This is a genomic window from Streptomyces polyasparticus, assembly GCF_014493765.1.
Lineage (GTDB): Bacteria > Actinomycetota > Actinomycetes > Streptomycetales > Streptomycetaceae > Streptomyces > Streptomyces polyasparticus.
Map to the genome: position 1 here is coordinate 220773 of NZ_JACTVJ010000007.1, position 57671 is coordinate 278443.

50 protein-coding genes and 2 tRNA genes (1 of these 52 only partly in view) are annotated in these 57671 nt (G+C 68.4%); 26 read left to right on the plus strand and 26 right to left on the minus strand.

Annotated features, from left to right (window positions below; genetic code table 11):
• Window positions 1-23 precede the first annotated feature (23 nt).
• The 4 genes from H9Y04_RS16695 (at window position 24) to H9Y04_RS16710 (ending at window position 3794) form a co-directional block, all read left to right on the plus strand.
• Window positions 24-701 carry a PadR family transcriptional regulator gene (locus H9Y04_RS16695; protein ID WP_187814673.1) on the plus strand — a complete coding sequence of 226 codons (678 nt, stop codon included), beginning with the start codon at window positions 24-26 and terminating at the stop codon, window positions 699-701.
• A 45-nt stretch (window positions 702-746) separates the two neighbouring features.
• Window positions 747-1829, plus strand: coding sequence for an inositol-3-phosphate synthase (locus H9Y04_RS16700; RefSeq protein ID WP_187814674.1), 1083 nt, complete (start codon window positions 747-749; stop codon window positions 1827-1829).
• A 130-nt stretch (window positions 1830-1959) separates the two neighbouring features.
• Window positions 1960-3222: an MFS transporter gene (locus H9Y04_RS16705; protein WP_187814675.1), complete on the plus strand. Its 1263-nt coding sequence runs from the start codon at window positions 1960-1962 to the stop codon at window positions 3220-3222.
• 113 nt (window positions 3223-3335) lie between these two features.
• A complete protein-coding gene (locus H9Y04_RS16710) occupies window positions 3336-3794 on the plus strand; it encodes an LppU/SCO3897 family protein (RefSeq protein WP_187814676.1) in 459 nt (152 codons plus the stop codon).
• Window positions 3795-3910: 116 nt separating this feature from the next.
• On the opposite strand, the gene H9Y04_RS16715 is transcribed toward H9Y04_RS16710, so the two are convergent.
• Entirely contained in the window at window positions 3911-5377 is a 1467-nt protein-coding gene (locus H9Y04_RS16715; protein WP_187814677.1) for a CCA tRNA nucleotidyltransferase, read from the minus strand.
• Between the two features lie 222 nt (window positions 5378-5599).
• On the opposite strand from H9Y04_RS16715, the gene H9Y04_RS16720 reads away from it, so the two are divergent.
• From H9Y04_RS16720 to trxA, 7 genes are all read left to right on the plus strand, one after another.
• A complete protein-coding gene (locus H9Y04_RS16720) occupies window positions 5600-7978 on the plus strand; it encodes a DUF6049 family protein (RefSeq protein WP_438818114.1) in 2379 nt (792 codons plus the stop codon).
• A gap of 47 nt (window positions 7979-8025) precedes the next feature.
• Window positions 8026-10350 (plus strand): murein biosynthesis integral membrane protein MurJ, encoded by a 2325-nt coding sequence (gene murJ, locus H9Y04_RS16725; protein ID WP_187814679.1) that lies wholly within the window; start codon window positions 8026-8028, stop codon window positions 10348-10350.
• A 130-nt stretch (window positions 10351-10480) separates the two neighbouring features.
• On the plus strand, window positions 10481-12181 hold the full coding sequence (locus tag H9Y04_RS16730; RefSeq protein WP_187814680.1) for a protein kinase family protein: 1701 nt from the start codon (window positions 10481-10483) through the stop codon (window positions 12179-12181).
• 51 nt (window positions 12182-12232) lie between these two features.
• Window positions 12233-12955 carry an RNA polymerase sigma factor SigM gene (gene sigM / locus H9Y04_RS16735; RefSeq protein WP_187815082.1) on the plus strand — a complete coding sequence of 241 codons (723 nt, stop codon included), beginning with the start codon at window positions 12233-12235 and terminating at the stop codon, window positions 12953-12955.
• Between the two features lie 404 nt (window positions 12956-13359).
• Window positions 13360-13824 (plus strand): RsmA family anti-sigma factor, encoded by a 465-nt coding sequence (locus H9Y04_RS46150; RefSeq protein ID WP_214661294.1) that lies wholly within the window; start codon window positions 13360-13362, stop codon window positions 13822-13824.
• A 184-nt stretch (window positions 13825-14008) separates the two neighbouring features.
• Window positions 14009-14968, plus strand: a complete 960-nt coding sequence (gene trxB / locus H9Y04_RS16745) for a thioredoxin-disulfide reductase (protein WP_187814682.1) — start codon at window positions 14009-14011, stop codon at window positions 14966-14968.
• Window positions 14969-15012: 44 nt separating this feature from the next.
• Entirely contained in the window at window positions 15013-15345 is a 333-nt protein-coding gene (gene trxA / locus H9Y04_RS16750; protein ID WP_187814683.1) for a thioredoxin, read from the plus strand.
• A gap of 82 nt (window positions 15346-15427) precedes the next feature.
• On the opposite strand, the gene H9Y04_RS16755 is transcribed toward trxA, so the two are convergent.
• The 9 genes from H9Y04_RS16755 to rpmH all read right to left on the minus strand — a co-directional run bounded on the left by H9Y04_RS16755 (window position 15428) and on the right by rpmH (window position 22384).
• Window positions 15428-16045, minus strand: coding sequence for a GNAT family N-acetyltransferase (locus H9Y04_RS16755; RefSeq protein WP_187814684.1), 618 nt, complete (start codon window positions 16043-16045; stop codon window positions 15428-15430).
• A gap of 305 nt (window positions 16046-16350) precedes the next feature.
• Window positions 16351-17442: a ParB/RepB/Spo0J family partition protein gene (locus tag H9Y04_RS16760; RefSeq protein WP_187814685.1), complete on the minus strand. Its 1092-nt coding sequence runs from the start codon at window positions 17440-17442 to the stop codon at window positions 16351-16353.
• Entirely contained in the window at window positions 17439-18515 is a 1077-nt protein-coding gene (locus H9Y04_RS16765) for a ParA family protein (protein WP_187815083.1), read from the minus strand. The genes H9Y04_RS16760 and H9Y04_RS16765 overlap by 4 nt, the downstream gene beginning before the upstream one ends.
• Window positions 18516-18835: 320 nt before the next feature.
• Window positions 18836-19591, minus strand: coding sequence for a 16S rRNA (guanine(527)-N(7))-methyltransferase RsmG (gene rsmG, locus H9Y04_RS16770; protein WP_187814686.1), 756 nt, complete (start codon window positions 19589-19591; stop codon window positions 18836-18838).
• A 118-nt stretch (window positions 19592-19709) separates the two neighbouring features.
• Window positions 19710-20225, minus strand: a complete 516-nt coding sequence (locus H9Y04_RS16775) for a Jag family protein (RefSeq protein ID WP_187814687.1) — start codon at window positions 20223-20225, stop codon at window positions 19710-19712.
• Window positions 20226-20239: 14 nt separating this feature from the next.
• Window positions 20240-21532, minus strand: a complete 1293-nt coding sequence (gene yidC / locus H9Y04_RS16780; RefSeq protein ID WP_187814688.1) for a membrane protein insertase YidC — start codon at window positions 21530-21532, stop codon at window positions 20240-20242.
• A 3-nt stretch (window positions 21533-21535) separates the two neighbouring features.
• Window positions 21536-21844: a membrane protein insertion efficiency factor YidD gene (gene yidD / locus H9Y04_RS16785; RefSeq protein WP_052578308.1), complete on the minus strand. Its 309-nt coding sequence runs from the start codon at window positions 21842-21844 to the stop codon at window positions 21536-21538.
• Complete coding sequence (rnpA, locus tag H9Y04_RS16790) at window positions 21841-22227, minus strand: ribonuclease P protein component (protein WP_187814689.1); 387 nt, start codon at window positions 22225-22227, stop codon at window positions 21841-21843. Before rnpA ends, yidD begins: the two co-directional genes overlap by 4 nt.
• 19 nt (window positions 22228-22246) lie before the next feature.
• Window positions 22247-22384 (minus strand): 50S ribosomal protein L34, encoded by a 138-nt coding sequence (rpmH, locus tag H9Y04_RS16795; RefSeq protein ID WP_016644655.1) that lies wholly within the window; start codon window positions 22382-22384, stop codon window positions 22247-22249.
• A 460-nt stretch (window positions 22385-22844) separates the two neighbouring features.
• Between rpmH and dnaA the strand changes: the two genes are divergently transcribed.
• The 9 genes from dnaA (at window position 22845) to H9Y04_RS16840 (ending at window position 35588) form a co-directional block, all read left to right on the plus strand.
• Window positions 22845-24953, plus strand: a complete 2109-nt coding sequence (gene dnaA / locus H9Y04_RS16800) for a chromosomal replication initiator protein DnaA (protein WP_187814690.1) — start codon at window positions 22845-22847, stop codon at window positions 24951-24953.
• Between the two features lie 895 nt (window positions 24954-25848).
• Complete coding sequence (dnaN, locus tag H9Y04_RS16805) at window positions 25849-26979, plus strand: DNA polymerase III subunit beta (RefSeq protein WP_187814691.1); 1131 nt, start codon at window positions 25849-25851, stop codon at window positions 26977-26979.
• A 108-nt stretch (window positions 26980-27087) separates the two neighbouring features.
• Window positions 27088-27972, plus strand: a complete 885-nt coding sequence (gene gnd / locus H9Y04_RS16810) for a phosphogluconate dehydrogenase (NAD(+)-dependent, decarboxylating) (RefSeq protein WP_187814692.1) — start codon at window positions 27088-27090, stop codon at window positions 27970-27972.
• A gap of 59 nt (window positions 27973-28031) precedes the next feature.
• On the plus strand, window positions 28032-29153 hold the full coding sequence (recF, locus tag H9Y04_RS16815; RefSeq protein ID WP_187814693.1) for a DNA replication/repair protein RecF: 1122 nt from the start codon (window positions 28032-28034) through the stop codon (window positions 29151-29153).
• Entirely contained in the window at window positions 29150-29698 is a 549-nt protein-coding gene (locus tag H9Y04_RS16820) for a DciA family protein (RefSeq protein WP_187814694.1), read from the plus strand. Before recF ends, H9Y04_RS16820 begins: the two co-directional genes overlap by 4 nt.
• Window positions 29699-30035: 337 nt before the next feature.
• Window positions 30036-32087, plus strand: coding sequence for a DNA topoisomerase (ATP-hydrolyzing) subunit B (gyrB, locus tag H9Y04_RS16825; protein WP_187814695.1), 2052 nt, complete (start codon window positions 30036-30038; stop codon window positions 32085-32087).
• A gap of 38 nt (window positions 32088-32125) precedes the next feature.
• The gene (gyrA, locus tag H9Y04_RS16830) at window positions 32126-34711 is read left to right on the plus strand and encodes a DNA gyrase subunit A (RefSeq protein WP_187814696.1); all 2586 of its coding nucleotides are present in this window, start codon (window positions 32126-32128) and stop codon (window positions 34709-34711) included.
• 17 nt (window positions 34712-34728) lie between these two features.
• On the plus strand, window positions 34729-35382 hold the full coding sequence (locus H9Y04_RS16835) for a DUF3566 domain-containing protein (RefSeq protein ID WP_187814697.1): 654 nt from the start codon (window positions 34729-34731) through the stop codon (window positions 35380-35382).
• 132 nt (window positions 35383-35514) lie between these two features.
• Window positions 35515-35588: transfer RNA gene (locus H9Y04_RS16840), tRNA-Ile, on the plus strand.
• A 194-nt stretch (window positions 35589-35782) separates the two neighbouring features.
• On the opposite strand, the gene H9Y04_RS16845 is transcribed toward H9Y04_RS16840, so the two are convergent.
• Both H9Y04_RS16845 and H9Y04_RS16850 read right to left on the minus strand, forming a co-directional pair.
• Window positions 35783-36187, minus strand: coding sequence for a DUF6193 family natural product biosynthesis protein (locus H9Y04_RS16845; protein ID WP_308801002.1), 405 nt, complete (start codon window positions 36185-36187; stop codon window positions 35783-35785).
• 631 nt (window positions 36188-36818) lie between these two features.
• Window positions 36819-37226: a DUF6344 domain-containing protein gene (locus tag H9Y04_RS16850; RefSeq protein ID WP_187814698.1), complete on the minus strand. Its 408-nt coding sequence runs from the start codon at window positions 37224-37226 to the stop codon at window positions 36819-36821.
• Window positions 37227-37620: 394 nt separating this feature from the next.
• On the opposite strand from H9Y04_RS16850, the gene H9Y04_RS46155 reads away from it, so the two are divergent.
• Window positions 37621-37749, plus strand: a complete 129-nt coding sequence (locus tag H9Y04_RS46155; RefSeq protein ID WP_003999697.1) for a DLW-39 family protein — start codon at window positions 37621-37623, stop codon at window positions 37747-37749.
• 304 nt (window positions 37750-38053) lie between these two features.
• Window positions 38054-39283 (plus strand): hypothetical protein, encoded by a 1230-nt coding sequence (locus tag H9Y04_RS16860; protein ID WP_187814699.1) that lies wholly within the window; start codon window positions 38054-38056, stop codon window positions 39281-39283.
• A 212-nt stretch (window positions 39284-39495) separates the two neighbouring features.
• Here the strand turns inward: H9Y04_RS16860 and H9Y04_RS16865 are convergent, their stop codons facing one another.
• Both H9Y04_RS16865 and H9Y04_RS16870 read right to left on the minus strand, forming a co-directional pair.
• Window positions 39496-40806 carry a serine/threonine-protein kinase gene (locus H9Y04_RS16865; RefSeq protein WP_187814700.1) on the minus strand — a complete coding sequence of 437 codons (1311 nt, stop codon included), beginning with the start codon at window positions 40804-40806 and terminating at the stop codon, window positions 39496-39498.
• A 156-nt stretch (window positions 40807-40962) separates the two neighbouring features.
• Complete coding sequence (locus H9Y04_RS16870) at window positions 40963-41514, minus strand: helix-turn-helix domain-containing protein (RefSeq protein ID WP_187814701.1); 552 nt, start codon at window positions 41512-41514, stop codon at window positions 40963-40965.
• A gap of 160 nt (window positions 41515-41674) precedes the next feature.
• Between H9Y04_RS16870 and H9Y04_RS16875 the strand changes: the two genes are divergently transcribed.
• A tRNA-Ala gene (locus H9Y04_RS16875) sits at window positions 41675-41747 on the plus strand.
• Between the two features lie 350 nt (window positions 41748-42097).
• On the opposite strand, the gene H9Y04_RS16880 is transcribed toward H9Y04_RS16875, so the two are convergent.
• The 3 genes from H9Y04_RS16880 to H9Y04_RS16890 all read right to left on the minus strand — a co-directional run bounded on the left by H9Y04_RS16880 (window position 42098) and on the right by H9Y04_RS16890 (window position 46282).
• A complete protein-coding gene (locus H9Y04_RS16880) occupies window positions 42098-42946 on the minus strand; it encodes a PRD domain-containing protein (RefSeq protein WP_187814702.1) in 849 nt (282 codons plus the stop codon).
• Between the two features lie 139 nt (window positions 42947-43085).
• Window positions 43086-45212, minus strand: coding sequence for a glucose PTS transporter subunit IIA (locus tag H9Y04_RS16885; protein WP_187814703.1), 2127 nt, complete (start codon window positions 45210-45212; stop codon window positions 43086-43088).
• 329 nt (window positions 45213-45541) lie between these two features.
• Window positions 45542-46282 (minus strand): DUF5324 family protein, encoded by a 741-nt coding sequence (locus tag H9Y04_RS16890; protein WP_187814704.1) that lies wholly within the window; start codon window positions 46280-46282, stop codon window positions 45542-45544.
• Between the two features lie 366 nt (window positions 46283-46648).
• Between H9Y04_RS16890 and H9Y04_RS16895 the strand changes: the two genes are divergently transcribed.
• The gene (locus H9Y04_RS16895; RefSeq protein WP_308801003.1) at window positions 46649-47176 is read left to right on the plus strand and encodes a peptidylprolyl isomerase; all 528 of its coding nucleotides are present in this window, start codon (window positions 46649-46651) and stop codon (window positions 47174-47176) included.
• Window positions 47177-47296: 120 nt separating this feature from the next.
• Entirely contained in the window at window positions 47297-48190 is an 894-nt protein-coding gene (locus H9Y04_RS16900; RefSeq protein WP_187814706.1) for a rhomboid family intramembrane serine protease, read from the plus strand.
• A gap of 239 nt (window positions 48191-48429) precedes the next feature.
• Here the strand turns inward: H9Y04_RS16900 and H9Y04_RS16905 are convergent, their stop codons facing one another.
• The 6 genes from H9Y04_RS16905 to H9Y04_RS16930 form a co-directional block, all read right to left on the minus strand.
• Window positions 48430-49170 carry a class E sortase gene (locus H9Y04_RS16905; RefSeq protein WP_187814707.1) on the minus strand — a complete coding sequence of 247 codons (741 nt, stop codon included), beginning with the start codon at window positions 49168-49170 and terminating at the stop codon, window positions 48430-48432.
• A gap of 79 nt (window positions 49171-49249) precedes the next feature.
• Entirely contained in the window at window positions 49250-50731 is a 1482-nt protein-coding gene (locus H9Y04_RS16910) for a class E sortase (RefSeq protein WP_308801004.1), read from the minus strand.
• Window positions 50728-51366, minus strand: coding sequence for an aminodeoxychorismate/anthranilate synthase component II (locus tag H9Y04_RS16915; RefSeq protein ID WP_187814708.1), 639 nt, complete (start codon window positions 51364-51366; stop codon window positions 50728-50730). The genes H9Y04_RS16910 and H9Y04_RS16915 overlap by 4 nt, the downstream gene beginning before the upstream one ends.
• The gene (locus H9Y04_RS16920; protein WP_187814709.1) at window positions 51366-51551 is read right to left on the minus strand and encodes a hypothetical protein; all 186 of its coding nucleotides are present in this window, start codon (window positions 51549-51551) and stop codon (window positions 51366-51368) included. The genes H9Y04_RS16915 and H9Y04_RS16920 overlap by 1 nt, the downstream gene beginning before the upstream one ends.
• Window positions 51552-51605: 54 nt before the next feature.
• Entirely contained in the window at window positions 51606-52319 is a 714-nt protein-coding gene (locus H9Y04_RS16925; protein WP_187815086.1) for a class E sortase, read from the minus strand.
• Between the two features lie 35 nt (window positions 52320-52354).
• Window positions 52355-53122, minus strand: coding sequence for a DUF881 domain-containing protein (locus tag H9Y04_RS16930; RefSeq protein ID WP_187814710.1), 768 nt, complete (start codon window positions 53120-53122; stop codon window positions 52355-52357).
• Window positions 53123-53277: 155 nt separating this feature from the next.
• Between H9Y04_RS16930 and crgA the strand changes: the two genes are divergently transcribed.
• Window positions 53278-53535, plus strand: coding sequence for a cell division protein CrgA (crgA, locus tag H9Y04_RS16935; protein ID WP_052581970.1), 258 nt, complete (start codon window positions 53278-53280; stop codon window positions 53533-53535).
• Window positions 53536-53637: 102 nt separating this feature from the next.
• Here the strand turns inward: crgA and pknB are convergent, their stop codons facing one another.
• From pknB to H9Y04_RS16950, 3 genes are all read right to left on the minus strand, one after another.
• Window positions 53638-55653: a Stk1 family PASTA domain-containing Ser/Thr kinase gene (gene pknB, locus H9Y04_RS16940; protein WP_187814711.1), complete on the minus strand. Its 2016-nt coding sequence runs from the start codon at window positions 55651-55653 to the stop codon at window positions 53638-53640.
• A gap of 147 nt (window positions 55654-55800) precedes the next feature.
• A complete protein-coding gene (locus tag H9Y04_RS16945) occupies window positions 55801-57264 on the minus strand; it encodes a peptidoglycan D,D-transpeptidase FtsI family protein (protein WP_187814712.1) in 1464 nt (487 codons plus the stop codon).
• On the minus strand, window positions 57261-57671 hold the 3' end of the coding sequence (locus tag H9Y04_RS16950) for an FtsW/RodA/SpoVE family cell cycle protein (RefSeq protein ID WP_187814713.1). Its footprint extends 1011 nt past the window's final position; the window shows 411 of its 1422 coding nt (coding positions 1012-1422); the start codon falls outside the window, past its right edge; its stop codon occupies window positions 57261-57263. The genes H9Y04_RS16945 and H9Y04_RS16950 overlap by 4 nt, the downstream gene beginning before the upstream one ends.

The window sequence follows — 57671 nt, forward strand, 5'->3', positions numbered from 1 at the left end:
GGAATGTACGGAGGTGGCGAGGTATGAGCAGGCGCTCCGGCATCCTCGAGTTCGCCATCCTCGGACTGCTCCGCGAATCCCCGATGCACGGCTATGAGCTGCGCAAACGACTCAACACTTCGCTCGGGGTCTTCCGTGCGTTCAGCTACGGAACGCTCTACCCCTGCCTCAAGACGCTGGTCGCCAACGGCTGGTTGATCGAGGAACCGGGCAATACGCCGGAGGACGCCCTCGCAGCATCCCTCACCGGCCGCCGAGCCAAGATCGTCTACAGGCTTACGGCGGACGGCAAGGAACGCTTCGAGGAACTGCTCTCGCAGACCGGCCCGGATGCGTACGAAGACGAGACCTTCGCCGCCCGCTTCGCCTTCTTCGGACAGACGGAGCGAGACGTACGCATGCGCGTCCTGGAAGGCCGCCGCAGCCGGCTCGAGGAGCGTCTGGAGAAGATGCGCGCCTCGTTCGCCCGTACCCGCGAGCGCCTGGACGACTACACACTCGAGCTGCAGCGGCACGGCATGGAGTCCGTGGAGCGCGAAGTGCGCTGGCTGAACGAGCTCATCGAGAGCGAGCGAGCGGGACGGGACCGCAGGTCCGCGCCCGGGAGCGACGCTCAGCAGGACACATCAGGAGAGACGGGCGGCCTGCCCCGGCACGGGGGCAGTACCCGGCCGGATCCGTCCGACGACACCACCAAGTGAGGTCCGTGAGTGGGCCCCACCTCGTACACACAGGGAGCAGCCGGAATGGGTTCGGTTCGCGTAGCCATCGTCGGTGTAGGTAACTGCGCCGCCTCGCTCGTGCAGGGCGTCGAGTACTACAAGGACGCCGACAAGGACACCAAGGTCCCGGGTCTGATGCACGTGCAGTTCGGCGACTACCACGTCGGTGACGTGGAGTTCGTTGCCGCGTTCGACGTGGACGCCAAGAAGGTCGGCCTCGACCTGGCGGACGCCATCGGCGCGAGCGAGAACAACACGATCAAGATCTGCGACGTTCCGTCCACGGGCGTCCAGGTGCAGCGCGGCCACACGCTGGACGGTCTGGGCAAGTACTACCGCCAGACCATCGAGGAGTCCGCCGAGGCTCCGGTCGACGTGGTGCAGATCCTCAAGGACCGTCAGGTCGACGTCCTCGTCTGCTACCTGCCCGTCGGTTCCGAGGACGCGGCGAAGTTCTACGCCCAGTGCGCCATCGACGCCAAGGTCGCGTTCGTCAACGCTCTGCCGGTCTTCATCGCCGGTACGAAGGAGTGGGCGGACAAGTTCACCGAGGCCGGCGTGCCGATCGTCGGTGACGACATCAAGTCCCAGGTGGGCGCCACCATCACGCACCGCGTGATGGCGAAGCTCTTCGAGGACCGCGGTGTCCGTCTTGAGCGCACCATGCAGCTCAACGTCGGCGGCAACATGGACTTCAAGAACATGCTCGAGCGCGACCGCCTCGAGTCGAAGAAGATCTCGAAGACCCAGGCCGTCACCTCGCAGATCCCCGACCGTGAGCTCGGCGAGAAGAACGTGCACATCGGCCCGTCCGACTACGTCGCGTGGCTCGACGACCGCAAGTGGGCGTACGTCCGCCTCGAGGGCCGCGCGTTCGGCGACGTCCCGCTGAACCTGGAGTACAAGCTCGAGGTCTGGGACTCCCCGAACTCGGCCGGTGTCATCATCGACGCCCTGCGCGCCGCGAAGATCGCCAAGGACCGGGGGATCGGTGGCCCGATCCTCTCGGCGTCCTCGTACTTCATGAAGTCCCCGCCGGTGCAGTACTTCGACGACGAGGCCTACGCGAACGTCGAGAAGTTCATCAAGGGCGAGGTCGAGCGCTGATCTCGGTGCTCCGCGGGTGTTTCACGTGAAACACCCACCCCCTGAGGGACCTTGAGGCCCCCTGTCGCACCAAGAGAGTGCGGCAGGGGGCCTTCCCTTTGTCCGCGGCTCCCTGTGTGAGGCTGTGCTCATGGCCGTCGTACGTGACCTGCGCATGCTGCTCCGCTTCCGGGACTTCCGCCGCCTGCTCGCCGTACGACTGCTCTCCCAGGGTGCCGACGGCGTCTACCAGGTCGCGCTCGCCACGTATGTGGTCTTCTCGCCGGAGAAGCAGACCTCGGCCACGGCCATCGCCTCCGCGATGGCCGTCCTGCTGCTTCCGTACTCCTTCATCGGCCCCTTCGCGGGGGTCCTGTTGGACCGCTGGCCGCGCCGCCAGGTGTTCGTGTACGGGAATCTCCTGCGCGCCTGTCTGGCCTGCGTCACCGGCCTTCTGATCCTCCTGAGCGTCCCCGACTGGCTGTTCTACGTCTCGGCCCTGTGCGTCACCGCCGTGAACCGATTCGTGCTCGCCGGGCTCTCCGCCGCCCTGCCCCGCGTGGTCGACGGCGAGCGGCTCGTGATCGCCAACTCCCTTTCCCCTACGGCCGGGACGCTCGCGGCCACGGCAGGCGGTGGGCTCGCCTTCCTCGTGCGGCTGCTCGTTGCCGATTCCGACGCGGCGGTGGTGCTGCTCGGCGCTCTCCTCTACCTCTGCTCGGCCCTCGTGGCCGTACGGTTCGCACGCGACCTCCTCGGTCCCGAGCCCTCGCTGGTGCAGCCCCGTATCGGCTCAGCAGTCGCCTCCACCGCACGAGGACTTGCCGCCGGCGTCCGGCATCTGCTCGCACCCGAACGACGGCCTGCGGCACGCGCGTTGGCCGCAATGACCACGATGCGCTTCTGCTACGGAGCGCTCACCGTGATGGTGCTGATGCTCTGCCGCTACGCATGGAGCTCCAGCGAGTCCGACGGGCTTGCCCTGCTCGGAGTCGCGGTCCTCGTGTCGGGCGCAGGCTTCTTCGTCGCGGCCGTCGTGACGCCCTGGGCGGTGGGACGGCTCGGAGCGGCGGGCTGGATCGTGGCCTGTGCGGGCGCAGCAGCCGTACTGGAACCGGCACTTGGTCTCCCGTTCGCCCCGGTGCCGATACTCGTCGCGGCTTTCGTCCTGGGACTGGTCACGCAGGGAGCGAAGATCGCCACGGACACCACCGTGCAGGCTGTGGTGGAGGACGGCTTCCGTGGCCGGATCTTCTCGGTCTACGACGTGCTGTTCAACGTCGCGTTCGTAGGAGCAGCTGCCGTGGCGGCGCTGATACTGCCGACGGACGGCAAGTCCGTGCCGCTGGTGGTCACGGTTGCATTGCTCTACGCGGCAACTACTGCCGCTATATACCGATCTGAGCAGCAATAAGTGTCACATCAATGCCACAGAGCCCCTCTGGGCTTCAGAGTTGCCATCGGTTCCCGATAGCTTCACGGACGTCAATTCCACGCCAACAGGCATTCGTTCGAGGGGACCCCCACGTGACCACTCCGCCGCCGCAGGGCCAGAACCCGTTCGCCCAGGGGCAGAACCCCTATGGCCAGCAGCCGGCCCAGCCTGGGGTTCCGCAGCAGCCGTCCCCCTACTTCAACCAGGGTGGCGCTCCGGTCCCGCCGCCCGCGCCGGCGCGTTCCAACTTCAAGCGCTTCAAGAACATTGCGATCGTCGTCGTCGGTATCGCGGTCATCGGTGGTGGCTACATAGCCAGCCGTGACGATGCCAAGACGGCGGCGGTCGGCGACTGCATGAGCATCAGCAACGAGGACAGCGCGACCAACGTGGACCTCGAGGTCGTCGACTGCGGCGACTCCAAGGCCAAGTACAAGGTCGCCGAGAAGAAGGACGGCAGCGAGAGCTGCGACCGCACCAAGTACGCGGAGTACAACGAGTCGGGCGACGGGGACTCCTTCACCCTCTGCCTCACTCCGCTCAAGCCGTAAGACGCTCTGACGCGCGGAGGGCGCGATGTTTCACGTGAAACATCGCGCCCTCCGCGCGTGAAACGGGGTCATGTTTCACGTGAAACATGACCCCGTCGACGCCGCCCCACAGGGCCTCAGCCCTGGGCGGCCCACCACTCCTTGAGCGCCGCGACCGCCGCGTCGCGCTCCATCGGCCCGTTCTCCAGCCGCAGCTCCAGCAGGAACTTGTACGCCTGCCCGATCACCGGGCCCGGACCGACGCCAAGCACTTCCTGGATGTCATTGCCGTCCAGGTCGGGCCGGATCGAGTCCAGCTCCTCCTGCTCCTGCAGGCGCGCGATCCGCTCCTCAAGCCCGTCGTACGCCCGCGAAAGCGCCGCGGCCCTGCGCTTGTTCCGCGTCGTGCAGTCGGAGCGCGTCAGCTTGTGCAGCCGCGAAAGCAGCGGCCCTGCATCGCGCACGTACCGGCGTACCGCCGAATCCGTCCACTCGCCGGTGCCGTAACCGTGGAAGCGCAGATGCAGTTCGACGAGCCGGGTGACGTCCTTCACCAGCTCGTTGGAGTACTTCAGAGCGAGCATCCGCTTCTTCGTCATCTTCGCGCCGACCACCTCGTGGTGGTGGAACGAGACCCGGCCGTCGCTCTCGAAGCGCCGGGTCTTCGGCTTGCCGATGTCGTGAAGGAGCGCCGCGAGCCGCAGCGTGAGGTCCGGACCGTCCTCCTCCAGCGCGATCGCCTGCTCGAGAACTGTCAGCGAATGCTCGTAGACGTCCTTGTGCCGGTGGTGCTCATCGCGCTCCAGACGCAGCGCCGGCAGCTCGGGCAGCACATACTCCGCGAGCCCGGTGTCGACGAGCAGCGTGAGGCCCTTGCGCGGGTGCGCGGAAAGCAGCAGCTTGTTGAGCTCATCGCGTACGCGCTCGGCCGAGACGATCTCGATGCGCTCCGCCATGGCCGTCATCGCGGCGACCACCTCGGGCGCCACCTCGAAGTCCAGCTGCGCCGCGAAGCGGGCCGCCCGCATCATCCGCAGCGGATCGTCCGAGAAGGACTCCTCGGGCGTACTGGGCGTGCGAAGGACGCGCTCGGAGAGGTCCTCGAGACCGCCGTGCGGGTCGACGAACTCCTTCGCGGGAAGTTCCACCGCCATCGCGTTGACGGTGAAGTCCCGGCGTACGAGATCCTGCTCGATCGAATCGCCGTAGGAGACCTCGGGCTTGCGCGAGGTCCGGTCGTACGCCTCGGAGCGGTACGTGGTGATCTCGATCAGGAAGTCCTGCTCGACATCGCCGGCCTTCCCCTTCTTCTGGCAGCCGACCGTGCCGAAGGCGATCCCGACCTCCCAGACCGCATCCGCCCACGGCCGCACGATCTTCAGTACGTCCTCGGGGCGGGCGTCGGTGGTGAAGTCCAGGTCGTTGCCGAGCCGCCCGAGCAACGCGTCCCGCACCGAGCCGCCGACCAGGGCGAGTGTGAACCCGGCCTCCTGGAAGCGGCGGGCGAGATCGTCGGCGACAGGGGACACCCGCAGCAGTTCGCTCACTGCGCGGCGCTGCACCTGACTCAGTGCATTGAGGTTGTCTTCATTGGCGTTCGGCACAACAGAAAAGGGTACGTGCCCGCAGCCGCCCGGGCTTCCCGGTTTCATGTGGAGCAGTCCCCGGCACTCGGCCACAGTTCGCATCGTTACCATGCGGGGACGCAGAAACACGACCACTGACGACGACTAGGGACGGGCGAGCGCGTGGCCGAGGCGGCAGACTTCCAGGGGACAAGTCCCTCACCTGCCCGCCGGTGGCTGCGGCGCAGAGCGGCCCCTCTGGTGGGACTTCCTTTGCTGGCCGGGCTGCTCGCCCAGCCGGGCGGTGCGGGTGCGTACGCGGCGAGCGGTCAGTCGACGGCGGTGAAGGCGGAGCCCACCGGCCCCCGGACCGTCTCGGTGTCGATCAACTCCTTCAGCCCGCAGGTCCCCTCCGAGGGCGACACCCTGACGATCAGGGGCAAGATCGAGAACGAGAGCTCGCAGACGGTCACGGATGCCTCCGTGGCGCTGCATGTGGGCCAGTCGCTGGGCAGCCGTACGCAGATCGACTCCGCCACCGGGCAGACCAACTCGGTCACCGGCGCCGAGGGGCCCCCGGCCGGCGGCGACGAGTATCTGCAGGAGTTCGAGAAGATCGCGCCCCACGGCACCGAGGACTTCCAGCTCAGCATCCCCGTCAAGGAACTCGACCTCGGCGGCGAGGGCGTCTACCAGCTCGGGGTCGCCCTCACCGGCCGGACCGAGTCCCAGTACAACCAGATCCTTGGTATCGAGCGGACCTTCCTGCCCTGGCAGCCCGACGCGGCAAGCGACCCCACGAAGGTCAGCTATATGTGGCCGCTCGTCTCCCGTACGCACCTGACCGCCGAATCGGCCTCGGACGCGAACCAGACCCCGGTCTTCAAGGACGAGGACCTGCTCGAGGAGATCGCTCCGGGCGGGCGCCTGGAGCGGATGGTCTCGGAGGGCAGCACGCTGCCCGTCACCTGGGTCATCGATCCGGATCTCGTCGCCTCCGCGGCGCTGATGGCGCAGCCGTACAACGTGCAGGGGCCCGGCGACAAGGTCGTCGCCGGCAGCGAGGACAACCAGGAGATCGCCCGGAAGTGGCTGAACTCCCTGGTCGACGCCGTGGAGGACGAGAAGGTCGTCGCGCTGCCGTTCGCCGACCCCGACCTCGCGTCCATGGCGCACGGCGGCAATGCCGTACGGGTTTCGCTCAGCCATCTCAAGGACGCCACCGAAGCGTCCGTGACGACGCTCGAGACCCTGCTCCACATCAAGCCGAACACCGACTTCGCCTGGCCGGCAGAAGGCGCCGTCGATCCGAAGATCATCGATACGGCCACCTCCGCAGGCGCGCACAACGTGATCGCGCGCAGCGACAGCTTCCAGGAGACGGGCAACCTCTCCTACACGCCGACCGCTGCCCGCCCGATCGGCGACGGCACCACCGCCGTGGTCGCGGATGCCCGCCTCTCCAAGGCATTCCAGGGCGATATGACGAGCGCCGAGAAGTCCACGCTCGCCACACAGCAGTTCCTGGCCCAGAGCCTGATGATCAACCTTCAGGATCCGGAGAAGCAGCGCAGCGTCGTGATCGCTCCGCAGCGCATGCCGTCGGCCGCGCAGGTCATGACGATGGCCTCGGCGATCCGGGCGCTGGACTCGGGCAGCTGGTCGCAGTCCGAGAACCTGATCACCTCGGCGAAGGAGAAGCCCGACCCGGGCGCCACCACCGACGTGCCCTCCGCCGACACGTACCCGGCGGCTCTGCGCAAGCAGGAGATGGCGCTGACGGGCTTTGGGGAGATCGAGGAGATTCAGAAGAAGCTCGATGACTTCAAGGTCATCCTGACCCGCCCCGACCGGGTCGTCGTGCCCTTCGGCCGGGCCATCGACCGGGCGCTGTCGACCTCCTGGCGCGGTCTGCCGAAGGAAGCCCATGCGTACCGGAAGAGCGTCGATAAGTACCTCACGAGCCTCACGGGCAGCGTCGTACTCATCGACAAGTCCGATGCCCAGCTCTCCGGACGCAGCGCGACGATCCCCGTCACGGTCCAGAACAACCTGGCGCAGGGCGTCAAGAACCTCCGGCTCCGCCTCACCTCGACGAAGCCGAACCGGCTCAAGATCAACGGCGAGAGGTTCGACGAGCAGCAGGTCGAGGTCGCGGGCGGCCATGCCCAGTCGCTGAAGTTCTCCACCACGGCCAATGCCACCGGCCCGGTCGACGTCGTCGCGCAGCTCGTCACGGCGGACGGCAAGGAGTACGGCGACCCCGTCCCGTTCACGGTCAGGGTCACCGAGGTGCCGGCGACGGTCCTCGCCGTGATCGCCGGCGGCTTCCTGCTCCTGGTCCTGGCCGGATTCAGGATGTACCAGCGGCGCAAGCGGATCGTCGCGGCGAGGGCCGAGGAGCGCAACGGCGGCGCTGCTGACGGCGGGGCCGCGGACGGTCCCGAAGGCGGGACCCCGGACGGTCCCGAAGGCGACACCGGCGACGGCACGGACAGCGGGCCCGGCGACGGCACCGGCAGCGGCCCCGGTCCGGAGGATGAAGGCGGCCCCCAACCGGAGCAGCCGAGTGACCCGACACCGGACACCGCCACGGAAAGCACGGACCCGTCCGGGACGGGTGAGAGAGTGGACCGTTGAGCGATGATGTGGCCGGTGGGCCGTGGGACCGATGAGGTGGGGTAAGCATGAACGCGCCGTACGACGGTGACCGCGGCCAGGGCGCGGGCGGCGGCGATCCGACCGGCGGGCAGTACCCGCCAGGGCAGCCCACCCCGGAAATGCAGCAGCCGGCCCCGGATCTGTACGTCCAGGACGCCTACGACCAGGACCCGTACCGGGCGCAGGACCTCGCAGCGCAGGACCCGGTCGCCGAGGCCCTCTACGACCGGGCCTCCCACCCCCCGCCGCCTCCCGGCACCTATCCGGACCCCCAGCAGCTCTACGCCCAGCCGCCCGCCGCCCAGCACGCGCCGGACCCGCGGGTGTGGGCCCAGACCCCGCCGCCCGAGCCCGACGGCCTGTCCCGCCAGCTGCCGTACGGCGACGACGCCTGTACGACCCAGTTCGTGGGCGTGGACGACCTCGTGACGCAGGCGGGCGAGGAGCGCACGGCTCCCGACGCCTTCGCGCACCTGTACCGGGACCAGCAGGGGACCGGCGGGCTCTACCGGGACCAGCAGCCGCCCCACGGCAACCAACACGGTCAATACGGCGACGCGCAGCAGGGCCCGTACGGGAACGCCCAGCCCGGTCACCACGGCGGCGAGCAGCACGGCTTCGGTGCCCCGCAGGCCGGCGTTCCCGGCCGCCCCGGCCCCGAACCGCTGATCCCCGCCCCGGCCTCACCCCCGCCGCCTCCGCCGGCCTCGCACGCGGCTCGCAAGGGCGGCCGGGCCTCGGGGCTGCTGAAGTCCAGCGCCGTGATGGCCGCGGGCACCATGGTCTCGCGCCTCACCGGCTTCGTACGCTCGATCCTCATCGCGTCCGCCCTGGGCCTCGGCGTGCTCGCCGACACCTTCCAGGTCGCGTACCAGCTGCCCACGATGATCTACATCCTCACCGTCGGCGGCGGCCTGAACTCGGTCTTCGTGCCCCAACTCGTCCGCGCCATGAAGGACGACGAGGACGGTGGCCAGGCCTACGCCAACCGCCTCCTGACCCTGGTGATGGTCGCGCTCGGCGCCCTGACCGTCGCGGGCATGTTCGCGGCGCCGCTCCTGATCCGCGCGCTTTCGGTCGAGGTGGCGAACAACCCCGCCGCGAACGATGTCGCGGTCACCCTGCTCCGCTTCTTCCTGCCGTCCATCTTCTTCATGGGCGTCCACGTGGTGATGGGCCAGATCCTCAACGCGCGCGGCAGGTTCGGCGCGATGATGTGGACCCCGGTCCTCAACAACGTGATCATCATCGCCACGCTGGCGATGTTCCTGTGGGTGTACGGAACCGCCGAGTTCAGCGGAATGACAGTCGACACCATCCCGTCGGAGGCCGTCCGCCTCCTAGGCGTCGGTGTGCTGCTCGGTCTCGTCGTCCAGGCGCTCGCGATGATCCCGTATCTGCGCGAGGCCGGCTTCAAGCTGCGCCCGCGCTTCGACTGGAAGGGCCAGGGGCTCGGCAAGGCCGCCAAGCTCGCCAAGTGGACGATCTTCTTCGTCCTCGCCAACCAGGCCGGCGCGATCGTCGTCACCCAGCTCGCCACCGCTTCCGGCAGCGACAAGGACGGCACGGGTTTCGCCGCCTACGCCAACGCCCAGCTCATCTGGGGACTGCCGCAGGCGATCATCACGGTCTCCCTGATGGCCGCCCTGCTGCCGCGGATCTCCCGCTCGGCGCACGAGAACGACACCGGAGCGGTCCGCGACGACATCTCGCAGGGCCTGCGCACGACGGCCGTCGCGATCGTGCCGATCTCCTTCGCGTTCGTCGCCCTCGGTGTGCCGATGTGCACCCTGATGTTCGGCTCGGCGGGCGGCAGCGCCGCGACCTCCATGGGCTACATGCTCATGGCCTTCGGCCTCGGACTCATCCCGTACTCGGTCCAGTACGTCGTCCTGCGCGCCTTCTACGCGTACGAGGACACCCGGACGCCCTTCTACAACACCGTGATCGTGGCGGCCGTCAACGCGGTGGCCTCGACCGCCTGCTACTTCCTGCTGCCCGACCGCTGGGCCGTCACCGGTATGGCCGCCTCGTACGGACTCGCCTACGCGATCGGCGTCGGCGTCGCCTGGAAGCGGCTGCGGGTGAAGCTCGGCGGTGACCTCGACGGATCGCACGTCCTGCGTACGTACGCCCGGCTCGGGATCGCATCCGTACCGGCTGCGGTTCTCGGCGGCGCGGCTGGGTACGCGATCATGAAGGCCCTGGGCAATGGCGCCCTCGGCTCGCTCACCGCACTGGTCGTCGGCTTCGCCGTCTTGCTCGGAGTGTTCTTCGTCGCCGCCGGCAAGATGCGGATCGAGGAGATGAACGCGATGGTCGGAATGGTCCGCGGACGTCTCGGCCGCTGAACATTCGGTGAACCGGGCCGATTGAGGGCAACCCTCGGCGGTACCCGCGTGTCGTGCATAGCGCCGGAGTGTGGGCACAATTGGGCTTGACGTCGGACAGCGTGCAACGGATGGGGAGGCAGGAACGACGGTGGCGGAACGGAGCACGGCTGCCGTCGACGTGGCAGCAGGCGGCGGGAACGAACCGCTGACCACGCAGGCGGACCAGATCACGGCCGACGAGGCGGAGCGCAGCGAGCACACGGCTGCCGACGAAGGCACCCCGAAGACGGACGCGGCCACCCAGCCGCAGGTCCGCACCCCTGAACTGCACAGCGGGCACAAGCTCGCCAGACGCTACCGACTCGAAGAGTGCGTCACTCGTCTGGACGGATTCAGCAGCTGGCGAGCCGTGGACGAGAAGCTGCGCCGGGCCGTCGGTGTCCATCTGCTGCCCGCGGACCACCCCCGCGCCCGTTCCGTGCTGTCGGCGGCGCGTTCGTCGGCACTGCTCGGCGACCCGCGCTTCGTGCAGGTCCTCGACGCCGTCGAGGAGAACGATCTCGTCTACGTGGTCCACGAGTGGCTGCCCGACGCCACCGAGCTGACCTCCCTGCTCGCCACCGGACCGCTCGAACCGCATGACGCGTACCAGCTCGTCAGCCAGCTGTCCCAGGCCATGGCGGCAGCCCACCGCGAAGGGCTCGCGCATCTGCGCCTGACCCCGAGCGCCGTGCTGCGCAGCTCCACCGGCCAGTACCGCATCCGTGGCCTCGCCGTGAACGCCGCGCTGCGCGGCATCAAGTCCGACACCCCGGGGCGCGACGACACCGAGGCCATCGGAGCGCTCCTGTACGCGTCACTGACGCAGCGCTGGCCGTACGAGGTCGACGCCTACGGTCTGAGCGGGCTGCCCAAGGGTGCGGGTCAGATCGCCCCCGACCAGGTGCGCGCAGGCGTCCACCGGGGCCTCTCCGAGCTCGCCATGCGCGCCCTGGTGAACAACGGGGCCACGGCCTCGCGCCTGGAGCAGCCCTGCACCACTCCGGAGGAGCTGGCCAAGGCGGTCGCCGAGCTGCCCCGCATCAAGCCACCGGAGCCTGCTTTCACGGCCGCTCCCGAATATCAGCGCACGACGTACCAGCAAGGCTCGTACGGCCGCACTCCGCCGCCCGGTGTGACCCAGCCGGTACCCGCTCCGCCTCCACCGCTCGAAGGCCGTACGGGGAAGGCGCTCAAGTGGGGGGTATCCGCTCTGCTGATCGCGGCGCTGGGCCTCGGCAGCTGGCAGCTCGCGGACGCGCTGATGGAGCGTGGCGGCTCGGGTGACCCCGGCACCAGCCAGCAGCAGTCCGAGGAGAACGGCGACGGCAAGCAGAAGGCGCCGAAGCCGCTGAGCATCAAGGACGCCAGGGAACTCGTCGTCTCGGGTGGCGCCCAGGCGCCCGGCGAGGTCGGCAAGACCTACGACGGCGACGAGTCCTCGTACTGGCGGACCAAGTCCTTCATCGACGGCCCGGAGATGAAGATAAAGCCCGGTGTCGGGATCGTTTACGACCTCGGCTCGGAGCAAGAGGTCTCGGCTGCCTCGATAAAGCTTCACTTCGCCGGCAACTACACGGCCATCTCGCTCTACGCGGCCGATTCGCTCTCGCCGGGATCCGTGGACGGCCTTCAGCAGATCGGATCCAAGACAAAGACGCAGAGCGTCTCTGCGAAGGTCGAGGCGAAGAAGCCGGTGAAGACCAGGTACGTCGTGCTCTGGCTGACCGCACTGCCGCATGCGCCACAGGACGGCTTCAGCAGCGCCGGCTACAAGCAAGGCATCACGGACGTGAAGTTCAGCGGCTGAGGTTCTCCGGGGGGAGGGGGGTTCCAGGTGCACGACGCCGGCTACGGCGACATGAGCGATCAGGATCTGCTGTCCCGCCATGTCGCCGGCGATCCCGAGGCGTTCGGGGAGATCGTCGGGCGCCATCGGGACCGTCTGTGGGCCGTCGCGCTGCGCACGCTGGGGGACCGCGAGGAGGCTGCGGACGCCGTGCAGGACGCGCTGGTGTCCGCGTACCGCGCCGCACACACCTTCCGCGGCCAGTCCGCGGTCACCACATGGCTGCACCGGATCACGGTCAACGCCTGTCTGGACCGCGCACGGAAGGCTGCTTCCCGTAAGACCTCCACCGTCGACGACACCGAGCGCCTGGAGCAGCTGCTCGAGCCGCATGAGTCTGCCGCGGCCCCGGCAGAGCGCCAGGATCTGCATCGCGAGCTGATCGAAGCGCTCGGCACCCTGCCCACTGATCAGCGGGCAGCGCTCGTCCTGGTGGATATGCAGGGCTACCCCGTCTCCGAGGCAGCGCGGATTCTCGATGTACCCACCGGCACGGTGAAGAGCCGCTGTGCCCGGGGCAGAGCACGGCTGCTGCCGCTCCTCAGCCATCTCCGGGCCGGTGCCGAGAGGGACCGTGACACAGGCCCCTCAGGAGAGGTCGGCGAAAGAATCACGGAGCAACCGGAGTCCGGAAGGAACCGGACCGAGGGGACATCCGTCCCACCGGCAGCAGAAGCACGGGATACGGGTACGGGCGATTCAACAGCCGTGAAGGGCGGAGGTGGGCGAGCGTGACATCCACGACCGGCACGGCCGAGCACCCGGAAGTCTCGGAGCTCTCCGATCTCGCCGAAGGGCTTCTTTCGGCGTCCCGCACCGCTGCAGTACGCCGGCATCTCGAGGACTGCGTTCTGTGCGCTGATGTACAGGCATCCCTGGAGGAGATCCGAGGGCTGCTCGGCACCCTGCCGGCGGAGACGAGGATGCCGGACGAGGTAGCCGCGCGGATCGATGCCGCGTTGGCGACGGAAGTACTCCTCGATGTTTCACGTGAAACATCGAGCGACGGCGAGCGTGAAACGGCCCTCGCACGAGACGTAGCGACCGATGTTTCACGTGAAACATCACCTTCACAGCGCCCCCTGGGACATTCGCGAGGAGCCACAGGCCCGGGTCGCACACCGAGGCGGCGCCGTCGTGTGGCGGCTGCTGCGCTCGGCGCCCTCGCCACCGTTGCCGCGGTCGGTATCGGCACACTCGTGTTCCTGCCGGACAGCGGCCAGGGGACGGGCACACAAGCCACAGAGAAGTTCTCCGGCGGCGACCTCAAGACCCGTGTGGAAACCCTGGTGGCCGCCCGGACCAGTACCGAGTCGAACTCCGTGGGACCGAACTCCACCCTCGGCGAGACGCCCACCACACCGCGCACGAAGGACACCCCCGGGGTCCCTGAGTGCATCGCTCGGGGGATCGCCCGCGACGAGGAGCCCCTAGCGTCCGAGAGCGGGACGTACAAGGGGGCACCCGCCTATCTGGTGGTGCTCCCGCACGCCTCGGAGGCGAGCCAGGTCTCCGCCTATGTGGTGGCTTCCGCGTGCCTCAAGGAGGACCAGTCCACCGCCAAGGGCAAGGTTCTGCTGGAGACCTCCTTCCCACGGAACTGACCCGCGCCCGAGGGGGCACACCACGGAACGCAAGGCTCTGCGGAGCCTCTGGCTCAGGAACACACCCCGAACGCGGTCATGCCGGGAATGCATGCCCCGTAGGATCCGTTGGGTGGGGTGAGAGTCCCGGTAGGGCTCCCCCGAGGCAGTAGGCAGTCAGTCCGCAGAGACGAGGAATCAACCCGTGAGCGACGTCCGTAACGTGATCATCATCGGCTCCGGGCCCGCCGGTTACACGGCGGCGCTCTACACCGCGCGCGCGTCGCTGAAGCCGCTCGTGTTCGAGGGCGCCGTCACCGCCGGCGGTGCGCTGATGAACACCACCGAGGTGGAGAACTTCCCGGGCTTCCAGGACGGCATCATGGGTCCGGAGCTCATGGACAACATGCGCGCCCAGGCGGAGCGCTTCGGCGCCGAGCTGATCCCGGACGACGTCGTGGCTGTCGACCTTACGGGTGACATCAAGACCGTCACGGACACGGCCGGCACCGTGCACAAGGCCAAGGCCGTGATCGTCACGACCGGCTCCCAGCACCGCAAGCTCGGTCTGCCGAACGAGGACGCGCTGTCGGGCCGCGGTGTCTCCTGGTGCGCCACGTGCGACGGGTTCTTCTTCAAGGACCACGACATCGCCGTGGTCGGCGGCGGTGACACCGCCATGGAGGAGGCGACCTTCCTCTCGCGCTTCGCCAAGTCGGTCACCATCGTCCACCGCCGTGACTCCCTGCGTGCCTCCAAGGCCATGCAGGAGCGCGCCTTCGCCGACCCGAAGATCAAGTTCGCCTGGGACAGCGAGGTCGCCGAGATCCACGGTGAGCAGAAGCTCTCCGGTCTGACCCTGCGCAACACGAAGACCGGCGAGACCTCCGAGCTGCCCGTCACGGGTCTGTTCATCGCGGTGGGCCACGACCCGCGCACCGAGCTCTTCAAGGGTCAGCTCGACCTGGACGAGGAGGGCTACCTGAAGGTGGAGGCCCCCTCCACGCGGACGAACCTCACCGGTGTCTTCGCGGCCGGCGATGTCGTCGACCACACCTACCGTCAGGCGATCACGGCGGCCGGCACCGGCTGCTCCTCCGCCCTAGACGCCGAGCGCTTCCTCGCTGCCCTCGCGGACAGTGAGACGGCCGCGGCTGCCGTCTGAACTTCCACCTCCCCCACCCGCAGTACCGAGTTAAGGAGCCCAGCGTGGCCGGCACCCTCAAGAACGTGACCGACGACTCCTTCGAGCAGGACGTGCTCAAGAGCGACAAGCCCGTACTGGTGGACTTCTGGGCCGCCTGGTGCGGTCCGTGCCGCCAGATCGCCCCGTCCCTCGAGGCGATCGCCGCGGAGCACGGTGACAAGATCGAGATCGTCAAGCTGAACATCGACGAGAACCCGGCGACGGCCGCCAAGTACGGCGTCATGTCGATCCCGACGCTCAACGTCTACCAGGGCGGCGAGGTCGCCAAGACCATCGTCGGCGCGAAGCCGAAGGCCGCGATCGAGCGCGACCTCGCGGACTTCATCGCCGAATAGATCGAGAGCCTTACAACGTCGAGGGGCGGGAGACCTGACCGGTCTCCCGCCCCTCGACGTTTCACGTGAAACAAGAAGCGTTTCACAGCGGCCGCAGCGCAGGCTCCTTCTGCACGGCGCCGAGGAGTCGGTCGAGGGCCAGCTCGACGTCCTCCTTCCACGAGAGCGTCGTACGCAGCTCAAGGCGCAGCCGCGGATGCACCGGGTGCGGACGGACCGTCTTGAAGCCCACGGCGAGCAGATGGTCGGCGGGGAGCACACACGCCGGTTCCTTCCAGCGGGCGTCTCCGAAGGCTTCTATCGCCTTGAAGCCCCGCCGCAGCAGATCCTTCGCCACGGTCTGCACCATGACCCGCCCCAGTCCCTGCCCCTGATACCCCGGGGTGATCCAGCCGGTCATCAGCTGGACGGCGTCCGGCGCTACAGGGCTCGTGGGGAAAGCCGTGGAGCGAGGCACATAGGCCGGCGGTGCGTAGAGAACGAAGCCGACGGGCACCTCGTCGACATAGACCACACGACCGCACGAGCCCCACTCCAGGAGCACGGCGGAGATCCAGGCTTCCTTCTCCAGCTCGGGAGTGCCCGCCCTTACCGCGGCCTGGCCACTGACCGGATCCAGTTCCCAGAAGACGCAAGATCGGCAGCGCTTGGGAAGGTCCGGAAGGTTGTCCAGCGTGAGCGGTACGAGCCGACGCCCCATGAAGGCAGTTCCTCACTTCCTTCGCCTGCCGCCACTCGTGCTGCGGTGAGCGCGCTCCGTTCCCTGAGCAGACTGCCGACGAATCCGCCGACGGCTCCCAGGCCAAGGCCCGCGGTCACCAACCCGGTGCGGCTCACCGTACGCATGGCCCCCGCCTCCCTCTCCCTGAGGTGCATGGGTGGATGCGCCATACCCGCTCGCATCGTATCCACCCTGCGATTGCCGCGAAACGCCAACAAAGCAAAGAGCGAGCCGCGTTCCGGACACTCCGGACACGGCTCGCTCTTCAGGGAGGTGCGGTGCGATCAGCTCTCGCCGTCATCCTCCGGCAGAGGGCCCTCCAGTACGGGGCCCTCATCGGGAGCGAGGGTGCCGAGGATGCGCTGCAGATCCTCCATCGAGGCGAACTCGACGACGATCTTGCCCTTCTTCTGACCCAGGTCGACCTTCACCCGGGTCTCGAAGCGGTCGGACAGCCGCGAGGCAAGGTTGGTGAGCGCCGGCGACAACCGCGTACCGGCACGAGGCCCCTTGCTCTTGGGCGCCTTCTTCTGGTCGGCGCTCATCAGCTGGACGATCTCTTCCACGGAACGCACCGAGAGACCCTCGGCCACGATCCGGTAGGCGAGGCGCTCCTGCTCCTCCGTGTCCTCCACGGAGAGCAGCGCACGCGCATGCCCGGCGGAGAGCACACCGGCCGCCACCCGCTTCTGTACGGCCGGCGAGAGCCGCAGCAGACGCAGCGTGTTGGAGACCTGCGGGCGCGAGCGCCCGATCCGGTCGGCCAGCTGATCGTGCGTGCAGTTGAAGTCCTTCAGAAGCTGCTCGTACGCGTTGGCCTCTTCGATCGGGTTCAGCTGTGCCCGGTGGAGGTTCTCCAGGAGGGCGTCGAGGAGAAGCTTCTCGTCCTCCGTCTCGCGCACGATCGCGGGGATCCGTTCGAGACCCGCCTCACGCGAGGCCCGCCAGCGGCGCTCACCCATGATGAGTTCGTAGCGCTCGGGGCCCAACTGCCGTACGACGACCGGCTGGAGGAGACCGACCTCCTTGATGGAGGTGACGAGCTCGGCGAGAGCGTCCTCGTCGAAGATCTCACGCGGCTGTCGCGGGTTCGGCGTGATCGAGTCCAGCGGCACCTCGGCGAAGTGAGCACCCGCGGGGCGCTGCGCTTCGATCTCGGCGGACTCGTGCTCGACGGGCGGCTCCGTTTCACGTGAAACATTGCCCGGCGGAAGCGTCGCCACCTTCGCGGCGGCCACGCCGCGCTCTGCGGTGAGAACCGGTACCGCGGAAGGGGAAGACGATGCGCCACCCGGGGCCGGAGAGCTCTCCGGAGTAGGAGCAGCAGGAATCAGCGCGCCAAGTCCGCGCCCCAGCCCTCTACGTCGCTCGCTCACTGGATCCCCTCCGACATGCTGTGCCGATCGTTCTGTGCGCCCATCTGACCGTGCGGGCTGTCCAGGCGGACGCTGACACCACGCAGGGCCATTTCCCGGGCGGCTTCGAGGTACGAGAGCGCACCGCTGGAACCCGGATCGTAAGTCAGAACCGTCTGCCCGTAGCTCGGGGCCTCCGAGATACGGACCGAGCGCGGAATGCTCGTCCGCAGCACCTCGTCACCGAAGTGGTTCCGCACCTCTTCCGCCACCTGGGAGGCAAGGCGGGTCCGGCCGTCGTACATGGTGAGGAGGATCGTCGAGACATGCAGGTCGCGGTTGAGGTGTCCGCGGACCAGGTCGACATTGCGCAGCAGCTGACCGAGGCCCTCCAGCGCGTAGTACTCGCACTGGATCGGGATGAGCACCTCGTTACCCGCCACCAGAGCGTTGACCGTGAGCAGGCCGAGCGACGGCGGGCAGTCGATGAGGATGTAGTCCAGCGGCTGCTCGTAAGCCTGGATGGCCCGCTGCAGCCGGCTCTCCCGCGCCACGAGGGACACCAGCTCGATCTCCGCACCGGCGAGATCGATGGTGGCGGGAGCGCAGAAGAGACCTTCCACATCCGGCACGGGCTGCACGACCTCGGAGAGCGGCTTGCTCTCCACCAACACGTCGTAAATAGAGGGGACTTCGGCGTGATGGTCGATGCCCAGCGCCGTGGAGGCGTTGCCCTGGGGGTCCAGGTCGATCACCAGGACACGGGCACCATGCAGGGCAAGCGAAGCGGCCATGTTGACCGTGGTCGTGGTCTTGCCGACGCCGCCCTTCTGGTTGGCGACGACCATGACACGTGTTTGCTCAGGGCGGGGCAGCCCCTCGCCGGCTCGGCCCAAGGCCTCGACCGCCAGTTGGGCAGCACGACCAATCGGGGTGTCATCCATCGGGGGCGGTGTTTCACGTGAAACATCCTCCCCTGCTGACTCGGTACGGGGACCGGGGACCGGATCGGTCATCGGTCCCGCGATGTTGGCGTCGGACCGCAAGGATTCACTCTCCTCGACTTCAGGCTCGCAATGAACAGAGCCTCCCATGCCTTCGGGGTCGTGAACCAGCGAGGCCCGGTCTTCTGTGGATGAATCCTCCGTTGTGGAGAACTCCATCCCCCTCTCGGGGGGTTTGCGATCACGAGGCGCGGCGTTTCGGCTGCGGCCGATGATCCCGTGGAGCAGTGAGCGACGTTTCACGTGAAACACGATGCCGACGCGTCACCGACGTCAGGGCACGACACTCCGGCGTGCGTACGTTTGGCAGCTTGTGTGGCCTATGGCTCGTCATCAGGACGGATCAGCGCGCCAAAACGTCAACCCCCGCACGCTCCTACCGCCCCGTTGAGCGCGAGGAGACGAAAGTCTCAGCGTCGGCGCCGGGACCGGCCCACCCGTGCGGCCTTCGCCCGCTTCGCTGCGAAGCGCACGCCGCCCGGGCTCTCGCCCACCTCGACCCGTACGACCGTGGACAGCGGATCCACAATGCCCTGGCCGACCTGCAGTACCGAGGTCCTCTCGGCGCCGAGCTTGGCCAGCGCCGCCTTGGCGCCGTTGAGCTCCTCCTCGGCGGTGTCGCCCTTGAGCGCCAGCATCTCGCCGTACGGCCGCAGCAGCGGGATGCCCCAGGTGGCGAGGCGGTCGAGCGGTGCCACCGCACGCGCCGTGACCACATGCACGGGAGGCAGCTTGCCCATGACCTCTTCGGCGCGGCCGCGCACGACCGTCACATGATCGAGGCCGAGCAGCTCGACCACTTCGCTGAGGAAGTTCGTACGACGGAGCAGCGGCTCAAGGAGTGTGATCTTGAGGTCCTCGCGGACCAGCGCCAGGGGGATACCGGGCAGGCCGGCGCCCGAGCCGACATCGCAGACGGTGACGCCTTCCGGCACCACCTCGGAGAGCACGGCGCAGTTCAGCAGATGCCGCTCCCACAGACGGGGCACCTCGCGAGGGCCGATCAGGCCGCGCTTGACGCCCGCGTCGGCAAGCAGCTCCGCGTACCGCACGGCGTCGTCGAAGCGCTCACCGAACACCTCTCGGGCCTGCTCGGGCGCCGGGGGGAGCTCCGACGGGGGGAGCTCTGACGTCTCCGTCACGGGAACCGTCCTTCCGTACCGCAATACCGTGCTGACGCGCTGACCGCGCTCAGGGGCTCACTATCAGGCTGACAAAGACCGGCCCCGTCTGCGAACAGACGGGGCCGGGAAAACCGCGGGACCGATCAGGCCGAGGGACCGATCAGGCAGGCAGTACGACGACGAAGCGCTGCGGCTCCTCGCCCTCGGACTCGCTGCGCAGACCGGCGCTCTTGACCGCGTCGTGCACGACCTTGCGCTCGAACGGCGTCATCGGCTTGAGCTTCACGGGCTCGCCGGAGCTCTTCGCCTCGGCCGCGGCCTTGGCACCGATCTCGGAGAGCTCGGCACGCTTCTTGGCCCGGTAGCCGGCGATGTCCAGCATCAGGCGGCTGCGATCACCGGTCTCACGGTGAACCGCGAGCCGGGTCAGCTCCTGGAGCGCCTCGAGGACCTCGCCGTCGCGGCCGACCAGCTTCTGCAGGTCGCGGCCGCCGGAGTCGCTGATGATCGACACGGCGGCGCGGTCGGCCTCGACGTCCATGTCGATGTCGCCGTCGAGATCGGCGATGTCGAGCAGACCCTCGAGGTAGTCAGCTGCGATCTCACCCTCCTGCTCGAGGCGGGTGAGGGTGTCGCCGGCCTCGGCAGCGGCCTCGGTGGTGGTGCCGTCCGTCACGGAAGAACTCCTTCTTACTTCTTGGACGGGTGCTTGGGCCGCTGCTGGCCCTTGCGCTGTCCGGACTTGGCTTTGCTGCGGGCACCGGCGGAGGGCTGCTGCTTCGCAGCGGCCGGCTTGGCAGGGGTCTTGGGCTTGGCGTCCTGCGGCTCGTCGGACTTCGTCAGCGAGGTCTTCGGCTCGTCGTCGCTCTTCGAGACCTGCTGGGAGGCGCCGGACTGACGCTGCGACTTGGACTGCCGCTTGGGCTGCTGACGCTTGGCCGCACCGGCAGGAGCCGCCCCGTCCTCACCATCGAGCACCGCCACCGCGCTGTCGCTCTTCGTCACCAGGCCCTCGGCATTGGCCGCCAGGCCGGCCTTGCTCAGGCCGTTGATGAACTTGCGCTCGTTCTCATTGCGGTCGCGGCCCTTGGCGACGATCGCCTTGATGATGTTCTTCTCACCGCGGCGGAGCTTCTCGCCGTTGTTCTTCACCAGCTTGGACTGCAGACGTTCAAGGAAGGCGGCCTGCGCCTTGGAGCCCGGGGTGGGGTTCTGGCGGATGACGTACATCTGCTGGCCCATGGTCCACACGTTGGTGGTCAGCCAGTAGACGAGAACACCGACGGGGAAGTTGATACCGAAGACGGCGAACATGATGGGGAAGACGTACATCAGCATCTTCTGCTGCTGCATGAACGGCGTCTTCACGCTCATGTCGACGTTCTTCGTCATCAGCTGGCGCTGCGTGAAGAACTGCGAGGCCGACATCAGGATGATCATGATCGCGGTTACGACGCGGACGTCGGTCAGCGAGGCACCGAGGGCCGCGAGGTCGCTTGCGCTGTCCGTGAACTTGGCGGCCAGCGGGGCACCGAAGATGTGGGCCTTACGGGCGCTGGCGAGCAGCGGCTCGTCGATCGCGCCGATCGTCTTGCCCGTCGCGATGCTGTTGAGCACGTGGTACAGGGCGAAGAAGAACGGGGACTGCGCCAGAATCGGAAGGCACGAGGAGAGCGGGTTGGTACCCGTCTCCTTGTACAGCTTCATCATCTCTTCGGACTGGCGCTGCTTGTCGTTCTTGTAGCGCTCCTGGATCTTCTTCATCTCGGGCTGCAGCGTCTGCATGCCACGAGTCGCCTTGATCTGCTTCACGAAGAGCGGGATCAGGCAGATACGGATCAGGATCACCAGGGACACGATGGACAGACCCCAGGCCCAGCCCGTGTCGGGACCGAAGATCTTCCCGTACAGCGAGTGGAACTGGACGATGATCCACGAGACAGGTGTGGTGATAAAGCTGAAGAGGCTGGCAATCGTGTCCACTAATCAGGCTCCTTGAGCGTGGGACGGAGTCTCGGTGGGGGCCTTCCCGCCCCGGTTGCGCCAGGCGTTGCGCAGCATTTCGTGCCATCGCGGCCGCTTGCGCGGTGGTACATGGTCGACACCACCGTGCGACCACGGATTGCAGCGCAGGATGCGCCAGGCGGTGAGCCCTGTTCCCTTGATCGCGCCGTGCCGGTCGATGGCCGTGAAGCCGTAGTGGGAGCACGACGGGTAGTACTTGCACACCGGCCCGAGGAGTGGGCTGATGGTCCACTGGTAGAGCTTGATCAAAGCCAGCAGTGGGTATTTCATCGCGCGCCCCCTGACAGAAGCCGCGCGAGCGCGGCGTCCAGGTCCCGGGCCAGCTGTGCATGGTCGGCGTCACCCGCTCCGGGCAGCGCTCGTACGACTACCAGGCTACCGGGGGGCAGCTCGCTCAGCCGTTCGCGCACCAGGTGCCTGAGGCGACGCTTGACCTTGTTACGGACGACCGCCACGCCCACGGCCTTGCTCACGACGAAACCCGCACGCGTCGGGGGAGTGCTCTCCCCCGGCACGTGCGGGTCCACATCTCTATAGAGATCAGCACCGCTGCGTAGATGGACGACGAGGAGCGGGCGTCCGGCCCGGCGTCCCCGGCGTACCGCGGTCGCGAAGTCCTCGCGCCGCCTCAGCCGATGCTCGGTAGGCAGCACGACGACATGACCTGCGGAATCAGGCCGACAGGCGGGCGCGGCCCTTGCTGCGGCGGGACGCCAGGACGGCGCGGCCGGCACGGGTACGCATCCGCAGGCGGAAGCCGTGGGTCTTGGCGCGGCGGCGGTTGTTCGGCTGGAAGGTGCGCTTGCTCACTCGGGGGCTCCAGAGAAATCAATCGGGTGGACGATGCCGTCTGGCTGTCACCGTGCGCCCACGAGTAGCTCGCGATTACGCCCGAGTGCACCGCTAGCGATCACTTGCGCGATCTACGCCCATCGGAGGCAGGCGGCAGCAGCCATCGACAACTCGACCTGGTTACGGTACGCGGGGCTACGCCATCCGGTCAAACCAGCTGGAGATCGGCGCCGGGACCGGCGATGACCGACACTGTGCACAGCCTGTGGACAACAACTTGAACCGCAGCCGTCGCCCTGACTACCGTGGCTGGACTCGGATTGACCCGAACCCACCCGGCTTCGCCCCCGTCCCACCCATCCGAGCCGATTCCCTCCAGGATCGTGGGAGGACCGACCCCGAATTTCCCGCCGTACACCTACGTCCCGCAGAACCACACCTTCGTGGGACATCGTGACCTCGTGAGAGAGCGTGCCCTGTGGCTGACGTACCTGCCGATCTTGCCGCAGTCTGGCCGCGAGTGCTGGAACAGCTGCTCGGTGAGGGCCGCGACGGGCACGGCTCGGGTGTCGAGGCCAAGGATGTCCAGTGGATCCGGCGCTGCCAGCCGCTGGCGCTCGTCGCGGACACCGCGCTGCTCGCCGTTCCGAACGAGATGGCGAAGAACCGGCTCGAGGGGCGCCTGGCCCCGATCGTCAGCGAGACGCTGAGCCGCGAGTGCGGCCGTCCGATCCGGATCGCGATCACGGTCGACGAGTCGATGGGCGAGCTGCCGCTCACACCGCAGCCGTCCCCGGCCCCGCAGGCACCGGAGCGTTTCGAGGAGCCCGAACTCCCGGGCGCTTTCCCCGGGATGGGCTCGCGCGGACAGAGCGGCCAGAACCTCCCGCCGTACGAGAGCTACGGCCGCCGGGACGAGAACCGGCGGGACGAAAGCCGCCGCGACGAGACCCGGCGCGAGGACAACCGGCGCGACGAACGCCGGGACGAGGGCCACCGCGACGAGGAGCGCCGCGGCGAAGGCCGGCACGAAGCCGCCCGCCACGACGAACAGCAGAACGACCCGCTGCCCACGGTCCGCCCGGCGTACCCCGACTACCAGCGTCGCGAGCCCGGCGCCTGGCCGCGGCCCGGACAGCAGGACGACTACGGCTGGCAGCAGCCGCGCCTCGGTTTCCCCGAGCGCGACACGTACGGATCGCCGGAGCGCGAGACGTACAACTCGCAGGAGCGGGACAGGGACCGCGACCGGGACGGTGACAACTACGGCACTCCCCAGCGGGACGGCTACCCGGAGCGCGACGGCTACCCCGAGCGCGACCCCTATGCCTCCCCGCAGTCCCCGCGCGACTACCGCTCCGAGCGCCCGTCGTACGAGAACGACCGTCCCTCGTACGAGAGCGAGCGCAGCCCGTACGAGAAGCAGCGCCGGCAGGGTTACGAGCAGCGCCCGAGCGGGCCGGACAGCACGGGCAGCCGGGGTGGGCCCACGCCCAGCGGAGCCCCGGGGCCGCTCGCCGCGCAGCCCGCGCCGGCCACCGGGCCCGGTGAGCCGACCGCGCGTCTGAACCCGAAGTACCTCTTCGACACCTTCGTCATCGGTGCCTCGAACCGCTTCGCGCACGCGGCCGCGGTCGCGGTCGCCGAGGCGCCGGCCAAGGCGTACAACCCCCTGTTCATCTATGGGGAGTCGGGCCTGGGCAAGACGCACCTGCTGCACGCCATCGGGCACTACGCGCGCAGCCTCTATCCCGGTACGCGGGTGCGGTACGTGAGCTCGGAGGAGTTCACGAACGAGTTCATCAACTCGATCCGCGACGGCAAGGGCGACAGCTTCCGCAAGCGGTACCGCGAGATGGACATCCTGCTCGTCGACGACATCCAGTTCCTCGCGGACAAGGAGTCGACGCAGGAGGAGTTCTTCCACACCTTCAATACGCTGCACAACGCGAACAAGCAGATCGTGCTGAGCTCCGACCGGCCGCCCAAGCAGCTGGTCACCCTGGAGGACCGGCTGCGCAACCGCTTCGAGTGGGGTCTGATCACGGACGTCCAGCCGCCCGAGCTGGAGACCCGTATCGCGATCCTGCGCAAGAAGGCGGTGCAGGAGCAGCTCAACGCCCCGCCAGAGGTCCTGGAGTTCATCGCCTCGCGGATCTCGCGCAACATCCGTGAGCTCGAAGGCGCGCTGATCCGCGTCACCGCCTTCGCCTCGCTGAACCGGCAGCCGGTGGACCTCGGTCTGACCGAGATCGTCCTCAAGGACCTGATCCCCGGCGGCGAGGACTCCGCGCCCGAGATCACGGCGACGGCCATCATGGCCGCGACCGCCGACTACTTCGGCCTGACGGTGGACGACCTGTGCGGATCCTCGCGCAGCCGCGTCCTGGTGACGGCCCGGCAGATCGCCATGTATCTGTGCCGCGAGCTCACGGACCTCTCGCTGCCGAAGATCGGCGCGCAGTTCGGCGGCCGCGACCATACGACGGTGATGCACGCGGACCGCAAGATCCGTGCCCTGATGGCCGAACGCCGCTCCATCTACAACCAGGTCACCGAGCTCACCAACCGCATCAAGAACGGCTGACAGCAGCAGAGTTACGCGGCCCTCAGCGGGCCGAAGGGCGCCCCGGGAGACACCTCCCGGGGCGCCCTTCGCCGTTTCGGGCGCGCACAGCGGCCGTTCCCGTACGTCCGAGCTGTTCGAATAGCCCCTGTGCAGGACTGTTTCTCCACAGAAATCCCCAGGAGACCCCGTCCACACCCTGGGGACTGGGGAGTTGTCCAGATCGTGTCCACAGCCGCAGCGAGTGACACCTCATCAACCCAGGTCAGCCACCTGTGGATTCGTGGACAACCGTTCTCCACAGACTGTGGACGATCTCGGTACCCACAGGCTGTTGATGAAGTTGTCCACCGGCTGCCCACAGGGATCGGAGCGTTGTCCCCAGGATTCCCCAGCTTCTCCACACGCCTGTCCACTGTTCGGCAACGCAACGCGCCATCTCACCGGGTCGAGTGAAAGGCGTCACACAAAGGTGCCTGGTTGGGCTGTGGGCAACGTGGGTAAAGCTGGGGACGATGCTGGGGAGAAGTGGCCCTCGGCTGTGAATCAGGTGTGCAGAACTTTCCGCCGTCCACAGTTCACCGGGGTTATCCACGGGTGCCGCCCACAGGCACGGTGGACAAAATTTGGCGTCTGACCTGCGACAACGCGGTTATCCACGGTTTCCACAGCCCCTACTACTACGACCAAGTAGAGAGAGGGTTGGAATCGATTTGAAGTGGGGGCTGTGCACAACTCGAGGCGCGTCGCCTTCTGCCCGCCCGTCACGACTTGACCCCGACAGGCACCAGCTGTCAGTGCGGTGCGTCAGACTGGTCCCCGGCGTTCTCCCCACCTTGGGGACGGACCAACCACCAAGACAGCGAAGACAGACCAGCAGGGCGAGCAGCCAGGCATCAGCAGGAGGCGGCTTACGGTGAAGATCCGGGTAGAGCGCGACGTACTCGCGGAGGCGGTGGCCTGGGCGGCACGCAGCCTCCCTGCCCGACCGCCGGCGCCGGTCCTGGCGGGCCTTCTGCTGAAGGCGGAGGAAGGCGCGCTGAGCCTCTCCGGCTTCGACTACGAGGTCTCGGCCCGCGTCTCGGTGGACGCGGAGGTCGACGAGGAGGGCACGGTCCTGGTCTCGGGCCGACTGCTCGCCGACATCACGAGGGCGCTGCCCAACCGGCCGGTGGAGATTTCCACAGACGGTGTACGGGCGACGGTGGTCTGTGGATCCTCGCGGTTCACGCTGCACACCCTCCCCGTCGAGGAGTACCCGGCGCTGCCGCAGATGCCGTCGGCGACCGGCGTTGTCCCCGGTGAGGTCTTCGCCTCCGCCGCGGCCCAGGTGGCCATCGCGGCCGGCCGTGACGACACCCTGCCGGTGCTCACGGGTGTGCGCATCGAGATCGAGGGCGACACCGTCACGCTGGCGTCCACCGACCGCTACCGCTTCGCGGTCCGCGAGTTCCTGTGGAAGCCCGAGGTGCCGGACGCGTCCGCGGTCGCCCTGGTGCCCGCCAAGACCCTGCTGGACACCGCCAAGGCGCTGACCAGCGGCGACAGCGTCACCATCGCGCTCTCCGGCTCGGGTGCCGGTGAGGGTCTGATCGGTTTCGAGGGCGCGGGGCGCCGGACGACCACGCGGCTGCTCGAAGGCGATCTGCCGAAGTACAAGACGCTCTTCCCGACGGAGTTCAACTCGGTCGCGGTCATCGAGACCGCCCCGTTCGTCGAGGCCGTCAAGCGCGTGGCCCTGGTCGCCGAGCGCAACACCCCGGTGCGGCTCAGCTTCGAGCAGGGCGTGCTGATCCTGGAGGCCGGTTCCTCCGACGACGCACAGGCTGTGGAAAGGGTCGACGCCCGGCTCGACGGCGACGACATCTCGATCGCGTTCAACCCGACGTTCCTGCTCGACGGCCTCAGCGCCATCGACTCGCCGGTGGCGCAGCTGTCCTTCACCACGTCCACCAAGCCTGCGCTGCTCAGCGGCAAGCCGGCCGTGGACGCCGAGGCGGACGACGCGTACAAGTACCTGATCATGCCGGTCCGTCTCAGCGGCTGACGTACCAGGACAAAGGGCCCCCAGGGCCCCACAGGTGGCTGCCTACGTCCGGGCTTAAGCTCGGACGTAGGTACGAAAGCCCACCACGCGACATATAAGGAACATCTGATGGAGCTCGGTCTCGTCGGTCTCGGCAAGATGGGCGGCAACATGCGCGAGCGCATCCGCCGCGCAGGCCACACCGTCGTCGGATACGACCGCAACCCGGACGTCGCCGATGTCCACAGCCTGCAGGAGCTTGTGGGCAAGTTGAAGGGCCCCCGAGTGGTCTGGGTGATGGTCCCCGCCGGGGACGCGACCCAGTCCACCATCGACGAGCTCGGCGAGCTGCTCGAGCCGGGCGACGTCGTCGTGGACGGCGGCAACTCGCGCTGGACGGACGACGAGAAGCACGCCGAAGAGCTCGCGGCCAAGGGCATCGGCTTCGTCGACTGCGGCGTCTCCGGCGGCGTCTGGGGCCTGCAGAACGGCTATGCGCTGATGTACGGCGGCGACGCCGAGAACATCGCGAAGGCCCAGCCGATCTTCGACGCCCTGAAGCCCGAGGGCGACTTCGGCTCGGTGCACGCGGGCAAGGTCGGTGCCGGCCACTTCTCGAAGATGGTCCACAACGGCATCGAGTACGCCATGATGCAGGCCTACGCCGAGGGCTGGGAGCTCCTGGAGAAGGTCGACTCGGTCACCGACGTGCGTGAGGTCTTCCGCTCGTGGCAGGAGGGCACGGTCATCCGTTCCTGGCTGCTCGACCTCGCGGTCAACGCGCTGGACGACGACGAGCACCTGGAGAAGCTGCGCGGCTATGCGCAGGACTCCGGCGAGGGCCGCTGGACTGTGGAGGCCGCGATCGACAACGCGGTGCCGCTGCCCGCGATCACCGCGTCGCTCTTCGCCCGCTTCGCCTCGCGCCAGGACGACTCCCCGCAGATGAAGATGATCGCGGCGCTGCGCAACCAGTTCGGCGGCCACGCCGTCGAGTCCAAGAGCGAGAACTGATCCACAGCCTGTGCACGGCTGTCCGCGAATGAGGTAGCCGGGGGAGGTCGGCACACACCATGCACGTCACGCATCTGTCGCTGGCCGACTTCCGGTCCTACGCCCGGGTCGAGGTTCCGCTCGACCCGGGCGTCACCGCGTTCGTGGGCCCCAACGGGCAGGGCAAGACCAACCTCGTCGAGGCCGTCGGCTATCTGGCCACGCTCGGCAGCCACCGCGTCTCCTCGGACGCCCCTCTCGTACGGATGGGGGCCGAGCGCGCCGTCATCCGCGCCGCGGTCCGCCAGGGCGAGCGCCAGCAGATGGTCGAGCTCGAGCTGAATCCCGGCAAGTCCAACCGGGCCCGTATCAACAGGTCTTCGCAGGTCAGACCGCGTGACGTGCTGGGGATAGTACGGACGGTCCTGTTCGCGCCCGAGGACCTCGCCCTGGTGAAGGGCGACCCGGGCGAGCGCCGGAAGTTGCTCGACGAGCTGGTCACGGCGCGCTCTCCGCGGATGGCCGGAGTGCGCTCCGACTACGACCGCGTCCTGAAGCAGCGCAACACCCTGCTCAAGTCCGCCGCCATGGCGCGCCGGCACGGCGGCCGCTCGATGGACCTGTCCACACTCGACGTCTGGGACCAGCATCTGGCCCGTGCGGGCGCCGAGTTGCTGGCCCAGCGGCTCGATCTGATCGCCGCGCTGCAGCCGCTCGCCGACAAGGCGTACGAGCAACTGGCGCCCGGCGGCGGCCCGTTGGCTCTCGAGTACAAGCCGTCCGCCGAAGGGTCGGGGACCAGCCGCGAGGAGCTCTACGAGCAGCTGATCGCCGCCCTGGAAGGCGTACGCAAGCAGGAGATCGAGCGCGGCGTGACCCTCGCCGGACCGCACCGCGACGATCTGCTGCTCAAGCTCGGCGACCTGCCCGCCAAGGGGTACGCGAGCCACGGCGAGTCCTGGTCGTACGCGCTCGCGCTGCGCCTGGCCTCGTACGACCTGCTGCGCGCGGAGGGGAACGAGCCGGTGCTCGTGCTCGACGACGTCTTCGCCGAGCTGGACACGCGCCGACGCGAACGACTCGCCGAAATGGTGGCCCCGGGCGAGCAGGTCCTGGTGACCGCGGCGGTGGACGACGACGTTCCGGGGGTGCTCTCCGGAGTGCGCTACTCCGTGTCGCAGGGCGAGGTGACCCGCGTATGACCGCAGAGGAGAACCCCGGAGAGGCCGAGAAGCCCAAGCCGGCCGAGCCCAGCGGCATCGACCTCGCCCGTGTCGCCCTGCGCGCCGCCAAGGAGCAGGCCCGCGCGCGCGGCGCCGAGGCGCAGCAGAAGAAGCAGGCCAGGCGGGGCGGCGGACTGCGGTCCGGGGCGCGCGCCGACGGCCGCGACCCGCTGCCGCTCGGTGCCGCGATCAACCGGCTGATCAGCGAGCGCGGCTGGGAGACCCCGGCCGCCGTGGGCGGCGTGATGGGCCGCTGGCCGCAGATCGTCGGCGACGACCTCGCCAAGCACTGCGTGCCGCAGAAGTACGACGAGGACGAGCGCGTCCTGACCGTCCAGTGCGACTCGACGGCCTGGGCCACGCAGCTGCGGCTGCTCGCCCCGCAGCTGGTCGCGCGCCTGAACCAGGACCTCGGCCAGGGCACCGTCCGCCTCATCAAGGTCCTCGGTCCCGGCGGTCCCCCCAAGCGCTACGGACCCTTGCGCGCCCCCGGAAGCACAGGTCCCGGCGATACGTACGGGTAGTCGCCTTCCCTGCGTAGGGACGTGCCGTCCCTCACCGTAGTGAAGGGTTGACAGCCCGAAGCGCTGAGCGCCCGTGTGAGCCTCTTGGAGCCCCGTTCCGCATATGGGGAGTCGAGAGAGACCGGTTCAGGACGGCACATGCGGACTCAAGGGCCAGCAAGCCCCCATTACTGTCGGCGCTACCGGTAGACTGGGAGACAATCCCGCCCCCTCGGGGGTCCGGGGCCAGAACGCTGCATCACGTCTTCACGCGGCACGCGCCTCACACGCGCGCGTGTGGAACGCCGACATATACGAACGACGCAGCCGCTCCCGACATTCGCCGGGAGCTTGGCTTGTGCTGTGCCAGAAAGGGCGCTTCGTGGCCGATTCCGGCAACCCCAACGAGAACATCCCGTCCACCGACGCCGCCGGCGAGACCGTGTACGACGCCAGCGCCATCACCGTCCTCGAGGGTCTGGACGCGGTCCGCAAGCGGCCGGGCATGTACATCGGCTCGACCGGTGAGCGCGGCCTGCACCACCTCGTGTACGAGGTCGTCGACAACGCGGTCGACGAGGCGCTCGCCGGCCACGCGGACACCATCGACGTCACGATCCTCGCCGACGGCGCGGTGCGCGTGATCGACAACGGCCGTGGCATCCCGGTGGGCATCCACCCCGTCGAGAAGAAGCCGGCCGTCGAGGTCGTGCTCACCGTGCTGCACGCGGGCGGCAAGTTCGGCGGCGGCGGCTATGCCGTTTCCGGCGGTCTGCACGGCGTCGGTGTCTCCGTGGTGAACGCGCTGTCGTACAAGCTCGCCGTCGAGATCAAGACGGACGGCTACCGCTGGACGCAGGAGTACAAGGCGGGCGCGCCGACCGCGCCGCTCGAGCGCCACGAGGCCACCACCGACACCGGTACCGCGGTCACGTTCTGGGCCGACCCCGACATCTTCGAGACCACCGAGTACTCCTTCGAGACGCTCTCGCGGCGCTTCCAGGAGATGGCCTTCCTCAACAAGGGCCTGACGATCAAGCTCACCGACGAGCGGGAGTCGGCGAAGGCGGTCAGCGGCGCGGACACCGCCGACACCGCTGACGACGGCCAGGCCATGTCGGTCACGTACCACTACGAAGGCGGCATCGTCGACTTCGTGAAGTACCTCAACTCCCGCAAGGGAGAGATGATCCACCCCACGATCATCTCGCTGGAGGCGGAGGACACGGACAAGTCCCTGTCCCTCGAGGTCGCGATGCAGTGGAACTCGCAGTACAGCGAGGGTGTCTACTCGTTCGCGAACATCATCCACACGCACGAGGGCGGTACCCACGAAGAGGGCTTCCGCGCGGCTCTCACGAGCTTGATCAACAAGTACGCGCGCGACAAGAAGCTCCTTCGCGAGAAGGACGACAACCTCACGGGTGACGACATCCGCGAGGGTCTGACCGCGATCATCTCGGTCAAGCTGAGCGAGCCGCAGTTCGAGGGCCAGACCAAGACCAAGCTGGGCAACACCGAGGCCAAGACCTTCGTGCAGAAGGCGGTCTACGAGCACCTGGCCGACTGGCTGGACCGCAACCCCAACGAGGGCGCGGACATCGTCCGCAAGTCCATCGCCGCGGCCACCGCGCGCGTGGCGGCCCGCAAGGCGCGTGACCTCACCCGCCGCAAGGGTCTGCTGGAGTCCGCCTCGCTGCCGGGCAAGCTGTCCGACTGCCAGTCGAACGACCCGACCAAGTGCGAGATCTTCATCGTCGAGGGTGACTCCGCCGGCGGCTCGGCCAAGTCCGGCCGAAACCCGCAGTACCAGGCGATCCTCCCGATCCGAGGCAAGATCCTCAACGTCGAGAAGGCGCGGATCGACAAAATCCTGCAGAACCAGGAGATCCAGGCGCTGATCTCGGCCTTCGGCACCGGAGTCCACGAGGACTTCGACATCGAGAAGCTCCGCTATCACAAGATCATCCTGATGGCGGACGCCGACGTCGACGGGCAGCACATCAACACCCTGCTCCTGACCTTCCTGTTCCGCTTCATGCGGCCGCTGGTCGAGGCCGGGCACGTCTACCTGTCGCGCCCGCCGCTCTACAAGATCAAGTGGACCCGGGACGACTTCCAGTACGCGTACTCGGACCGCGAGCGCGACGCCCTGATCGAGCTGGGCCGCCAGGCCGGCAAGCGCATCAAGGACGACTCGGTGCAGCGCTTCAAGGGTCTCGGCGAGATGAACGCCGAGGAGCTGCGCATCACGACCATGGACCAGGAGCACCGCGTCCTCGGTCTGGTCACGCTGGACGATGCCGCGCAGGCCGACGACCTGTTCTCCGTGCTGATGGGCGAGGACGTGGAAGCACGCCGTTCGTTCATCCAGCGCAACGCCAAGGACGTCCGCTTCCTCGACATCTGAGTCGGTCACGTACAGCTTCGAAAGGATCTTGAACGGCCATGGCCGACGAGAACACTCCCAGCACTCCTGTAGAGGGCGTCATCGCGCAGCGCATCGAGCCCGTCGGGCTCGAGACGGAGATGCAGCGCTCGTACCTCGACTATGCGATGTCCGTCATCGTCTCCCGCGCGCTGCCGGACGTCCGTGACGGTCTCAAGCCGGTGCACCGCCGCGTCCTGTACGCGATGTACGACGGCGGCTACCGGCCCGAGAAGGGCTTCTACAAGTGCGCCCGCGTCGTCGGCGACGTCATGGGCAACTATCACCCGCACGGCGACTCCTCGATCTACGACGCGCTGGTCCGCCTCGCGCAGCCGTGGTCGATGCGGATGCCGCTCGTGGACTCCAACGGCAACTTCGGCTCCCCGGGCAACGACCCGGCGGCCGCCATGCGCTACACCGAGTGCAAGATGGCGCCGCTGTCGATGGAGATGGTCCGTGACATCGACGAGGAGACCGTCGACTTCACGGACAACTACGACGGCCGCTCCCAGGAGCCGACCGTCCTGCCGGCCCGCTTCCCGAACCTGCTGATCAACGGCTCCGCCGGTATCGCGGTCGGCATGGCCACCAACATCCCGCCGCACAACCTCCGCGAGGTCGCGGCCGGTGCGCAGTGGTACCTGGAGAACCCCGAGGCCTCCCATGAGGAGCTCCTTGACGCGCTCATCGAGCGCATCAAGGGCCCCGACTTCCCGACCGGCGCCCTCGTCGTCGGCCGCAAGGGCATCGAGGAGGCGTACCGCACGGGCCGTGGCTCCATCACGATGCGCGCGGTCGTCGCCGTCGAGGAGATCCAGGCCCGCCAGTGCCTGGTGGTCACGGAGCTGCCGTACCAGGTCAACCCGGACAACCTCGCGCAGAAGATCGCCGACCTCGTGAAGGACGGCAAGGTCGGCGGCATCGCCGACGTCCGCGACGAGACCTCTTCGCGTACGGGCCAGCGCCTGGTGATCGTGCTCAAGCGCGACGCGGTCGCCAAGGTCGTCCTGAACAACCTGTACAAGCACACGGACCTGCAGACCAACTTCGGCGCCAACATGCTGGCCCTGGTCGACGGCGTCCCGCGCACGCTCTCTCTCGACGCGTTCATCCGCCACTGGGTCAGCCACCAGGTCGAGGTCATCGTCCGGCGCACCAAGTTCCGGCTGCGCAAGGCCGAGGAGCGCGCCCACATCCTGCGCGGTCTGCTCAAGGCCCTGGACGCCATCGACGAGGTCATCGCGCTCATCCGGCGCAGCGAGACGGTCGACGTCGCGCGTACGGGCCTGATGGACCTGCTCTCGATCGACGAGATCCAGGCCAACGCGATCCTCGAGATGCAGCTGCGCCGGCTCGCCGCCCTGGAGCGCCAGAAGATCGTCGCCGAGCACGACGAGCTGCAGGCGAAGATCAACGAGTACAACGCGATCCTCGCCTCGCCCGAGCGCCAGCGCCAGATCATCAGCGAGGAACTGGCCGCGATCGTCGAGAAGTTCGGCGAGGACCGCCGCTCCGCCCTGGTGCCCTTCGATGGCGACATGTCCATGGAGGACCTGATCGCCGAAGAGGACATCGTCGTCACGATCACCCGCGGCGGCTACATCAAGCGCACCAAGACCGAGGACTACCGCTCGCAGAAGCGGGGCGGCAAGGGCGTGCGCGGGACGAAGCTCAAGGAAGACGACATCGTCGACCACTTCTTCGTCTCGACCACGCACCACTGGCTGCTGTTCTTCACCAACAAGGGCCGGGTGTACCGGGCGAAGGCCTACGAACTGCCCGATGCCGGACGCGATGCGCGCGGCCAGCACGTCGCAAATCTGCTCGCCTTCCAGCCCGACGAACAGATCGCCGAGATCCTCGCGATCAGGGACTACGAGGCGGCCCCCTACCTGGTCCTCGCGACCAAGTCGGGCCTGGTCAAGAAGACCTCGCTGAAGGACTACGACTCGCCCCGCTCGGGTGGTGTCATCGCCATCAACTTGCGTGAGACGGACGACGGTTCGGACGACGAGCTGATCGGCGCCGAGCTGATCTCCGCCGAGGACGATCTGCTGCTCATCAGCAAGAAGGCCCAGTCCATCAGGTTCACCGCAACGGACGACGCGCTGCGCCCGATGGGCCGCGCGACCTCGGGCGTCAAGGGCATGAGCTTCCGCGAAGGCGATGAGCTCCTCTCGATGAATGTCGTCCGGCCCGGTACGTTCGTGTTCACCGCAACTGATGGTGGGTACGCGAAGCGGACCGCCGTCGACGAATACCGCGTCCAGGGTCGCGGCGGCCTCGGCATCAAGGCCGCCAAGATCGTGGAGGACCGTGGCTCGCTCGTCGGCGCGCTGGTGGTCGAGGAGCTCGACGAGATCCTCGCCATCACCCTTGGCGGCGGTGTGATTCGTACGCGAGTCAACGAGGTCAGGGAGACGGGCCGTGACACCATGGGCGTCCAACTGATCAACCTGGGCAAGCGCGATGCCGTGGTCGGTATCGCTCGTAACGCCGAGGCCGGACGCGAGGCGGAGGAAGTCGACGGTGACGTCGACGAGTCGGCCGAGGGTGAGACGGCCGCAGGCACGGACGAGGGCACGGCGCCCGAGACCGAGTAGCGCGAGGAGTGCAGGACGTGAGTGGAGCCACGGGCGCCGGAACGAACGGACCCGGACCGGAAGGCGGCCGTGGCCCCGCCGAGTCTGAGCACGCAGCGCAGGGGGGAACAGTGACGGATACGCGAGGGCCCCAGGCCTACGCTTCGGAGACCGCGGCCCAGGCCGACTACGCCGCCGGGCCCCTGCCCGGTGAGCGTCAGCCGAGTGGTCCGGCCGGTCCCTACCACCCGCCGCAGGCCTACCCGGCGCCTCCCGAGGGTGCCGTACGCCGTGCGCGGACCGGTGCGCGGACTACGCCGCGTACGCGCAAGGCGCGGCTGCGGGTCGCGAAGGCCGATCCGTGGTCGGTCATGAAGGTCAGCTTCCTGCTCTCCATCGCCCTGGGCATCTGCACGATCGTCGCCGCCGCCGTCCTGTGGATGGTCATGGACGCCATGGGCGTCTTCTCCACGGTCGGCGGGACGATCTCGGAGGCCACGGGGTCGAACGAGTCCAATGGATTCGACCTCCAGGCGTTTCTCTCGCTGCCGCGGGTCCTGATGTTCACCTCGATCATCGCGGTGATCGATGTGGTCCTCGCCACGGCGCTCGCCACGCTCGGAGCGTTCATCTACAACCTCTCCGCCGGTTTCGTCGGCGGTATCGAGCTCACGCTCGCAGAGGACGAGTAAACGTTTCCTGCCTGGCCGGCGGGGGCCCCAGGGGTTCTCCCCCGGGATGACCCGGTATCGATTTTGGGACTGGGCGCGTCGTGCGCTAATCTTCAGAGGTCAGCGCGCGGGACACACACCGCAGAGCGCGGCGGGGCTATAGCTCAGTTGGTTAGAGCGCATCCCTGATAAGGATGAGGCCACAGGTTCAAATCCTGTTAGCCCCACATACGAGAAGACCCTCAGCCGGTTGCGGCTGGGGGTCTTTGGCATGTACGGCTGACATCAGCGGCCGTAGGGAAGTTGTGGTGGTGAACGCTAGTGGTCTCGGCCGGAGACACCATCGTGCTTGAGGCGATCCTGTTGACCGCTGTCGCCGTGGTCGGTACGGGGGTGGCTGGGTGCGCAAGAGGCGCAGGCGCTAGCCGGTCAGCGGATCTTCGTCAGCGTTCGGCTCCGGCGCTGTCGCTTCGAGCTCGTCCCTGGTGTTCGCATAGGCAGGACCGCACCCAGGTGGCAGCAGACCGGCCACCATGGCGACGGCCTCTTGCGCTGTCGCTGCGGGGCCGACGGTCTCGGAGCGGAGCGGTCCGGACACCCAGTAGGTTCCTTCGGCGGCCGGCTGGATGTAGGGGATGTCCCAGGTCCATGGCCACTCGGTGCAGCGGCTGAAGTGCAGTTCGCCCATCCCTGTCCAGGGAAACAGCTGTCGCAAGCGCGGCTCGGCGTAAGCCGTCTCCAGGAGCTCGGGGCGGACGCGTCCGTCGTCGCGAACCGCCTGCCAGCCTTCCTCGACACGAGTGTTACGCGGTGAGTCCGTGGCCACAGCGCCATCATGCAGGCAGGTGCGCGCGGAGGTACACGCCCCGCGCGGTTGTCGGCAGCGTGGGGAGCGAGGGGATCTCCGGCGCGCATGCCGACTGGCATCAAGTAGTAGACATCCAACTTTCGCGTACAGCGGGCACACACCCGGTCGTACACAGGGTCATCCGTGCGTACACAGGGTCATCCGTGCGGCAGCAAGCTGCTCCGCATCGCTCACAGCCTTGCCGCTGGTGGTCTCTGAAGTTTCTCTGAAGCTCTCGTCACGTCATCGAGCCTGTCGGGCCGGCCTGCTCTCAGGGAGAGCGTTCGGCGCCACAGGGACAGCCATCAGACCGAAGGTCACCCACGGCCGACCAGTCCCTGTCCTCTTCATGCTCCGCATGCTCTTCTTCAGGAAGCACATGCTCTTCTTGGGGAAGCGACTTCCCCGTGTCTCTCGCTGTCAGGGCCCACCGTCGCGGTTGGGCCTGAACCTCACTGGCAGTACGCCCGAGGTCCGTAGGGGTTCGGCCGATGTCATCGGCGCCCCTGGGTCAACCTGATCAGGATGAGGTCGAAGGTTCGCATCCTGCTGGCCCCACGGTCCGACCTTGAGGTCAGGAAGCCCGGTGGCCGACGGGAGTTGCCGGGCTTCAGTCGCTGCTGTGGTGCTGCGCGACGCCGTGCTGTGCGCCCGTCCGGCTGTTCTCGTACGTGGTGAGCGCGGTCTCGTCGTTCAGCAGGTGGGGCTCACGGGTGTCGGCCCGGTGTCGTGCCTCGGCGCGCGGGATCTTGAAGCTGCGGGACGAGGGCGAGCTGTTGTGCGCCTCGGCGCGGATGCGCTGCTTCATCGTCGGCGGTCTCGTCGAGTCGCACGGCCGCGCGATGAGCGAGGCCGGCACGGGGTGTGCGGCCGGGGCGCTCGTCGCCGGGTTGCCGGCGTCGGTCCGCTGCGGTACGGCCGCGGCGGCGGGGGTGGTGATGAGCCCCAGGGAGGCGAAGAACGCGAGAAGCGCGCTGACGAGCGCGGACCACAGACGCGTGGCCTTGGTGGCAGCCATGATCGTTCCTTTCGGATGGGTCGTGCGAGGGGTCGTCCGCCCCATTCGGGTCGGACGATTTGCGTACTTTCCTCATGATGTGTACGCAGGACTCGAAGTGGGGGAGCCGCCGCCGCGATGCGCCGATCTTCAGATGAACACCACCCGTTCGGACCCATGCCCCGCCCTTTTCGTCCCCGAGAGCTCGGTTTTGCCCGTGCGAGGGGTGAAAGCGGCGAACGTCACAGGGCGCCGAACGGGTGTCGGCGGAGGCTTCCGGAGCGCTCTTGCGCAGGTCGACTGCGTTGCGGCGGGCGGGAGTTGGGTGCGCCACGAGGGCGTCGGGCGGCCATCCCCGGTGTGTATAGTCGGGCGCCAGAAGGTCCCCTACGTCAAGGAAAGACGAGGTAGCGCGGTGAAGAAGCTTCTCCTGGTCGCACTGGCCGCCATCGGCGGGCTCCTCGTGTACCGCCAGATCCAGGCGGATCGCGCCGAGCAGGATCTGTGGACGGAGGCGACTGACTCCGTGCCCACCGGTTCGTGAGGTCTGTACACGTCGCTTTGCACTTGCCCCGGTCGCCGCTCGCGACCGGGGCTTTGTGTTGCGTGGAGTGCAGCTGTGTGCTCAGTGTGACTACGAGCCGTTCCTTCCTGGTTACTGACTGTCCCTTTTGTTCGCTTGCGTGAATCTTTCGGTTGCGTTGGCGAACAGCCCGGGTGCAGGGCTGATCCACCGGCAGTGCTCCTGCATGCGCTGACAGTGCCGCGGCCGTCGCGGCAGGATGAGACCGGCCCCGGCGAAGGCGAGGAGCACGGTGACGATGCGGCGCGGCAGAAGGTGTACGGCGGTGGCGTTGGCGGCCGTGAGCGCCGTGGTGGTGCTGCAGACGCAGACGGCTGCCGCCGAGCCCTATCCGTACGGCTTCCCCGACGGCACGCGGACCGTGGCCGGCGCGAGCGGTCCTGGCGGGGCTCCGGTGCTGGCCGCGGAGGCGACGTATCGCAGCAAGATCTCTCCCGGGCAGAAGCTGCACTACCGCGTGGAGCTCGACGGCACATCCGGCGCCTATGTCTCCGCGGTGGCGCTGCCCGGGCTCGACGACCGGGTGGTCTACGGGGACGGGCTCGAGGTGCGGCTCGAGAGCGCGGACGGCGGCCGGTGCGGGTTCGACACCGCACGCTTCGGTTCCGCCGACTATCCGCGGCCGCTGGTGGCCTCCGTGGAGCGGCTGGTCGAACAGGGCAGCACGCGGTGCCAGGACGCCGGTACGTACACGGTGGTCGTCGAGCGTGCGGAAGGCGGCAAGGCCGCGTCGCGTGCGCCGTGGGACCTGGAGCTGGACTTCGTCGCTGAGCCCGCCCTGAAAGGCGCGGCACCCGGCGCGACGCCACCGGCGTCGGTGCCCGGGGCCGGATCGCTGCCGGAGGGGACGGCCAAGGAGCAGCAGGGCGGTACGAGCTTCCATGACGCGGCCGTCATCGGGCCGGGGGTGTGGCGCGGGCGGATCGAGCCGGGGCGGACACTCTTCTACAAGGTGCCGGTGGACTGGGGTCAGCAGCTCGCGGCCGGGGCGGAGCTGGGCGGCTCCGGCGGCAACGGGGCGGTGCCGGCGGCGCTGCGTCTCGGGCTGCACAACCCGGCCAGGGCGGAAGTGACGGCCGACCAGCCCGCTTTGAGCGGTTCGAGCACCAGGGCCGTGCTCGACGGGGTGCCCACGGTGGCGTACGAGAACCGGCACGCATCGGCGCCCAAGGTGAAGGGGATGCGGTTTCCCGGGGCGTACTACCTGCAGGTGACGCTCAGTCCGGAGCTCGCGGAGAAGTACGGGGACGGGCCGCTGGACGTCACCCTGCGGGTCGGGGTGGACGGGGCGGCAGCCGACGGGCCCGCGTATGCCGGGGATCCCGGGATCTTCCAGGTCGAGGGCGGGACCGGGCAGTCGGGCGGGACCGGGCAGGCCACGTCGCGCAACGGCGGGATGCAGGCCGTGGCCGCGGTGGGCATCGGGCTGGGGACGGCGCTTGTGCTGTGGATGGCTGTGTGGGCTGTGGTGGGGCGGCGGCGGGGGGAGGCTTGAGGTGTGGTGGTGCGGGGGCGGTGGTGTGGGGCGGTGCAGTGCGGGGCGGTGCAGTGCGGGGCGGGGCCGGTGGTGTGGGGCGTGGGCCGGTAGGGGGTGGTGTGAGCAGTGAGGGCCGCGTGCGTGGTGGGCTGCGGGGATCCGGCGTTGTCAGTGGGCGCCGATAGCCTGGAAAGGGCTTCGGCCCCCGGGCGGGAGGGGACTGTCCGGGGTCAGAGCTGCGTCAGGGCCCAGAAGCCCACCGCGAAGCACAGTGCGGCGAGGAGCAGTACCGGGACGGCGACCTTCGCGGGGGGACCCGAGCGGCGTCTGTGGGGCCGTGTGCGGTGAACAGGCGGGTTCTGGGCTGGTGTTGCGGGCGTTGCGGGTGTCTGGGCCGGGATGTGGGGCGCGGGGGGTGCCTGGAGTGTGTACGGGCGGGTGGGGGTGTGCTCCGGGAACGGGGCCGGGGCGGGGCCCGGCGTCGGGGCCGGCGCCGAGGTCGCGTGCGCGGGCGGTGCGGCCGTGAGGGGGGCGGGCGCGGGTGGCGAAGCGGCGGGCGGTGGGGCTGATGGGATGCCTGGGGTGATTGGGCTTGGGGTTGCCGGCGGCGCGGGGGTTGCCGGGGTTGCCGGGGGCGCCGAGGTCTCCGCGGCCGCTGCGGCTTTCGGGCCGTGGTCGCCGAAGCCGTCCGGCAGTGGGCCCAGTTGGTCGAAGACCTCGATGATTTCGTCGTCGGGGCCGGGCGGCAGCAGCAGCTGTACGGCCTCCGCGAGCGCCTTGCGGGCGCCGGTCGCGCTGCGGAAGCGGGCATGCGGGTCCGGCTGGAGCAGGCCTGCGAGGACCTGCCACAGTGGCGCGGGGATCGTGCGCGGGGCAGGTGGGGTGCCGTGCGCGCGGAAGAGCTCCGTGAGCGCCTGGGCGTCCGGCTTCGCGCCCTCCAGGAGATAGAGGGCGACCAGGCCCGTCGCGAACAGGTCCGCCGGGAAGTCCGGTTCGTCGTACGCGCTCTGCTCTGGCGCGATGTATCCCGGTGTCCCCACGACCAGGTCGGTCTGGGTCAGCCGGGGGTCGCCCTTGCGCATGGAGATGCCGAAGTCCGAGAGCCGCAGATGCGGGCGTCTCGTGCCGGTGGCCTCGAGCAGGATGTTGGCGGGTTTGATGTCGCGGTGCACGACGCCTTCCGCGTGCACCGCCGAGAGCCCCGCGAGCAGTTGATCGAGCAGCTCCGCCACATAGTGCGGCGGCAGCGGCCCGTAGTCCCCGATGAGATGGGCGAGTGAGCCGCCGCCGACCAGGTCCATCGTGAACAGGACCTTGTCGTCGTCGGCAGCCCAGCTCGCCGGGGCCAGCACATGCGGGTGGTCGATACGCAGAGCCTGCTCCCGTACGAAACGGAGCAGGCTGTGCGCATCGCTCTGCAGCAGGACCTTGGCGGCGACATAGCGGCGTCTGCGGTGATCCCAGGCACGCCAGACGGCACCGACGCCACCGCGTCCGATCGGGTCGACCAGTTCGTACCGGCCGGCGAAGATCTCACCCATGACCGTGCTGCACTCCCCGTCCAGCCCCCGCGGGCTGCTCGGCTGCTGCCGGTTCAGATCTCTCCCCGTGTGGACCTGAACCGTCCGATCGAGCTGAGGGCTTTTGCCCCGCCGCTGCCCCTGCTGCCTCTGCAGTTACCCCTGCTGCCCCTGCAGTTACCCCTGGTGCGACTCGTAGTGCGTCACCGCGTCGGCGGTGCGCCCGGCGCCGTACACCCGCAGGAACTCGGCGAGTTCCGGATGTGTCGGGGCGAGTGCGTCGGCCGCCTCGATGATCTCACCCGCGGACGAGACGGACCTCAGCAGCGACTGGATCTCACGGACCACTCGCTTGACGGTCGGCGCCCCCACGCCGGCCCCCCTGGCCTGGGTGGTCGTGGTGAGCACCGCGCCGCCCTGGTTCTTCTTGATCTCCTCCATGCGCTCGGCCGCCTCGGAGGCGCTCACGCTGCCGTCCGCGACCTGGCTCGACAGATCCTGGAGCAGCTGTACGCGCTGCACCACGGCCGGGTTGCCGATCTTGGCCCGCTGGCCGCTCATCAGCTGCGACAGCATCGGCGCCGACAGGCCGAGTACTGCCGCGAGCCGGGCCTGGTTCAGGCCCAGGTCCTCTATGAGACGACGGAAGAGCGCCCCCAACGGCTCTCCGTACCAACTGCGCTGGAGCTCTCTGGCTCTCGCAGTGGCTTCCTGCTGCTCCGCATCCACGATGCGTCCTCCCCTTCGCTGGTGCGAACCTCGCGGAGCATCTTACGGAGAGTGGTCGCATAGGGGGAGTCCCAATCCTTTTGCGGGATCCGGGGGGTGACCCGGTACTCTTGTCCCCGGCGCACGCACGGGAGTGGTTTTTCCGCGGCGTTCCCGTCCCGGGGCCTTAGCTCAGTTGGTAGAGCGCTGTCTTTGCATGGCAGATGTCAGGGGTTCGACTCCCCTAGGCTCCACATATCTTCACCCCTCTGACCTGCGGAAACGCTGTCAGGGGGGTGTTCTTGTGCCCCGGGACAAGCCTGCCTGCGCCTACCTGACTGCCGGGAACAGGGCGCGGGTGACGCGGGCTCCGGGGCGAGGAAGACGGCGTCCGGCTCGACCAGGACGGCGGAGGGTTCCGCTTCCGCGGTGATCGAGCCGGTCACGAAGGTCTTTGTCTTTCGGCCCTCGGTTCCGGTGACGGCGATGAGGGACTGCAGCTGTACGGCGGTGCGGTCGAGCGGCTGCGTGCCGGCACCGCATCCGTCAGCGGAGGGCTGATGCGTGCCCATGGGTGGCTGCGCGACAGAGGGCGATACGGGGCCTACGCGGCGGGGTCGTCCGCCGTTGTCATGCGGGCGACGTGGAGCGCCAGGTAGGAGACCTCGTCCTCGCTGAGCTTCTCGCCGAGGCGCAGCTCGACGATCGTCGCCAGCTGCTGGGCGGTGTTGGTCGCGTCCGGGTAGTGCTGGCGGATGCCCTTGCCGATGGTGGACTCGTGGCCCTTGAGCTGCCGGTGCTGCTGGATCCGTACGAACAGATAGCGCACATGCGTGATGAAGCGCGCCGCGTTCATCGACTGCTGGGAGACGTCGAGCCCGTACCGCTCCCCCACCACCGCGAGCATCTGCTGGATGACCCCGGTCATCGTGTACGTGAAGGACAGATCGCCCGAGGCGAAGCCGGCGTTGACCAGATGGAGCGCGAGTGCGGTGGCCTCGGAGGGCTCCAGCTTCGGGTCCACGCGCTCGTTGATGGCCGCCAGAAGGCGTTCCGCCTGCGCGTACTCGGTGGCGTACAGGGTCTGTGTCTCGGCGCGCAGCGGGTACTCGATGACGATCCCGCGCTTGGCCCGGTCGAGCGCCCCCGCGACATGGTCGGCGACGGCGATGGCGAGCGTGGGCCGGGTGGACTCGCGGCCCTCGATACCGGCCTCGCCGAGAGCGATCACCACCGCCCGCAGGACCTCTTCGTCGATGAGGGCGAGGGTCTCGGCCACATGGTCGGGGTCGCGGCCGTCGGCGGGGACGAAGACGCGCACGATCAGGGAGGGGTCGATCGGCTTGCCCTGGCGGGAGTTGAAGCCGATCCCGCGCCCGGTGACGATGACCTCTTCGCCCTTGTCGTCGCGCGCGAGGACCACGTTGTTGTTGAGGACGCGCAGCGTCTTCACCGCCGGCCCTCCTTCCCGTCCGTGATCCGGTCTGTCCGATGATCTCGCATCGGCCTGTGCAGCGGCCCCATCATCCGGCGCGGCGCACGCACGCGTCCCCTTGCGGGTGCGTGCGTGCGCCGTACGGCTGGCGGGGTGGTTACCGTCGTACGGTCACCACGGGGGCGCCGGCGAGGACGTCCTGCCCGGTGTGCGGCTCGACCGAGGCGAGGTCCGCGGTGTTGGTGACGGTCATCAGGGTGACCGTCGGGTGCTGCGCGGCGCGCACGGCGTCGAGGTCGACCTCGACGAGCAGGTCGCCGGCCGAGACCTGCTGGCCGGACTCGACGCGTACGTCGAAGCCCTCACCCTTCATCTGCACGGTGTCGATGCCGACGTGCACGAGCACCTCGACGCCCTCCGCCGTACGGATGCCGAAGGCGTGGCCGGTCTCCGTGGTGGTGACCAGCTCGCCGTCGACCGGGGCCACGATGTGACCGTCGGCCGGCTCGATGCCCACGCCCTCGCCGAGCGCGCGGGAGGCGAACACCGGGTCCTTGACGTCGTCGAGGCTGACCACGTGGCCCGCGACCGGGGCGGAGAGCTCGACGCTCTTGCCCGCGGGAGCGGTGGCCGCGGCACCCGCGGCGGAACCGGCCGCGGCACCCGCAGTGGAACCGGCAGCGGCTCCTGCGGTGGAACCGGCACCGGCAGCGGCACCGACCAGCTCGCGCTCCTCGACCTTCGCGCCCTCGTCCGGGGTACCGGCGGCGGCAGCCTCGGCGGCGTCGCGCTCGGCGTTGGCCTGGGCGCGGTCCTCCTTGGTGCGGAAGTCCGAGAAGTAGACGAGCGCCATCGAGGTGAAGAAGGCCGCGGCGATCGCGATGACGTACGTGACCATCGGGTCGAAGACCGGGATGGTCAGCAGCGAGGTGAACGCGAAGGCGTCCGTGTCGACGCCGCCCATGACGCCGACGATGATGCCGCCGACGAGGCAGCCCACGAGCATGCGCGGGTAGATCCGCTTGAAGCGCAGGTGGATGCCGTAGAGCGAGGGCTCGGAGATACCGCCGAACAGACCCGCGGCGAGCGCGCCGGTCGCGGTCTGGCGCATCTCCTTCTCACGGTGGCGGACCGACAGGAGCAGCACACCGGCGGTGGCACCGAAGCAGGCGAAGTTCCATGCGCCCATGGGGCCCTGGATGAAGTCGTAGCCGAGGACGCTGATGTTCTGCAGCATCAGGGCGTTGAGCGGCCAGTGCAGACCCAGCGGCACCAGGAACGGGTAGATCAGCGGGATCATGATCGCGAAGACGATCGGCGCGTTGTTGTTCATCCAGGACAGACCCTCACCGAGGCCGTTGCCGGCCCAGACGCCCAGCGGGCCGATGAGGAAGGCGGTGACCGGGATCATGATCAGCATGCTGAAGAACGGCACGAACACCATGTGCACGTTCTCCGGGAAGACCCGCTGCAGCGCCTTGTAGACCAGGGCGAGCAGGGCGACCATCAGGAGCGGCACGAAGACCTGGCCGCCGTAGTCGTTCAGCTGCATCGGCAGACCGAAGACCTTCGCCACACACTCCTGCGTGCCGAGCGTGTCGTTCACCGTGCAGGTGATCCCGGGGATCCCGGAGTCCTTGTTGAGCATGCCGGTGAAGTTCGGGGTCATCACCGCGGCCATCACCGCGGCGCCGACCCACGGGTCGATCTTCAGCTTCTTGGCGGCGTTGTACGCGACCATGATCGGCAGGAAGTACAGCACCGAGCGCCACATGGCGTCGACGAACACCCAGGTCGCGGACTTGTCCTCGGCGCGGAAGTCGACGTAACCGAGGGCGTCGAGCACCGAGGCGATCGCGATGATCAGCGAGGAGCCGAGCAGCACACCCATGAGCGGGCGGAACGAGTCCGAGAGGTACTCGAAGAAGTTGTCGACCCAGGCGAACTTGCCGCGGCTCTTGGCCCGCATCTCCGCCTTGACGTCCGCGTCCGACTTCGGCTTCGCCGTACCGCCGTTGCTCATCGACGGCAGGTTCATGATCTCGGAGTAGACGCGTGAGACGGCGCCGCCGATGACGATCTGGAAGCGGTCGCCCGACTGCGGGACCGTGCCCATGACGCCGCCCAAGGCGTCGAGCGCCTTCTGGTCGACCTTCGAGCCGTCGTGGAGCTGGAAGCGCAGCCGCGTCGCACAGTGCGTGAGGCTCTCGATGTTCTGCGCGCCGCCGACACCGCGGAGAATGCTCTCCGCCAGCGCCTCGGGTCCTGCCTTGGGTGTGCTCATGATGCGTCCTTGCACCTTGCTGCTTGGTTCCGGGCAACAAAAAAGGCCCGGGTCGCGCACGCGGCGCTACCCAGGCCTTGCCTCTCCTCAAGCGGTCCGCCGCCGTGGCATCGCGCGGGCGATGACGGTGACGTCCTCGGAGAGTAACAATCCTGTGATCGAGATCGATCGAACTCACGTTAACCCGCGCGCAACCCATGTTTCACGTGAAACCGGCGTGAGGTGAAGCACACATAAAGAGACGGGAGGCCAGCCGGCCTCCCGCCCCCTGTGTACGTGCCGTCCCTACGTCCCGTCCGTCGGGCTCCGCCGTCCGGACATGCCGTCCGTCAGGCCCGGTCGTCCGGACGCTGCGGCGACCAGTCGCCCTCGCCCGCCTCGGCCTCGGCCTGCTTGGCCTGGACCTCGGGGTCGAGGAGTGCCTGACCGCTGCCGTCCACCGACGTCAGCGTGGTGGAGCCGGTGTCCGCGACCTCCGTGGGCGCGGGCGGCTCGACCAGCCAGTCCGGGTTGGCCTGCTTGTCCCACCACTTCCAGGCGGCGAGCGCGGCGAAGCCGATGGCACCCACCACGGCGACCCGCTTCACGAAGCGGCCGGCCGAAGCCCGTCGCTCGTGCCGGCGGACCAGACGCTGGATCTCCTGCGAGGAGACCTGGCCGCGCAGTGCGGCGACGGCCGCCACGCTGCGGTCGACCGCGGCGTCCTTGACCGGCCCGGCGGCCGAAACGGCCTGCTCGACCTTCGGCCGTGTGTACTCGGCTGCCTGGCGTGCGGCGCGACGGGTGCGGGCCGCCGCCTCATGGGCCGCATAGTCCACCTTCGGCGGGACATGCGTGCGCGCCTGCTTCAGACGCGGCGCGACATGGGCGCCGTACTGGTTCCGCGCCTGATCGGCAGCCTGGTGCGCGGCATCGGAGACCACGGGCGCGAGTCGTACGCGAGCCTCGTGCGCATAGTGCGAGGCCCGGTCCTTTGCCGTGCCTGCGTAGGGCGCCACCGCTTCCGCGGCGTGCCGCACGCTCTCCTTTGCCGAGCTGGCCGCGGCGCGCGCGCTGTTCTTGCGGGTCACGGGATCCTCCTCCTCGGTGGCGTACGGTATTTCACCTTTCCACCCTTTTAGGGATCATGCCTGTCGGGTGACGCCCCGGCATGTGCGGGCGGGCATCCGGGTAACGGCCCGGCGCCCGCGCCGAAAACCGGGTGCCCAGAAAGAATCAGGCGAATCAGCCGCTGAGCAGATCCGTGGGTATCGGGTGATCTTCGGGCAATGCGGTGCAAGGGGAGCTTGCGGCAGACAATGCCACGGATCGGCTCAGTGCGCGCCCTTCCGGCGAGTACTCGTGCAGGGATCGGCCAGGAGTTGTCGCGTTCCCCTCGCCGAAGGCGCCTGCGTGCGAGGATTCTGGGCGTTGGACGCGACAACGGAAGGCACACCGTGGCTGAGCAGCTGTACGCCACCCTCAGGACCAATCAGGGCGACATCGAGATCCGGCTGATGCCGTTCCACGCGCCCAGGACGGTCCGCAACTTCGTCGAGCTCGCCACGGGTGAGCGGGAGTGGACGCACCCGGCCACCGGTCAGAAGTCCACGGACAAGCTGTACGACGGCACGTCCTTCCACCGTGTGATCAGCGGCTTCATGATCCAGGGCGGAGACCCCCTCGGGAACGGCACCGGCGGCCCCGGCTACGAGTTCGCCGACGAGTTCCACCCCGAGCTGCGCTTCGACCGCCCGTATCTGCTGGCCATGGCGAACGCCGGCCCCGGCACCAACGGCTCGCAGTTCTTCATCACGCTCGCCCCCACGACGTGGCTGAACCGCAAGCACACCATCTTCGGCGAGGTCGTCGAGGGCCCGAGCCGCAAGGTGGTCGACGCCATCGCGGCCACGCCCGTGAACCCGGCGACGCACCGCCCGGTCAGCGACATGCTCATCGAATCGGTGGTCGTCGAAAAGCGCTGAGGGAACCAATGCGCCCCGCTCGTCCGTAAGTCCGTAAAGGAAGAGCGGGGCAGTGTGTGTGCTTTGCATGCCGTCACCGGCCTGCACATGCCTTCGTACGTACGGAGATGAGGGGACCTCATGGATCAGGTGCCAGGCAGCCCGCAGCAACCCAAGGGCGCCTCCGGCCTGCCCGGCTGCTACCGGCATCCGGACCGCGAGACGGGGATCAGCTGCACGCGGTGCGAGCGGCCGATCTGTCCCGAGTGCATGATCAGTGCGTCGGTGGGGTTCCAGTGCCCCAACTGTGTGCGGGAGGGGTCGGGGACGGGGCACGCGCCCACGGCCAATCAGCCGCGGACGATTGCGGGCGGCACCGTCGCGGCGGACCAGAAGCTCGTCACCAAGATCCTGATCGGGATCAATGTCGCGGTGTTCATCGCGGTCCTGGCGATGGGCGACGAGCTGGTCGACAAGCTCGATCTGATCGGCCGCGCGCTGAACCAGGACCTGGAGATCGTCGGCGTCGCCGAAGGCCAGTGGTACCGGCTCTTCACCTCGATGTTCCTGCACCAGGAGATCTGGCACATCGGCTTCAACATGCTCGGCCTGTGGTGGCTCGGCGCCCCGCTGGAGGCGGCACTCGGACGAGCCCGCTTCCTGGCCCTCTACCTGGTCTCCGGCCTCGCCGGCAGCGCGCTCACCTACTTCGTCGCCGCCCCGAACCAGCCGTCGCTCGGCGCCTCCGGCGCCATCTTCGGACTCATGGGCGCCACGGCGGTCCTGATGCGCCGCCTCAAGTACGACATGCGTCCCGTGATCATCCTGCTGGCGATCAACATGCTGTTCACCTTCACCATGAACGGAATCGCCTGGGAGGCCCACGTCGGCGGCCTCGTCGCCGGCGTCATCGTCGCGTACGGCATGGTCCACGCACCCCGCGAACACCGCGCACTCGTCCAGTGGGGCACCTGCGCCCTGGTCCTGCTGCTGACGGTGGCCGTGCTGCTGATCCGTACCGCAGAGCTCACCTGACGAAGCCCTGGCCGGGGATTATCCACAGCGAGTGCCGGATCTTGTGCATGGCGTGGGGAACGTACGTGCCCCTTGTCGCTGACCTGGGTTTTCCCGGGAAGGAAGCGAGTGCGTGCAGTCGTACCGGCGTCAACACAGGAAGAGTTATCCACAGATCTGCTGAGTAGTGTGCTTACTTATCCAGAGCTGTGGATCAGCCTGTGGATAACTCTGTGGAGCGCTCGGGGCAAGGCTTGCGCTCAGCGCAGTTCCTTGGGCGGCGTGCGCCGCGCGTCCACCTTCTCCACACGCTCCAGCTCGCCCCACACGATGTACCGGTACTTCGAGGTGTAGACCGGCGTGCAGGTCGTGAGCGTGATGTAGCGGCCGGGCTTCTTCACGCCCGAGGCCTTCGGGACCGCGTTCAGGACGTCCACGTCGTATTTCGAGGTCTCGGGGAGCGTCTTGTAGACCTTGTAGATGTACCAGCGGTCCTTCGACTCGAAGACGATCGCGTCGCCGTTTTCGAGCTTGTCGATGTTGTGGAACTTCGCGCCGTGCCCGTCGCGGTGCGCGGCCAGCGTGAAGTTGCCGTTCTCGTCCTGGGGAAGCGCGGACTTGACCGGCTCCGTGTAGTAGCCGGCCACACCGTTGTTGAGCGTCTTGAGGTCGGTGCCCTTCTTGACCAGGACCTCGCCGTTCTTCATGGCGGGCACGTGCAGGAAGCCGATGCCGTCCTTGGTGTCCCGGGCGCCGGGGCCGCCGTCGTCCGTGCGGCCCGCCCAGTCGTTGCGTACCGCGTCGCCCTGCTCCCGGGCCTCGCGGTCGGCGAGCACGTTCGTCCACCACAGCGAGTAGACGACGAAGAGGCCGAGCACCAGGCCCGCGGTGATGAGCAGTTCGCCGAAGACCATGACCGCCGTGGCGATGGGTCCGCGGCCGCGGCGGGGCCGCGCGGGAGCGGAGGGCTGCGTCTGCTCCCCCTGGTCGGTGGCTACCACTGTCTCCCTGCCCCGTCGTCTGTCATCTGTGCTGCGTGCCGCGCCGCATGTACCGCGGGTCGCTCCGAACGTGCCGCGCCTATTCAACCAGCGCGGCCGGCTTGCCCTTGTCCCGCGGCCGTTCCTCGGCCAGCTTGCCCCAGACGATCATGCGATACGTGCTGGTGAACTCCGGCGTACACGTGGTCAGCGTGATGTACCGGCCCGGCTTGGTGAAGCCCGAACCCTTGGGGATCGGGTTGAGCACCCCGACGTCGTCGGGCGTCGTCTGCGGCAGGATGCTCGCCATTTTGTACACGTAGTACTTGTCCTGAGTCTCCACCACGATCGGATCGCCCGGCTGGAGCTTGTTGATGTAGCGGAACGGTTCGCCGTGGGTGTTGCGGTGGCCAGCCACCGCGAAGTTGCCCTGCTCGGCGTCGGGCATCGCGGTCTTGATGCTCTCCTCGCCGTAGTGCCCGACCATGCCGCGGTCGAGCACCTTGGGCTTGCTGATGCCCTCGGCGATGGGCACGACCACGTCGAGCTTGGGGATGTGCATGATGGCGAAGCCCTGGCCGGGCTCGAAGGCGCCGGGCTTGCCCTTGCCGTTCGCCCAGTTCTGCTGGATCTTGTCGGCCTCGGCGCCCGCCTGCTGCTCGGCGCGGATGTTGGTCCACCACAGCTGGTACGTGACGAACAGGAGCATCAGCACGCCGATGGTGATGAACACTTCGCCGAGCGCCCGGCTCGCGAGCACCGCGGGGCTCGGCCGCTTGGCGCGTTCGGCGCGGCGGGCCTCGAGCCGCGAGAGACCGGGCACTTGGCGCTTGAGCGCCGCGCGGCGGGTGTCGGAGGCGCGCAGGCCGACGGTCTCGTCGTCGCCTGGCCGCCGGGTGGGCGGCTCGTCCGTGGCGGGCCGGCGCAGGCCGACCGTCTCGCCGGAAACGGGCGGCGGCGCGCTCGCGCCGAGGCTCACGGTCTCGCCGGAGACGGCGGGTACGGATTGCGTGTGGTCGTACAGGGCTTCGTAGGCAGCAGCGTCCATGGGCGGCCGGTGGGCAGCTGCCTGGGATATCGGGTCCTGGTACGCGGGTGTCTGCGCGTTGTACGAGGGGTCGCCGTACGCAGGGTTGCTGTAAGAAGCTTCGCCGTACGAAGCGCCGCCGTACGAAGGATCGTTGTACGAAGCTCCGCGCGACGCGTCGTAAGAGGAGCTGCCGTTGTGCGCGGGACCGTGGGAGCCCCCGTAGGCGGCGCCCCCATATGCCGGGCCCTGCGCGGCCCCCTCCGCGTACCCCGTCCCGTACGACGTCGGCTGCGGTCCCTGCTCCCCGTACCAGTCCCGCTGGTAGCCCTGCGGGTCGTACCACTCCTCCTGCGACGGCGGCGGTGACTGCGGCGGTGAGGCGGGCGTCTCGGCCCCCGGGGCAGCCGCGCGGAACCACGGCGAGGGGTGCTGCCCGGGCAGCGGGTCGCTCAGCGGATCGTCGAGCCGGTCGACCGCGGCCTCGAACGAGGCACGGTCCCCGTACGCATCGTCATGCGGGGAACCGCTCTGTTCGGGACGCGTGGAGGTCACGCCGAGGCCCTGCCCACGACGGGTGCGAGTCCTTCCGAGCGGGCCACCGCCTGCGGGTCACCGCACTGCACGAGCCAGTTGGCGAGCATCCGGTGTCCGTGCTCGGTCAGCACGGACTCGGGGTGGAACTGCACGCCCTCGACCGGGAGTTCGCGGTGGCGCAGGCCCATGATGATGCCGTCCTCGGTCTGCGCGGTGATCTCGAGCTCGGCCGGGAAGTCGGCCGGTTCGGCGGCGAGCGAGTGATAGCGGGTCGCGGTGAACGGGGAGGGCAGACCGGCGAAGACACCGCCGCCTTCGTGCCGTACGAGCGAGGTCTTGCCGTGCAGGAGCTCCGGCGCGCGGTCCACGACCCCGCCGTACGCGACGGCCATGGACTGCATGCCGAGGCAGACGCCGAAGACCGGAACGCCGGTCGCGGCGCAGTGCTTCACCATCTCGATGCAGACACCGGCCTGTTCGGGCGTGCCCGGGCCCGGCGACAGGAGCACGCCGTCGAAGCCGTCCTGGGCGTGCGCGGTCGACACCTCGTCGTTGCGCACGACCTCGCACTCGGCGCCCAGCTGGTACAGGTACTGGACGATGTTGAAGACGAAGCTGTCGTAGTTGTCGACGACCAGGATGCGCGCGCCCATCACACGGTCCCCGAGACGGCTCCGAGGCCTTCGTCCACGGTCACGTCATTGAACGGAAGCAGCGGCTCCGCCCACGGGAAGACGTACTGGAAGAGGAGGTAGACGACGCCGAGCGCCAGCACCAGCGAGAGAAGTGCCTTCAGCCAGGCATTGCCCGGCAGGTGCCGCCAGATCCAGCCGTACATGCTGTCCCTTCCGTTGACGTACGTCCGTCCCTTCCATTGACGTACGCCACCAGACTAACGGCGCAGCGCTTCCGGTTTGCCGTCGTCCACAGGCTGGGTGGAATCGAGGTAGGCCCAGACGATCAGCCGGTGGCTGTGGCCCCACTCCGGCTCACAGGTCGTCAGCGTGAGGTATCGCCCAGAGTCGGTGAAACCGGACTTACGGGGCACCGGATCGATCACCGCGATATCGCTGGGCAGCGTCTTGTACGGCTTCTTGTTCTCGATCCGGTATGTGAACCAGGTCCGCCCGTCGTTGAGGACCACCGCATCGCCCTTGCGCAGCTTGGGGAAGTCCTTGAACGGGTCGCCGTACGTGCGCCGGTGGCCGGCCACCGCGAAGTTGCCCTTCTGTCCGAGCTGCGCGGTGCTCGCGTAGTGCCCGAGGCCCTTCTTCAGGGTGCCCGTCTTGGTGTTCTCCAGGACCGGCTTGGTCCAGTTGTCGCCGAGCCGCGGGATGTACATCACCGCGAAGGGCTTTCCGTCCTCGTACGGCTCGGGCGGCGGCGGATTGCCGTCCTCGGTCACGTCGCTGCTGCCGCCCGCCGCTTCGAGCTCTGCGCTGGTCATCGCGCCGTTCGCCCAGCGGTCCTCGAGCTGGTCGAGCTGGCCGTCCATGGCGGCGTCGGCCTTGACGCCGGTCCAATAGAGGACATACGTGACAAACAGCACGATCAACGCGCCGAAGGTGATGCACAGTTCGCTGAAGGTCCTGACGATCACTCGCACCGACACGGGCCGGTCCCTCCCCGACGGCTACCTCGTCATTCGACTGGGCTCGCGTAATGGAGATCCACTGTGCCCGAGTAGCCGGGAAGAGTCACTGCCCCCGGTTCGTCGACTTTCCAGCCGAGGCCGTACGCCTTCACGTACAGGAGATAGTTCTGGATCTCGGGGGAGGCGTTCAGCGCTTCCCTGAGCTTCTCGGTGTCGCCGACTGCCGTGATCTTGTACGGGGGTGAGTAGACGCGGCCCTGGAGGATCAGGGTGTTGCCGACGCAGCGCACGGCGCTGGTGGAGATCAGGCGCTGGTCCATCACCTGGATGCCTTCGGCGCCGCCCTTCCACAGGGCGTTGACGACCGCCTGGAGGTCCTGCTGGTGGATCACCAGGTCGTTCGGAGACGGCTCGGGGTAGCCCGGGAGCTTGGCGGAGGCGTCCGGCGGGGCGTCGGCCAGCGTGACGGAGACGGAGTCGCCGCGCAGCTTCTTGGTGCCGGCTTCCTTCTCCAGGGCCTTGAGCTTGGCCTCCTCCTCGGCGGAGGCGCCGTTGTCCCGCTCGGCGAGAGCGTCCACGTCCTCGCGGAGTGAGCCGAGTTTTTCTTCGAGCTGCCCGTTCTTGTGGCTGCGCTCCTGAATCAGGTCGGAGAGCTTGAGCAGCGAGGCATCCGTACGGATATTGGTGCCTTTGGCCGTGTTGAAACTCGTGACAAAGATGAGCCCGGCGAGCGCGAAGACGCCCGCGGTGAGCACTCTCACCGGCCGCCGCCCCGATCGGCGGCCCTCGTCGGGGCTGTCGGCAGAATTGCTCAACGTACCCTTACTCCTTACGGCGCCGCGGAAGCACTACGCTAACGGACGCCCGGGGGAAGCGATCGGTCCCCCATACGCGCCCCGCCCCGCTCGGCGCGGCCAGCCACAACACGTTCCCTGCGCGGCCACGCAGCGCATCGACAGGAGAGACCCTCGTGCCGAAGTCACGTATCCGCAAGAAGGCCGACTACACGCCGCCGCCGTCGTCGAAGCAGTCGACCGCCATCAAGCTGACCAACCGCAGCTGGGTCGCCCCGGTGATGCTGGCGCTCTTCCTCGTCGGCCTCGCCTGGATCGTGATCTTCTACGTCACGGACACCCGGCTGCCCATCGAGGCGCTCGGCAACTGGAACATCGTCGTGGGCTTCGGCTTCATCGCGGCGGGGTTCGGCGTCTCGACGCAGTGGAAGTAGCCGTCACCGAGATGTCCTAGGCGGCTCCGCAGTTCGCAAAAGGGCCGGCCCCCTCCGCGAAGGAGGGGGCCGGCCCTTTGTGCTGGGGACTGCTCGGCGGTGCTACTCGTCCTCGCTCCGGCTGAGGCCGGACTGGCCGAAGATGCCGCCGTCGTCGCCGCCGTTACCGCCGTTGCCGTTGCCGCCGCCACCGTCGGTGGTGTTCAGAGCGATCGCCGTACCCGTGGGCACCTGCTGGGGTGCCATGGGCGTGGACATCACCACGAGGGCGTCGTCATCACGCGGACCGTTGATCTGGCCGACGGTGAGCCCGGCACCCTCGATCAAGCTGCGTGCCTCCGAGAGCTTCTTGCCGGCCACCGCGGGGACGGCCACCTGCTGCTGTGCCTTGGCGACGGTCAGCGTTACCTCGGAACCCTTGTCGACCGGCGTGTTGGCGTTGGGCGTCTGGGCGACGACCTGGTTCTCGGGGACGTCACCCCTCGGCTCCTCCTGGACCTTGACCGAGAAACCGAGGTCCCGCAGCGCCTGACGGGCCTGGTCGAGCTGCTGCCCGACCAGGTTCGGCACAGTCTCCTGCGCCTTCTCCTTGGCCACCGTCAGCGTGATCTTCGAGCCCTTCTCGACCTCCGTGCCGGAGCTCGGGTCGGTCTTCAGGACCGTGCCCGGCTCCTCGGCCGAGGTTTCCTTGGTCTCGACGGTGACGTCCAGCTTGTAGTCGTCGCCCTCGAGTTCCTTGCGGGCGTCGTCGACCTGGTCGCCGATCACATTCGGCACCGCGACCTTGGGCGCGCCCTTCGAGACCGTCACATTGATGGTCTCGCCCTTGTCGACCTTGCCGCCCTCGCCCGGGTCCTGAGCGCAGATCTGGCCCTTCGGGGTGTCCTCTTCCTCGCACACCGCGTTGGTGGCCTCGAGCTTGAGCCCGACGTTGTCGGCCTGCTTCTGGGCCTGGTCGAGCGTCTTGCCGATGAACTGCGGGACGCTGATCTGGTCGTCCCCGCCCTTGTCGCTGAAGACCACCTTGCCGATGAGGATGGCGCCGACGAGCACCAGGGCGCCCGCGAGCACCAGGAGCGCCGTGGAGGCGCCGCCCTTCTTCTGGCGGCGGCGGTCCGGGCGGTCGTCGTAGCCGTAGCCGCCGTCGTCCGGGTTCATCGGGGGCAGCATCGAGGTCTGCGGGCCGCCGCCGTTCTGCGGGCGGAGCATCGCCGTCTGCTGGTCGTCCGGGTGGCCGCCGTAGCCGACCGCGCCCATGGCGGCGGTGGCCGCGACGGGCTGGCCGTCGAGGGCCGCTTCGATGTCGGCGCGCATCTCGTCCGCGCTCTGGTAGCGGTAGTCCGGGTCCTTGACCAGCGCGCGCAGGACGATGGAGTCCATCTCGGGCGTGATCTCGGGGTCGAACACGGACGGCGGCTGCGCCTCTTCCCGTACGTGCTGATACGCCACCGCGACCGGGGAGTCGCCGACGAACGGCGGCCGTACGGTAAGCAGCTCGTAGAGCAGACAGCCGGTCGAATAAAGGTCACTGCGCGCATCGACCTGCTCGCCCTTGGCCTGCTCCGGGGAGAGGTACTGGGCGGTGCCGATGACGGCGGACGTCTGGGTCATCGTCATGCCGGAGTCGCCCATGGCGCGGGCGATGCCGAAGTCCATCACCTTGACCTGACCGTTGCGCGTCAGCATGACGTTCGCGGGCTTGATGTCGCGGTGGACGATGCCGGCGCGGTGCGAGTACTCCAGGGCCTGCAGGATGCCGACGGTCATCTCGAGCGCGCGCTCGGGCAGCAGCTTGCGCCCGGAGTGCAGCAGCTCGCGCAGCGTCGAACCGTCCACGTACTCCATCACGATGTACGGGATGGAGACCCCGTCGACATAGTCCTCGCCGGTGTCGTAGACCGCGACGATCGCCGGGTGATTGAGCGAGGCGGCGGACTGGGCCTCACGGCGGAACCGGGCCTGGAACGACGGGTCGCGGGCGAGATCCACCCGGAGCGTCTTCACGGCGACGGTGCGGCCGAGGCGGGAGTCATGCGCGAGGTAGACCTCGGCCATGCCACCACGGCCGAGCACCTGGCCCAGCTCGTACCGGCCGCCGAGGCGACGCGGCTCTTCCATAGCTACCTACCAGCCCTCTCCGTCAGTCCCGACCGCACCCATGTGTGGTCCGGCGGTGTGCTGTCCCGGCATACCGTACCGGCCCGCTCTAGCATGATCTGGCCGCAGCGGTGGTCTGATACAGGACCGGTACCGCAGTGACCGGCGTCACTTGCTCCCGTCGAGAACCGCCTGCATCACGTTCTTGGCGATCGGAGCGGCGAGACCGCCGCCGGAGATGTCCTCGCGGTGGGCGTCGCTGTCCTCGACCACCACGGCGACCGCCACCGGCGATCCGTCCGCCGTCTTCGCGTACGAAATGAACCAGGCGTACGGCTTCTCGCTGTTGTCGATGCCGTGCTGGGCGGTACCGGTCTTGCCGCCGACCGTGGCGCCGGGGATCTTGGCGCTGGTGCCGGTGCCCTGGTTGACCACCGTCTCCATCATGTCCTGCAGCTTCTGCGCGTTCTCCGCGGACAGAGGGCGGCTGAGCTCCTTGGGCGCGTGCTTGGAGATCACGTCCAGGCCGGGGGCCTGCACCTGGTCGACCATGTACGGCTCCATGAGCTTGCCGTCGTTCGCGATCGCGGACGCGACCATGGCCATCTGCAGCGGGGTGGCCGCCGTCTCGAACTGGCCGATGGACGAGAGCGCGGTCTGCGGACGGTCCATCTGCGTGGGGAAGTTGGAGGCGGTGGCGCGGACGGGGACGAACTGCTCCTCGTTGAAGCCGAACTTCTGCGCGGTCTCGCGCATCTTGTCCTTGCCGAGGTCCGAACCGATCTTGCCGAAGACGGTGTTGCAGGAGATCCGCAGCGCCTCGCGCAGCGAACCGTCCTTGCAGGAGGGGTAACTGCCCTCGTTCTTCAGCTCGGTCCTGGTGTCCGGCATCGTCCACGGAAGCGGCGACTCGGTCTTCTCGTCGGGGTCCGTGTACAGCCCGTGCTCCAGGGCGGCCGCGGCCGTGACCACCTTGAAGGTGGAGCCCGGCGGGTACGTCTCGCGCAGCGCGCGGTTGAGCAGCGGCTTGTTCTTGTCGCTCTCGAGGTCCGTCCAGGCCTTCTCGTCGTCCTTGCTGTTGCCGGCGAAGGACGACGGGTCGTACGAGGGGGTCGAGGCGAGCGCGAGGATCGCGCCGGTCGACGGGTCGATCGCGGCGACGGCGCCCTTCTTGTTGCCCAGACCCTCGAACGCGGCCTTCTGCGCGGCCCCGTTGAGCGTCGTGACGACGTTGCCGCCCTCCTTCTTCTTGCCGGTCACCATGTCGAGGGTGCGGCGGAAGAAGAGCCGGTCGTCGTTGCCGGTGAGGATCCCGTCCTCGATCGACTCGATCTGGGTGGCGCCGTAGGCCTGCGAGGCATAGCCGGTGACCGGCGCCCACATCTCGCCGTTCCTGTACGTCCTCTTGTACGCGAAGTCGCTGCCGGTGGTCCGTTCGGAACCGGTGATCGACTTGCCGTCGACGATGATGTCGCCGCGCTTTTGCGCATAGCGCTCGATGAGCACGCGGCGGTTCTTCTCATGCGTACGGAGCTCGTCGGCCTTGACGTACTGGAGCCAGTTGTCGCGGATGAGCAGGGCGAGCACCAGCAGACCGCAGAACATCGCGATCCGCCGCAGGGGCTTGTTCACGGTCGTACTACCTGCGTCATTTCGGCGTCGGGGTTGGCTGCGGGAGCGGGCGCCGGGCGGCGCGCGGTATCGCTGATACGGATCAGGATGGCGATCAGGGCCCAGTTGGCGATCACCGAGGAACCACCGGCCGCGAGCCACGGCATGGTCATACCGGTCAGCGGGATGAGGCCCATGACACCGCCGGCCACGACGAAGATCTGCAGCGCGAAGGCGCCGGACAGACCCGCGGCGAAGAGCTTGCCGAAGGGGTCGCGGGCGGCGAGCGCGGTCCGTACGCCGCGCTCGATGATCAGGCCGTAGATGACCAGGAAGGCCATGACGCCGGCCAGGCCGAGCTCCTCGCCGACGGTGGCGAAGATGAAGTCGGCGTTGGCGGCGAAGCCGATCAGGTCCGAGTTGCCCTG

Excerpts from the sequence above, each read along its gene's own strand:
- gyrA (WP_187814696.1), top strand. The coding sequence starts at position 32,126 with ATGGCCGACGAGAACACTCCCAGCACTCCTGTAGAGGGCGTCATCGCG.
- sigM (WP_187815082.1), top strand. The coding sequence starts at position 12,233 with ATGAGCGATCAGGATCTGCTGTCCCGCCATGTCGCCGGCGATCCCGAG.
- H9Y04_RS16900 (WP_187814706.1), top strand. The coding sequence starts at position 47,297 with ATGGATCAGGTGCCAGGCAGCCCGCAGCAACCCAAGGGCGCCTCCGGC.
- H9Y04_RS16850 (WP_187814698.1), bottom strand. The coding sequence starts at position 37,226 with ATGGCTGCCACCAAGGCCACGCGTCTGTGGTCCGCGCTCGTCAGCGCG.
- H9Y04_RS16695 (WP_187814673.1), top strand. The coding sequence starts at position 24 with ATGAGCAGGCGCTCCGGCATCCTCGAGTTCGCCATCCTCGGACTGCTC.
- H9Y04_RS16915 (WP_187814708.1), bottom strand. The coding sequence starts at position 51,366 with ATGGGCGCGCGCATCCTGGTCGTCGACAACTACGACAGCTTCGTCTTC.
- H9Y04_RS16765 (WP_187815083.1), bottom strand. The coding sequence starts at position 18,515 with ATGGGAGGCTCTGTTCATTGCGAGCCTGAAGTCGAGGAGAGTGAATCC.
- murJ (WP_187814679.1), top strand. The coding sequence starts at position 8,026 with ATGAACGCGCCGTACGACGGTGACCGCGGCCAGGGCGCGGGCGGCGGC.
- pknB (WP_187814711.1), bottom strand. The coding sequence starts at position 55,653 with ATGGAAGAGCCGCGTCGCCTCGGCGGCCGGTACGAGCTGGGCCAGGTG.
- gnd (WP_187814692.1), top strand. The coding sequence starts at position 27,088 with ATGGAGCTCGGTCTCGTCGGTCTCGGCAAGATGGGCGGCAACATGCGC.
- H9Y04_RS16885 (WP_187814703.1), bottom strand. The coding sequence starts at position 45,212 with ATGAGCACACCCAAGGCAGGACCCGAGGCGCTGGCGGAGAGCATTCTC.
- H9Y04_RS16865 (WP_187814700.1), bottom strand. The coding sequence starts at position 40,806 with ATGGGTGAGATCTTCGCCGGCCGGTACGAACTGGTCGACCCGATCGGA.
- H9Y04_RS16820 (WP_187814694.1), top strand. The coding sequence starts at position 29,150 with ATGACCGCAGAGGAGAACCCCGGAGAGGCCGAGAAGCCCAAGCCGGCC.
- H9Y04_RS16705 (WP_187814675.1), top strand. The coding sequence starts at position 1,960 with ATGGCCGTCGTACGTGACCTGCGCATGCTGCTCCGCTTCCGGGACTTC.
- H9Y04_RS16755 (WP_187814684.1), bottom strand. The coding sequence starts at position 16,045 with ATGGGGCGTCGGCTCGTACCGCTCACGCTGGACAACCTTCCGGACCTT.
- H9Y04_RS16700 (WP_187814674.1), top strand. The coding sequence starts at position 747 with ATGGGTTCGGTTCGCGTAGCCATCGTCGGTGTAGGTAACTGCGCCGCC.
- yidD (WP_052578308.1), bottom strand. The coding sequence starts at position 21,844 with ATGAAATACCCACTGCTGGCTTTGATCAAGCTCTACCAGTGGACCATC.
- H9Y04_RS16920 (WP_187814709.1), bottom strand. The coding sequence starts at position 51,551 with ATGTACGGCTGGATCTGGCGGCACCTGCCGGGCAATGCCTGGCTGAAG.
- recF (WP_187814693.1), top strand. The coding sequence starts at position 28,032 with ATGCACGTCACGCATCTGTCGCTGGCCGACTTCCGGTCCTACGCCCGG.